Genomic DNA, 57,671 nt, shown 5'->3' with positions numbered 1-57,671 from the left:
GATTTATCCCAACATTAAATTTAGTTGGAATATCATTGTTAAATCCGCCATTACCATCACCCAGTAAAATTGAAACACTGCTAGGATTTGTTTCATCATTAGTATTGTTGTCTGCTACGGCTATGTCGAGATAGGAATCAGCATTAAAATCCGCTACAGCTACAGCAACAGGATTTATCCCTGCATTTAATTTGAGAGGCGAACTAAAACCGCCCGTACCGTTTCCTAGCAAAACGAAAACATTACCCGATGAACCAAGTTGAGGGATACCTGAATCTGCTACAACTAAATCTGGTTTATTGTCTCGATTCAAATCTGCTGTAGCAACAAAATAAGCAAACAAACCGGTACTATAACTATTAGCTTTTGCAAAGTTCCCATTCCCATCTCCCAAGAAAATAGAAACTTGACCGATCGGGCTATTTGTCACCGCCAAGTCAAGTCGAGAATCACCATTAAAATCTGCCACTGCGACAGCGGTAGTAACACCAGAATAACCAAATAGCGATACAACACTTGGCAATTTAATAGTTGTGCTTTTGCTGAAATTTCCGGCACCGTTTCCTAATAAAATTGAAACATCATTTGAATATAAATTAGCAACAGCTAAATCTTGTTTGCCATCATTGTTAAAATCTCCGGTTGCGATCGAATGCGGGCTTTTTGCTGAAGGAGTGGGTAGTGTAATAACAGAGTTAAAGTTACCCGCACCTGCTGCCAATAAAACTGATGCTGATGCGCCTGGAGATAAGTAATTTGCTACGGCTAAATCTGGCAAAGTATCCGAGTTAAAGTTGCCAACAGCAATGGAAAGAGGACTACCTCCTGCTGACAAGGGAGAGGTAGGGGATTCGGTAAAAATACCCGCGCCATTTCCCAAGAGAATCGAGACGTTAGCGCTGGCGCGGTTTGCTGTGGCTAAGTCTAATTTTGAGTCGCCGTTAAAGTCGGCAACAGCGATCGATCGAGGACTAGATTGTGTTTTGAAGTTGGTGGCTGGTGAGAAACTAATGCTATTTGGCATAGTAGATTTTTCCGGGTAATTTCGATGAGGGGTCGATCGCTTCGCGTTCAGCAGCGAATGCTTGCCAGAGGGGGGCGATCGCGTTTGCGTCTTCTGCGGTGGCTAGACGATGGCTGTAAGGGGCGATGGGGGCGATCGGTATAGTTGTGGCTGTCATCGGTTTTTGGGGGGTGAATTTGCTCCGAAGGTGAAAGTCTTCTATTGTGTATTGGGATTTCGGGGGATGTTTTTACGCAAAATCGCAGTTTTTGTAACAAAAGTTAATATATAGGACTTAAACGTAGGCCCCAGAAACCGGGTTTTTTACGCAAATACTGAATCACAGCCTTGAATCTGCTGAAAAACCCGGTTTCTTTAGTTGGCGTGTGCAGGAGTATTGTAGGGTGCGTCAGCCCTTTCTCGTTTCCCTTACCTAGTCAGTGTTCTAGCTGACGCACCCTACAGGCCTCGTTAGTGGTTTAAATGCGTAACAGCTTATCTCCTCAATAACCGGCGATGACAGCGGAGTGGCGAGAATAAGATAATTTTTCTGATTTTTAGCTAAAACATTGGCAATATACTAATCATACAAAACTTTGGTAAATTTTGTTGTTAAAAAGGAGGAGATAGCGCTATGGATAGACTAGATTACCGCGACAGTTTACAGGATTTGTAGTGGCTTGAATTCTAATTATGAAGAGACTTGGATCGAGAAACCGGGTTTCTGCCTAAATATTTTGGTGAGATGCAAAAGTTATCGGAGAAACCCGGTTTCTGGGAGAGAGGTGCGATCGCGTTATATCAGATTTATCTCTAATTTTAGACCCTCGCTGCGAACAACCAGAAAAGATGTTTGCTTTGATTCATTTGTCAGAATCTTTGGACTCCAAAAGTTTTTGTTGCCATTTGCGTTTCATCCGCATTTTGGCAATAAAAGCACTAAACGCCAATCCACCTAATACAGTAGAAGGTTCGGGTACGGATTCGGAAACGGCTGCGGGTGTCGTTGAAATAGTAGCATCCAGACCCGTCGAGTCGAACAAGTAATTCTGGTTGCTGCCATAACCAACAGCAAAATCAATCGTGTCACCAGCTTGAACCGTCCCAGCCGTCGCAAATGACTTGATACTAGAAGCACCAAAGCCGTTAATCAAGTTACTGAAAAGTACAATGTTGTTATGAAGAACGTGAACATCTGTTGTAGTCGGCCCAACATGATCGAGGCCGGTAAACATTGTAGCAAGTGAGTAGGTTGCCGCTTCAGGCGCAATCCAGCGGACAATACTATACTCTCCGTAATAACCGGGGTGAAACCCTAGTTGATTCGGTTGATAAGTTATTGTCGGATGAGAATTATCTTCGGTTGCGGTTGAGTTGTGGGTGACAAAGGGCGGCCAAGCTTTTGCAGAATCGTACCACGAGTCAATGGTAGGAGTTACCTTTCCTACGTTGCTATACAGGTTAAAGTTAGATCCAAGGCTTGATGACCAGCCGTAGCGCCAAGGGCCATTGGGGTTATTGGTTAGGGAAAAGTCAGATGCGACGTTGAAAATGGCAGAGAAACTGGGTTTAGCGGCCATACCCAAGATGAAAGCCGCTATCAACATAATTTTGGAGTTTTTGAGAAGAGACATATAAATTCCTTCAGATAAGTTTTGAACGATTATTCCTCTAATCTCTAAGTTTTGTTAAGGCGATCGCACAAGCGTAGAAATAGAGGGTTGGCGAGAGAGCGAGAGGGCGATCTATGTCTGGTTAGATCGATAAAAGACAGGAAGTTCCAACAATTACCTGTATGTTTACATACCTTATTTAGGAGTAATCATTGTAGCTATTTATCCAATTCAAACTTTAATTGCTGAGAACTGTTTAATTGTGAAGGCAATGAATTAGTATTGTACTTAAAGTGCGTCAATTGTTCATATCTATCTTGTAGAGCATTATCGTCAAATTTTTTAATTCCATCCCACTGTTTCAATAGCAATTGATTTTGCGGGATGACTGTATAAGTTTTACCTTGTGAGGTTGATGTCAAATGTGGAAGCTGACCATTTAGATCTAAATATCGACCGTATCGATCTTGAATGCGGAAGTAATTCCCCGTTAGGTCTTGTACTACTTGCACACCTGTGTCTAAATTTTCATATACTAATTTTCCACTTGTTGTAGAACGCACAATTGAGTTTTCACCTGCAAACTGATTAATAGCATCATTGAGATTTCCTTCCACCCAATTTTTACTATGCTTGTTCACTCTATTTATTACCTGAAAATTCGTTGGTTTAGTAGATAGAATTTCTGTACTTTTAATGCTAGTCTGCCCTATCTTGCTAATCGATCCAATCGATGAAAAGATATCCTGAATAAATGGCTTAAAATACTGTTCAATTGGAGTCAAGATTTTTTTGAAAACATAACCTATACCAGATAGTGGCAAGTCAACAAACAACAAAGGTAGTTCTAAATCTCCCGCAACATCAGGTTTTAGACCAGGGTCATTTATTGAAAGAACTGCTTTCCCTGTTTCCAGAAAGTTCTCTACAATAGACTGAGCTAGCTCTGGATTTTCTAGGCTTAGCTTTTTAAATGAAGCTCTGTCAATACGATAATGATCGACACCTTTAAGCTGGAAAGTCTCATATTGGATTCCGTCAGGGAAAAGAGTACCATCAACCCCTCCTTTAAGAATAAGTTGACTTTCTTGTGAAGCATTACCATTGAAGACAGATGAAGTGTCAAGATATACTTCACCTCTAAGCACTAGATTGCTAGGAGAAATATCTTCTTCTGTCAATGTATCTGGCATCTTGTTGCTAGGCTGACCAATACCTCCTCCGGCAGTAGGAGCCATGCGATCGACTCCGAATATATCTGGCTTGCGATTGAAGTTTCCTTGGTTATCTTTTGTATATGTGTATTTTTGACCATCTTCAGTCTCAACTATGAGATCTTCTACAGATGGAAAATCACCAAAAGCTGGATACTTCAACAAAGTAGCAGACTTCATCTTAACCCCGATTTTATCTTCTAACTCACGACGTATTCTTTCATTTTTGATTTGATCGGAATTGTCTGGATCGCTTTGATTGTTATTTGTCTCAACAAAATCACGCTTATCCTTGTCCTTGATATCCTTAACCAGGTTGCCGAGATCATTTTTCCAAAGACCCAAAATCCCATTCAAACCAGACAACCAACCCTCAATCCCGCCATCCTTAATCGCATTACCTAAGTACAAAGCAGTATTACCAACCTTACTGATATTCTCCAAAATCCCAGCAACAGCTTTATTGAAATTACCAGCAAAACTTTGACCGATCGCCAGCGCCCCATTAAAGAAATTGCCGATCGCATTCAACCAATCCCCATTTTGAATCGCCTTAATACCGCCATAAATCATCTGCGGTGCTTGTTGCAAACTTTGCACCACTGACAGCATCACTTTTTGGAGATCCTTACTGCATTGATTGATAAAACTGCTCATCCCCGCCGATGCAACACTCGCCACACTACCGAGAATTTGCAAGAAACCCATCACACTTTCGCCCGACATCAGCGATCGCGCTCCATTAAAAGCACCAGAAGCAACAGCCTGAAGCGTTTTCATCATTTGTACAGCTTTTGCTGATTCACCAAGCGCTTGAGTCATACCGCCAGTAACAGCAGTTAAACCTGTCATAATGCCATTGAAAATAGCACCCATCCAGTCACCATTGATTGCAGCTTGAATTGTATTAATTGCCCCACTGACAGCACCTAAACCAATAGAGAAAGGAATCAGTGCAGGAAAGGCAGGAGAGAGAATCATCAAAACAGTGCTGAGAATCCCTGTAACTTGGGAAATAATCCCCAAAATCTTATTCCAAAAAGCCTTCTTCCGAGCCTTCCGTTCCACAACCCGCTGCTTGATAATTTGCTCCAACATCTCCTTCGACTGCTTAGCCAAATCCTCAGAAATATCCACCGCTTGTTCCGCATAAGCAAGCTTAGTCAAAGCCAGCATATACAGTGGCTCAATCACCTGCTTTTCACCCGATAATTCCTCAGCACGCTGCAACTCTTTCAACAATTGTTGAGAAGCACCTTGCAAATCTGTCTGGGCAGTTTGCAACAACTGAGTATCCCACTGTTCCTCTAAATCGATGCGATTTATCTCAGTTTTGTACTGCTGAATTTGCCCGACCAAACCGTCCATTGCCTTCAGCAGATTTTCCTGAATATTCGCCGCTTCTTTGCCTTGCAGCGCTTCATGGATATCACCCCGCGCTTCTGCTAACAACGCCTTCAAATCCGCTGGCAAATCAGATTTCTGCTGAGTTTCCAAATCTTTCAGCGATGCCAGAAGTCCCGCTAATTGTGTTTGCAATTGCACCGGATCGTCCGTTGCTTCGAGGGTAGTCATTCCCAGATTTCCCCGCGCCTCATTTAACGATTGCCGCAGATTGTCTTCCGCTTGCAGTTGCCGCAACAGTTCAATTTTGGCAACAGTTTCTGTTCTCTGACGTGCCGTTTCTACTCTGTCTCGCTCCATCCTCGCTTGCACTGCTTCATCAATTCCCTTCTCGCGCGATTCGGCAATTTCTTGCTCTAATTGTGCTTGGGCTAAATTCAGTTTTTCGATGGTGACTAACTGAATAAAGGTTTGTTCCGTTTGTTCGCGGATGCGAGTAATCCCATCCAGACGAGCTTGTGCAATGGCTAATTCCTGTTCTTTTTTCTCCCTTTCTTCCTGGGTAGTGGCAATTTTGTCATTTAAATCGCTCAATATTTTAGCAGCAGATTCTTGCTGTGCTTGCAGCGTTTTCATCTGCGCTTCGGCGGTTTTTCTCGCTGCACCAAAGGCATCAGCTTGTGCTTGAGCGCGGCGCTGCAATTCCCGGTTATTCAGCATTTCCTGATAGTATCGATCGGCTAAAATCCGGTCTTGAGGTTGCGCTAAACCGGGACTGCTTTTGCTACCTCGATCGCTCGCTAAGTCGCTGTAATCGCGATAGTAAATCTCTGCCGCCGTCGCCATGTCGTTGTTCTTGGCCACATCTAACAGGGCTTTCGCTTCTTTGAAACCCGCGTCAGTTGCTTGCTGCAATCGCTGCAAAATCTGGAACTCAAAGTTATTGACTTCTTGCTGCTTTTGTGCTGCTTGAATGGTGTAGTTAGCATTCGCCTGAGTAGCTTCTACCAACGCTTTCAGAATCTGTTGATTTTCCCTCGCTAGCTTGAGATGTTCGTCATTTTGCACCAACAAATCCTCTTTCAATTGTTGCAATGGTGCGGTGAGAATCTTGCTAGCAGCTTCAGCTTGTTCTGCTAACCGCTGGGATTCGGCTAAAGCAGCGCGGGCATCTTGCAATTGTTTTTGCAAATTGCTGGTGTCAGCATCCGGATCTTTGGTGTAGGCATCAAGTAACCTTTGTTCGGCAATAATTACCTCATTTTGTGCTGTTAATAGCGTCCGTTTTTTGGTCAGTGCGGTTTGCTGGGCGGTGAGAATTGCAGCTTTATTTGTCAGTAGCTGTAAGGTTTGTTTTAACTGTGCTTCTTTGCTGTATAAATCTTGCAAACCGTCTACAGTAGCACCTTGTTTGACAAATTCGATAATTTGATTGGCAATTGCCTGCTGTTGCTGTTTCAGAGAATCAATTAGCGCTTTTGTGCCTGCTAATTCCGGTGCTAGGGCTACACTTTGCCGCTCAACCCATTTTTCTACATCAGCAATTTCTTGCTGAGTTTCTATGGCTTGTTTGTTGAGTTCCCCGCGACGTGCCAGGATATCAGCAACAGCAGCGCGATACTCCTCAGAATTAGTATCGTATTCTTCCCATTGTTGCCGCACTTTAGCATTTTGGGCGGCGGCTTCAGACTCAGCTTGTTCTAACTGTTGCTTTAGCGTTGGCAACAAATTTTCCAAGAATTTCAGTTGAATTTTGTCATCGGGAATTGACTTGCGAGCCTCTTCTAATTGTGCAAATAAATCGCGGGCTTCTTTAACCGGAGGTTGGGCTTGATTTGCCACATTATTTGCGTCCGTCCACTGTTTCGCTAGTGGTTCGATGCGCTCTTTTTCCTTACGCCATTTATCCGCTTCTACGAGATGTGCAATTCCTTGTTGCCGCACCTGGGGAAATAGCTGAGAGTAATTATTCCAAATAATCCAATCGTGATCGACGTGGGTAACTTGTTCATCCCAACATTTTTTTCGACGAAATAATCGACGCTTACAAACTCGTCGCCACTCTGTCCAAGTAGGCCCATTTTGGCGACTGACAGACCAATGATAAGCTGCTCGTTGTTCGAGCCAATTTGCGTGTGCTAAAGCTGCATAACCTTGCGCTTCGTGGGATGCTTGTTCGGCCTTTGCTTTATCAAATAGTGTTTGATTTGGATTTCGCCCTTCGACAGCTTCAGCAGCTAGCAATTCATCCACTGTTGAATTTAACAATTTGGATATGTGCTGATTTGAGCTACGTCCTTCTAAAGTTGCTCCCTGCAACAAATGAATCGCTGTACCGTTTTCTGGATGCTCCTTGAGGAATTGCGCTCTTAATTCTTTAGTTGTTGCCTCTATTTCTGTAGGTAATTGTTTCTGAATAGCATCAGCTTGTTGTCGCAGATTAGTTGCTTGTTGACGTAGTTGATATCGTCCTTGCTTTGAGGCAGTCTGAGCTTGTTGATCTAATGCTGCTGCTTCTGTGAGTAGGGATTGAACTTGTTGTCCTATTTTCTGGATTTTGTCGGCTTGAATTGCCTCTATTTGTGCTTGATAATCCTTCAATTCCTGGGATTCAACACCGTAACGCATTGCGATCGGACCAATTTCTTGCCACAACTCTTCATCCTGTTTGATGCGGAGTTTAATTCGCTCGATCGCACTCTCAGTAGTAGTAACACCATTATCCAGTGCATCCGCACGATTTTCCACAACCCCAAGAGTCTTAATCCCATCCTCTAGATTCGCCTCACTCCGCTGATAGTCACCGTAGGGATCGGCAAATCGACCGTCAATTTCAGCTATCAAAGTATCAACAGATCGAGACAATTGTTGCTGATTGTCGCCCAATTCTTTCGTCATCGGGTTGCCTTCTAATAGCGCTTTAGTCGAGTTGTTGACGCTATTAGTTAAATCTTCGCGAACTCGATCGCTCAATTGGGCGTAAGCTAGCACGGTATCATCTTTAATTGCCGCCTCCGCCGCGTTTTCGGAATTCAGTTGAGACTCCAAAGCGTTGAGGCGATTTTCATTGCTTTCTAGCTTCTGGCGGATTTCTAATTCTTGCTTTTGGCGCAAGGGAAGCAGCGCTTCTGTTGCCTGTTTCAGCAATTTTTCTAAATCGTCAGCAGCAGTCAGACTCGATGCTTTTAAGGCTTCTAAACTGCTAATTTGAGATTTTGACAGCTCGATCGAACTCTTCAGATATTCTTGCTCCTCTGGATCGGTTGTATTGGCGAGTTGCTGTTCCCAATTAGTAACTAAGTTATTAATGCTGTCGATCTGATTTGTCAAATCTTGGCCTTGACCGCGCAGTTTTTGCAAATGAGTGTTGACTTGTGGCTCCACTTGTGTAGCGAAGAAATCAACATCGGATTCCGAAGCCAGCATTCCCAAACCAATTAACTGACGCAGTGAAGTTGATTTTAATTGAGTTGTTTGCGCCATTTCTGCGGCCAGATTTGCGGCCTGAGATGCTGCATTTTTGATGGTTTGAATCAGTTGATTTTCGCGAGTTTGCAGGGGTTGCAAGCGCTGATTCACAGATGCGATCGCACTTTGCACTCGATTCAACTCTGCCTCAAGTTGCGTCACCCCTCCCAAGGCTTGCAACTGGGAGTTAAAACTGGCAATTTGTGACTGTTGCTCTGCCGCTTTCTGAGTTAGTTCGTTAATTTTCTTAGCTGCATCTTGACGGCGCTGCCACAATTTGTTCCGCTGATCTGCGATAAATGAAGCTGTTTGCAAATGACTGCGAGCGGCCGCAGCTTCGCCAGCATTGTAAGCCCAAGCACTGCCATTCCAATACCAGGTTTTTTGCCGACTTGCATCAGCCAAATTCAAGAAAGAGCGTTCCGCTGCTGCGAGTCCAGCATCGTTATCGATCGCACTTTGAATCACTAAATTTTGATTGCCGATTTGCAGATTGGTAAAAGCGAGGGCTTGTTGAGTATCGGCAAGAGATGTTTGGAGCGATCGACCTTTTTGCAAATTCTCTTGAGCGGGCTTTAATTGTGACTGCAAATCAGCCAATTGTTGCCTGTCTGCCGATCCAGCTTGACGGGTGGCTAATAAAGATTCTGTGGCAGTTACTTGAGTTTGATTTGCTTGCTGCCATGCGTTCCAATCCTGCTGGTATTTAGTTTGTAAAACACCAGTACGATTGAGAACATCGAGGCGACTTTGCAGGCGATCGACTTCACCTTCAACTTGCTCCAAGTATTTATTAGTTAGTTCGATTTCGCGATATTTGTCAATCAGTTTTTGTTCGGTATCAGCTTTTTGTTGATTCAGCTTATCCAAATCTTTGACAAGATTATCCCGTTGCTGTTGTTGTTGAGAGAGTTGGGTATTTAATCCTGATAGCTGAACTAAAAGGTTTTTGTCTGTTTCCAGTTTGCCTATTTGTTGTTGAGCCACAGCAATTTGAGGCTGCAAAGTGGCATTTAGTTGTTGTGCATTTGAGCTAGCTAAATCTCGTTGTTGTGCAGCATTATTAGCAGCAGCTTGGGCGGCATTTCGAGAGATGGCTGCTTGTGGATTTGGCAATCGTCCTTCGTATCGACCATAGGAGAGATAATGTCGATAAGCTAATGCGTGGTTCCAGCCAAAAGCCTTTGCAACATCAGGGTTATGAGCTAGATAAGCATGGGCATTAAACACATAAATCTGACTATTCCACCAATCTGCTGCTGCTTGTTGTCCTTGTCGTTCCCTTTCCAAGAAGTTAGCAGCAGCAAAGGCTTGACCGATCTGATTTTGATAGCCTTGTACCGCCGATTTTTGTTGCTGAATTGCGGTATCTGTAGAAGCGATCGCACTTGGAATATCCGTCAGTTGTGCTGCGGAAATTGTCGATAAATTCGATTTAGTTTGGGCGATCGCACTTTCTGTCCCTTCAATTTCCTTGTCTTTATCGACAATTTGTTTTTGTTTCTCTGGAATCTGTTTTTCTAAATCGGCTTTCTTCAAACCCAACTCGCGATATTCTTTCTGGAGTGCTGCGAGAGATTTCTCAGTTTGTGCTTGCTCAGTTTTCCCTTGAGTTAAGCGACTAGCTAAATTATCAAACCCAGCTAAGAAATTCGCGCCACTTCCTTCGATCGATTTCAAAAATGCAATTTTAGCTTGAGGATTGAGAGATGCAGGTGCGGTTTCTAATTGTTTGATTAAGTCAGCTATTGCCAATCTTTCCGGCGAATCAGCCAAAGCCATTGCTAACTGGTCGCGCTGTAACTTCGCCCAAGTCAATTCTTGCTCTAACTTCTGCAAATAATTTCGCCAGTTGTTTAACTGTTGCTGCAAACTGTCGCTGGGATTTTTCTGCAATTGATTCTGCAACTCCAGCATTGTCTTAAACGCATCCAATCGTTCGGATTCTAACTTCTCAATTTGCTTGTCAACCGCCAACAACCTCTCGCGATAAGGCAACAAGAAACCAGCAGTTTCTAAGAAGTTTTGCAAATTCTTCGCAGCTTCGGCTTTCTCAGCTTGAATTGCCTCTAATTGAGCCTGACTTGCTTTCAATCGATTTTCGGTTGCATCAGTTAACTGCTGTTGCGCGGGAATCTTTTCATTCTCCAGCCTTTGCAGTTCTTTTTGGGCTAAATCGATTTCTTTAAACAGCGTTTCTAACTTTTGCCTCTGTACCGGATCGTGCAAAGCCAACAAATCTTTTTCCGCTTGCAACCGCAACTCATCCGCTGCAATTTCATAGTCTATTCCCTGTTTCAAAACAGGCCAATCTTTAATGTTAGTTTTTAACTTTCTTGCCTGTTCTTTCAGGGCGCTTGCTTGTTGCTCTGCTTGTTTGGCTAACTGTCCGTAAGCTTGGGATTCTACAGCAGCTTGATTAGCTAATTGTTGAGCCATATCTCGCGGTGCAATATGTTCGGGATAGTGTACATTTCCATAAACAGGTTCGGTATTTTTTCCAGAACGACCACTACGTTTAGTACCTATTTGTTCCCGACGATTTATTTGAGAATTGTGCAAATTAGCTTGAGCTTGATTTTGCTGTTGGCGCGATGCTGCGATCGCAGCTAAATTAGCATAATTTTCAGCAATCTTTGCTTGTTGTGCCGCCTGTGCTTCCAAAATTTGCAAGACTCGATCGGCTTTATTCAGACCATCTTCACCGAGATTAGTTGGTGTTTCTGCTAGTAATTGAGCGTAATTATTTAAAGCAGTTTGCTGCTGTGTGGCTTGCTGAGATAACTGCTGCAAACTTTGAGAATTTTCAGTAGCAATTTGAGCTTGCCATTGCGATTGATTTTTCTGTTTTAACAAGTTCGGGTCATTTCCCCAACCCCAAACTTCTCGACGGCGGCCGGATATGCCTCTGCTTTTTTCTGAACCAATAGGTTGCCAGCGAGCGGGATTAATGTTGCTAGAAATCGCGCTAAATCTTGCCGCTTCTGCACTTTGAATCGCTCCTTGTTCTTGGAAATTAGAGGCAAATTCCTGTTGTTTATTGGCTGCTTCGCGCCAAGGTGCGGGATCTGTTTGCAAATTATCGCCGACATTGGCAAAAGGATTGAGCAATTTAGCTTGAGCTTTTGTCAAATCTGTTTCAGCTTTGGCAATTTGTGCTTGAATTGACTCTAGCAGTTTTTGAGTTTCTGCCTCTAAAGCCGATTTATCTTTGCCGAGTTTAGCTAATCTTTCTTCAATTTCTTTGCGTTGAGTTAACAGTTTTTGCAGTCGCTCATTTTCAATTAAATAATGATTGGTTGCTAGGGCTAATTCTTCGACTCTTTGCTGGTGGTGAGCGTCAGTAATTCCAGCCTGCGTACTAACTTCTCGATACTTATTCAAAGCATCAGCAATTTTCTGAACTGCATCAGCTTGCAAGTCAGATAAAGTGAGAGATGGATTGCCTAAATCTGCTAAATTTTGCCACTGTTCGAGTAAATCTTCCTGGGCTTTTTCTAAGTCTAAAATCGCTTTTTGAGTTGGCTCAGATGCAGCTCTTGCTAACGTCTCAACGCGCCCTTCTCCGCTAAACAAACTTACCTGAATCCCTGGTTTTACTGGTTCTGGGGGTTTCGGTTCAAGTGACAAAGCGCGATCGATCGCACTTTTGACATCTACCAATCCCGATCCAGTTTCTTTATCCCATCCAGGTGCATTCAAATCCGCTGCGGTATCTATCAATAATTGCTTGACTTGTGTCAAGCTCAATGCAGGATTTGCCGCCCAAACTAAAGAAGCTGCTGCTGTTACATAGGATGCCGATCGCGAAGTACCGACAAAAGCATTAGCATCCTTCGCCCAGGAACCCCCAGGAGCCATTAAATCCAGTCCTTCACCGTAGGCAGAATAGTCAGTTTTTGACTCAAATTGATTAACAGCACCGACAGTAATAATGTTATCGAATTGCTTGCTAGCTTGCCCCAAAGCTGACATGACACCGCCAGTATTACCTGCGGCAACAACTAGCAAAACGTTATTTTCGCGGGCGTATTGAATGGCGGTTTGCTCTTCAGGAGTGAGCTCGTAACGAGTGGTAATGCCGATATCATCTAATTGGGATAAATCAAAACTGAGATTTGCGATCGCCCGATTTTCACCCTTGGCTTTCACATCATCTACAAACCGAATTAATTGCTCCGCCCAATTCCCGCGATCGACCGTAAAAGTATCGTATTTAGCCTGAGAATTTATCGAAGAAAATACAGAAGTCACCCGCTGAAGGTGCTGTCCTTCAGTAAAGTCAATAAACCCAACTTTCGGCTGTTTAGCATCAGAGGGAAGCAGAGAAATCGCCTCATCAGCATTCAACAAAAACTCATCCAATCCCGTCGAATCAGGATGACTCAAAGCTTCTCCTAAAGATACTGACAGCCCGAATTCCGCCGCTACTTCTGGACTTTGCAGCAATTGTTGAATTGTCGGTATATTGCTCTGACTGATGCCGAGTTTAGCGAGGGAATCTGGCTTATTAAATAGCGATAGAGCATCGGGATATTGTGTTAATACAGTTGTCAATTTTTCCAGAGATTCTGCTGCTGCATCGCTGTTCAAAACTTCGCTGAAAGTTTCCGAACTTTGATTAATAACCTTGGTAAAATCTGTTAGGGCATTATTGATATCGGCAACTGATTCCCCAGAAAGATTGCTAGTAGTGACTGCAAAGTTATGAATAACAGAATTACCTGCCGCATCCGTTGCTCGAATTACAACATCTGTTACTCCCGATTGCGGCAATCCTGTAAGTTGTAAATTATTACTCTGCAAGTTAACAGCCAAAGATGGACTGTTACCCTCAACTACTTCATACTTTAAAGTGCTAGCTTCCGGGTCAATAAATACTTGACTGATGTCGATCGTGCGCGTAGGCTGTGCGGGAGTTAACGCCACATCTGCAACGGGTTTAATCGCAGGAGGTTTATCATTAACTACGGCTGTATTTAGAATTTCTTGACCTGCTTTTGACTCCAGCCATTGAGTATTACCATTGACATTTGCTGCCATTTCTGGTACATTAGCAGTCGCACCAGTGATGCTAAAAATTAAGTCATTAAAATCGCGATCGCCCGAATTTCCCGGTATATCTTCCCAACCAAAAGTATTGCCTTTACCGGTGAAATCAGCCAGCATTGCTTGACTGTTGGGATTAGCTGCTGGAATTGAAAATAGGGGAGTTTTATCCGCCGAAAGACTGGGAGATTCCGATATCTCTTTTACAGTAGCATTAGGAACTAACATCAGAGCAAATTTTGCCCCAGGAGTCATGGCAAAAGTTTTGACACCTTGGTACGGGCCGATGTTAACATTGGGTTCGCCAAATTCACCGCTAAATCTCGCACCTTCCAGGCGATCGCTAATCGCAATATAACCCAATTCTGAATTGCTTAAGGCACGTTTAATCGCTTCTTGTTGAAAAGCATCGGAATTGAGCGGATATTGCTCCATGCCTGATAAGTTAATTAGGGCAATTTCGCCTTCATAAAAGCCAGCATCAACTTGGAAATCAAAGCTGACTTGACCAGTTTTATCAACAGTCCATACTCCTGGTGAGAGATTCAGCGAGTTATTTGTAGGAATATTTATTTTTTTTTGCGTGATTTCTGGATTTAGCAGAATAACTGGATTTTCAATTTTATCTGTTTCGGCTGTTGGCTGGTTTGGATTAGTTTGTGTTTGAGGTTCAGTTAAATTTGATGGTTTTTCTGAAATTATCGCGTTTTTATTTATATCGACTTTATGTTGTACGAAAACAGACGCTATCGACTCTTTTTCTACTTCAGCTTTCACCGCAGGCGTGACAGTTTTCTCCGCAGTAGCAACTTCGGTTTTGGTGACAGATTCAGTTGCAGGGGAAACAGGGGCGATCGACTCTTTTTCTGCTTGATTCTTTCCCGTTTCTAGAAAAGAAACCGGGTTTTTTATTGAGTCTGTTAGTTGGGGTGCAGTATTTGTCGAGAAAAACCCGGTTTCTGAGCCCTCGCGATCGGTTTTCTTTGAAGTTGTTACTTCAGTTTTTGAAACAGATTCTGTGGGAGTAAAAACAGGTACAATCGACTCTTTTTTCTCTTCAGCTTTCACCGCAGAGGCAACATTTTTCTCAGCAGTAGCAACTTCGATTTTGGTGACAGATTCAGTTGCAGGAGAAGGCGCGATTGACTCTTTTTTTTCTTCAACTTTCACCCCAGGCGTGACAGTTTTTTCCGCATCATTAACCTCAGTTTTGGTGACAAATTCAGTTGTGGGAGAAACAGGGGCGATCGACTCTTTTTTTTCTTCAACTTTCACCCCAGGCGTGACAGTTTTTTCCGCATCATTAACCTCAGTTTTGGTGACAGATTCAGTTGCGGGAGAAACAGGCGCGATCGACTCTTTTTTCTCTTCAACTTTTACCGCAGGCGTGACAGTTTTTTCCGCATCATTAACCTCAGTTTTGGTGACAGATTCAGTTGCGGGAGAAACAGGCGCGATCGACTCTTTTTTCTCTTCAACTTTTACCGCAGGCGTGACAGTTTTTTCCGCATCATTAACCTCAGTTTTGGTGACAGATTCAGTTGCGGGAGAAACAGGCGCGATCGACTCTTTTTTCTCTTCAACTTTTACCGCAGGCGTGACAGTTTTTTCCGCATCATTAACCTCAGTTTTGGTAACAGATTCAGTCGCAGGGAAAACAGGTGCTATCGACTCTTTTTTCTCTTCAACTTTCACCGTAGGTGCGACAGTATTAGTTGCTGATTTAGCATCTTCTTTTGCAGGCTCTAACTTCGGTGCAGTGTAGGGTTTCTCATAAGCAATCAAAGCCTGACCCATATCGGTTTTGCGCCAATCTTTTTGGGCATTAATTACTTCATCCAAAAGTACGGCTTTACCGGTTGCACCCCGCACCTGAAATACGAAGTCATTATAATCTCGATCGCTCCCGATATCGACCCGCATATCCTCCATTGCAAAAATCTTGCCGCTACCCGTTACATCAGCAATTTGACCGACATGAAATCCCTCTGCTGGATTCGCCGTCACCATCGAAAATAAAGGACGTTTGTCTCCTCCAACAGTCGGATTGTTCAACACTTCTTGTACCGTTCCATTCGGCACTAACATCACTCCAAATTCATCGCCCGGAGTCATCCCAGAAGTCTTAACTCCTCCGTAATTTCCATCGTTATAATTGCCTTCAGGTAAATTACCCGTAAATCTTGCACCTTCAGTCAAATCATTAATTACGACATGACCTTTTGTTGAGTTGCTAAGTGCTCTCGCAGCCGCTTCTTTGATAAACGCTTCCGAACCGGGAGCAAATTTCTCCATTCCTTTGAGGCTGAAAATAGCTAATTGACCCTTATACAAACCGCCGTCAAATAAGAAATCAATCCCGACTTGACCGGTTGAGTCAACAACAAATTTCCCGGATGTAAAGGAATTATCGGTTGCTAAATTCGATCGAGGAACTGTTGGAGTTAGTTTTTTGGGTATTTCAACAGCAGCAACTTCTGTATTGTCGGTAGATTTTTTGTTGCTTTCCGTGCTGTTGGTAGGAGATGTTTCTTGCTTGCTATCTTTGCTGGTAGCTGCGGCTGTAGTGATAGGTTTGTCTGCTGTCGAACTGTCGGGTTTAATAGCTGCTGAAGTGGCTGTTTCTTTCTTATCTGAAACAGAAGTAGTTTGGGCGATCGCACTTTCCGGCTTAGTTTCTTTGTCAGCCAATGCAGTAGTTGTGGCTTTAGCTTGGGAAACAGCAGGAGTTTGGGCGATCGCACTTTCGGGCTTAGTTTCCTTTTCAGCTAATGCAGTTGTTGTGGCTTTTGTTTCAGCAATAGAAGGAGTTGAGGAAGTCGCTGTTTCTACTTTAGTTTCTTTGGCGGCTGAAGTACCGGGAGTTTTCTCAGATGTTGTTTTCTCCACCTTCTGAGGATTGGTCAAAGCATCGGTTGCAGAAAGAGTGTCATCTTTGGTTACACTTAACGGTGCATCTTTGCTGATTCCAGTTAAGGTATCTTTGACATCTGCCTTTGACTTTTCTGCAACAGTTTTGCTATCTGTCGAGGTGTTTAAACTGCTTTTTAATGGATCGGAAACAATCAATGAATCGTCGGTTTTTTTGTCGCTAATTGCAGGAGCGCTAGCACTTTTTGAATTGAGAGGCTCGCTGGAACTGGATAGCTTGTCTGTTGCAACAACTGGCTGAGTTTTGCTGTCAATTAAAGCACTACCGCCAATATTTTGACTGTTGCTGCTGCTTAAAGGGTTGAGAATGGAATTTTTGGCAGCACTTCCCGGTAAAGTGTCAGGTTTTAAAACATCGATCGGCAAAAGGTTGCTAGAAACTTCATTCGTGGTAGCCATTGAAATTGCACTCCTAGTCTGTGATTGAATTAAAAGTGAGACAATGAACTGAAATGGGGCGATCGCTCGTTTTTCTAAAAGTGCGATCGGCCTCTTGTTATTACTTACGGAATCCAGCCAAACTTTTTACGCAAATCGGGAAACTTTTTTTTAAAACGGGCGATCGTAAGATGTTTATTAGTCTCGACTTCACCCGAAAAGCCGCCAGGGAATTAATTCCCTGGCTCATAGCTAAAGTTCTCTAAAGAGGACTAATAGACACCAGTATAATTTCTGTTCTCACCTGAACGTGACCAGAATATTTGATGTTTTTATTGGAAATATCTAATTAATTCTTCAGTCCTCGACCGAGGACTTTCGCTATGAGGCGGGGGTTTAAACCCCCGCCGGACTTTCGCTATGAGGCGAAACTTTAAACCCCCGACGGACTACAACGAAGTGAAATATCTCAAATTAAGTAACCGTTGAATTCAAAACTTTCTGTTGCTGTTTGCGCTTCATCCGCCAACTGGAAATGACAGCACCAAAAGCTAAACTACCCAACACAGTAGTCGGTTCGGGAACAGGTTCCGCAATCCGATAAGCATGGTTGTCAGTCTCAAATGCAGGACTACTTGAAGCTAGAACTACTTTGTTAAAAGACTCATTTTTTTCAGCAAAGAAACTTACATAAGTATTAACGGAACCATTCGTGCCACTCAACAATTTGAGAAGAACATTGTCTTGGTAGAAAGCAATGCTATTATAACTATCAAAGGAACCTAAATACATACCAAAGTAATCAATATTTTCAGCAAAGCTAATGCTGACATTATTATTTCCTCGACCATCGCCAAATGGAGCAACTGTAAGGTATTTCGTGTAGTCATCTCCTGGTGCGGAAAAAACATAGCTGATATTGCCTGAAACAACAGTAGGGCCAATACCGGGAGCTGAGTAAGTAACAGAACCAGATGTTGGCGCACCTGACTCGAAATCAATTGTTTTTGCTCCAGGTACGCTAGAGAATTGCCCTTGTCCGGGAACTGATGTACCTCCAAAAGACACCATAATCGCGCTTACTGGATTGGTAATTCCCGCCCAAACTGCTGCTCCGATCGCAATCATTGATAATTTTTTCATAGTAGCCATAAAATTGATTCCCAGAAAAAGTAAAAGTTGACAACCAAAGTATTTAGCGGACGATCGCCCTTTTCCCGAAAAGCCTGCGCCAGCGCAGCTATCCCGCTCTTAATCGCCCCCTCATTCCTAATTACGGAACAATCCCAAACTTTTTACGCAAATCTCAAAACTTTTTTCCCGTAACTTACCCATCAGCCAAAGAAACCGGGTTTTTCGCTTTAATAGTCGGCTACAACGAAGAATTTTCGTCAAAAACCCGGTTTCTGACTGCCCGTGCGCCTTCAAATGTAAATTGTTGTAACAATCATTCTCCAAATGCGTAAAAACTGGCTGCTGTACCCGAAACCTAAATAGAAGTTCCACCAGAGTGCATAAAAATCGCCAGCAGAGTGAGGAGATTGAGATGGAGGATGAACTAAAACGGCTAGCTGTCGAAGCTCAAAAGCACCCAGTCGGTAGCCCTCAGCGACAGACAGCATTAACCGCATTGATGGACGCAATTTGGCGATCGGGACAACTGGGTCATCCCCAAAGGGGTTCATGGAAGCCTGATGCTTATGAAGACATTTATAGCGAAGCACTCCTAAAAACATTTGAGTATATTCGTGAAAAGATTGACATTTACGATCCAGAAAGACCTTTGATGGGTTGGGTTAATTGGTTAATAAAGCGGCGATTTTCTGATGCCTCTGAAAAATATATGAATCAAAGAAAACTCGAAATTCCTTCCCTCGATGACCTAGACATAGAAAACATTCCACAAGAAATGCGATCGAATGAAACGCATCAAATGCTTCGTGAATTAATCCAAGAAGATCCGGACGGTGTTTTTAGAAGTGTTTCAGTGAGAAATCGCCAGGATATCACTTGGCAAGATATCGCTAAAGCCAATATATTAGATGATGAGAAATGGGATAGCATTGCTCAAAGACTTGGTGTGCGACGGATTTCAACTATTAACAGCTTTTATAACAACAATTTGCGTAAATTCAGGGATTACATTCGCAATAAATTACAGTAATGCTTAAGCAAGCAAGTAGAGTCCAAAATGATGAGTAAAACGATCGAACCCATAACTTTCACAATCCCGCTATCCTTTGCGGCCCACGATATCGCTCAACAGTACGCGGAACTATCCAGTCCGAAAAAATTCAAACGAGTTTACCTCAATACCCTAGCAGTATACGCAGTAGATTATTATCTGCGCTTAATGGGATTTGAAACGAATTGGGAAAACAGCGACAGTCGCGATTCAGTGATGCTGAAATTTCTAGATGTCGCCGATTTAGATGTTGTCGGTATTGGCAAAATTGAATGCCGCCCCGTCTTGCCAGATGCTCGAAATTGTCACATTCCCCTCGATGTTTGGGACGATCGCATTTGTTACGTTGCCGTACAGTTGAACCAATCCTTACAAGCCGCAACCCTATTAGGATTCACTCAAACAGCCGCCGCAGAAATCCCCTTGACAAATTTGAGAAAATTTGATAACTTTCTCGAATATTTGAACGCTCGAAGACAAACAGCAACTGTAAATACTAAGAGCGATCGCCCGCAATTCATTAACTTAAAACAATGGTTTGAGGGGATTTTTGAGGAGACTTGGCTGACTGTCGAACAGTTGTTTAATCCGCAAAAAGTTGAACTGATCCGCTTCAAAAATGTAGTTCCGATCGTCCGCGGCCAGCAAATTGACTTAGGAATGGAACTTGCAGGTGCTGCGGTAGCGTTGATAGTTACGTTACCACCAAAATCGGATTCTGAAGTAGAAGTTACGCTACAAGTACACCCGATCGGCGATTCAGTTTATTTACCAAAAGGAGTTAGATTGATGGTGCAAGATGAATCGGCAGAAACCGTTTTAATTGACGCAGAAGCCAGGGATGCAGATAACTTCATCCAGTTAAAAATCGACAGCGTTGAATCGGGAGAATGCTTTAACGTTACTGTTGCTTTAGGAGCAGCAAGTGTAACAGAAAAGTTTTGTTTTTAAAATCAACGTAGGGGCCGTGCCCCCGTGCCGGCCCGAAGGCCTGAAGGTGGAGGGGTAGGCACGGGGGCACTACCCCTACAAAATCCCCACCGGGGTAGGCACGGGGGCACTACCCCTACAAATCCCCGCCGGGGTAGGCATAATAACCCGGTTTCTTTTGCCAGATTCGTAACGATTGAACTATTAATTAACTGTTCTCTAAAAATCATGCTGCAAGACTTCAGAGGCCAAAATCTTCAAGGACGATCGTTCAAAAATCAAAACCTCATCAATACAGATTTTTCCGGTGCAGATATTCGAGGTGCAGATTTTACAAGAGCAAATCTTGCGGGTGCTAACTTCAACAAAGCCACCGCAGGATTAGCACCTCGTCGAGTATTGGTAATAGTAATAATTGCAGCAGCCTTGTCAGGGATTGGGGGGGCTGCGTCTACATTTGCTCCGGAGATTATAGACTCTTCTCTGATACCTCAATATAACCGGGAATCCATTTTTATTCCAAATGCGATCGTCCTGTTTTTAGTAATGGCATATTTGTCAGTTGCGATCGTTCGTCAAGACATCCAAAAAGCTTTGGGATATTTCACTGTTACTGCTGTTGTATCGGTAGCTTTAATTAGTGTTTTAGGCGGCATATCAAGTGACAAACACCCGATATTATCTTGGATGAGAAATTTTAGACTTGGTTGGGTAATTGCGGCTTTTAATGGTGAAATTAACAATTCTATCCCATCTTTAATTGTGAATTTAATTACGATCGCGTTTGGAAGCATGACTGTAGTAATAGCTTTGTCTTTAGCTATTGCTTTAGCTGCGGTAGTGGGAGAAAAAAAATTGGCACGTTTAGTTATATTTGAGGCAGTAGCTGCAGGCGGGATTGCTACATTTTTTACTATTATAAATGCAACTAGATATTTAAAAGTGAAGCTTTTAATTAAAGCAGGAATGGTTGACAATATAAACAATCAATGCAGTGATTTTTTCAATCGGTGTGCCGAACCTTTTGCAGATCCGCCTTTAGTTATTGCCATCATCGCTGCGGCTGTCATTTTAGCTTTAGCCTGGGTTGGATTGGGAATTTATGTCGCTAGCAGAGTGTTAGCAGAAGACGATAAATACGCCTTAATTCGCCAATTAGCAGTTGTTATTGCAGGAGTCGGCGGCACCAGTTTTCGCCGTGCCAATTTAACTAACGCCAATTTCAGTCACGCTACCCTGAAAAACACCGATTTCACGCAAAGCAATATCACCCGCACCCTGTGGCACAAAAGCTTGATGCTTGACTGGGCAATACCGGGCGAAACCATCTTAAACAACCCAGCAGTTCGAGACTTATTAGTCAGCAGAAACGGTAGAGAAAAATCCTACGAACAAGCCAATCTTAGGGGAGCAAATTTAAGCGATGCCGACCTTTTTGGTATCAATCTCAGAAATGCCGATCTCACCGACGCTACCTTCCAAGCTGCTAATTTAGAACAAGCAAATTTAACTCAAGTTCAAGCGATTAGTGCCGATTTTAGTAACGCTCAAATGACAGGAGTTTGCGGTTTGGGAAGCTGGAATATTGACAGTACCACAAACTTAGAATGGGCAGACAGTCGGTGGATTTACTTGTTAGAAGATGCCAAACCTGAAACGGACGATCGAGAACGCCGCCCCCACAACGGAGAATTTGCACCGGGTGAATTTACTAATTTTTTTCAAGAAGTAACAAATACAGTTGACTTAATATTTCGTCGAGGCCTCGATGCCACAGCTTTCAATGAATCTTTCAGACAGGTGCAAGTGCAAAATGAAGGCACCCCATTGCAAATTCAAGCAATAGAAAATAAAGGCGATGGCGTAGTTGTCGTCAAAGTTAGCGTTCCCGCAACTGCCGATAAAGCTAGAATTCATCAGGATTTCAAGCAAGCTTATGATGAAAAATTAGCAGCTTTAGATGCCAGATATCAAGCAGATTTAAACAGTCAATCCCTGCAAATCGAACGCATCAAACAGGAACAAATTAACAACCTAGCACTCATCCAACAACTAACGGCTAAAAAACCCGATCGACTTGTTGTTATCACTATAGAAAAAGCCCCGGAAGATCGATATTTAACAGTTAGAGTTAATATTTGGTCGGATGACGGATATTATTTACCTATCAACTTTAAGAAACAGTTGCCGCCACCCAAAGAAATTTTAGCTCTTTACCGCCAGTGGCAAACACAGTATAAATCTAGAGTTACTTCTCAAACAAACAGGGGATATTCCCATGCTAAACAAGATATTGATACTTCTCCCAGCATGGCAGAAGTGCACAGTCATACCAATTTAAAAAAAGAATGCAGCAATACTCTTGTCCCCCCCCTTAGCAAGGGGGGGTTAGGGGGGGTAAAAGAGTATTGCCCCCTCGCAAATAAATCGCATCACACCAGATTCAAGCTTAATGCAATACAGTGGCAAAGCTTAGTAAATTATACTCGCAAATACTACAAACTAATACCCGCTTTTTTTACCTATCGTCCGCTGTCTTCCGAAACCGATACCCCAAATTTTTACCGAATTAAAATTAACAAAAATCAAACTACAAATTTTTCTGTAAAAGACTTAAAAACCTCAGCCGAACAGTTAGAGAGTAGCTTAAATACTTGGCTGAAATCCGCATCATTTCACGAGATCGAGCTTATACTGCGTCAGAATTTCGATCCGAAAGACGAAGTGCGAATCGCGATCCAAACAGAAGATGACTTTTTGTGGAGATTGCCGTGGAATTGCTGGAATTTTTTGGCAGATTATCAGAAAGCTGAAATTGCTTTTAGCGGGCCGAATAATGACAGAATTGTCAAAAATCGCGATCGCACTCAGTTGAGAATTTTAGCTATTTTTGGGGACAGTACGGGGCTCGATCTGAATGCAGATAAGGAAACTTTGAAAAGTTTACCAGCTCAGGTGGACTTTTTGGAACAGCCAAGTAGGGAAGAGTTCGATCGCTATCTTGGAGATGCACGAGGTTGGGACATTCTTTGTTTTTCGGGGCACAGCTACAGCGAAGCTGATAGCAGCAAGGGTTTTATTCATATCAATTCGCAAGAACAACTGACAATTGAAGAGTTAAAAGAGGTTTTTTCGGGGGCGATATCCCGCAATTTGCAACTAGCAATATTCAACTCTTGCGACGGTTTGGGACTTGCGAGACAGCTAGCTGATTTGTATTTACCTCAAATGATCGTGATGCGCGAACCCGTGCCAGATCGCGCCGCCCAAGAGTTTTTAAAATCCTTTTTGAGGTATTATGCTAGTGGTAATTCTTTATACGTGTCGTTGCGGCAAGCACGAAATCATTTGCAAAATATTGAAGGCTGTCCCTATGCGAGTTGGCTGCCTGCGATATGGCAGAATTTAGCAGAAATTCCCCAAAATTGGGAAAGACTTTCAGATTCTACTAATTGAGTTGTATGGTGATTTTAGTTGCCTGAAAACAGGGGGATGTTGGTTGTGGTTAATTATCTAGCAGATTCCAGGTTTATGAAGTACAGTATTCCCCTTAGTAAGGGGGGGTTGGGGGGCGTAAAAAATGTTGGGAAGCGTCGCTCTCTCCCGGGAAATTGCCCGCGCGATATTTCTGCCAGCGGGTTCACTTTAATTGAGTTGCTGGTTGTCATTTTTATTATTGGGATTTTATCTGCGATCGCTCTCCCTACCTTCTTCAGGTTAATCAACAAAGCTAAAGAAAGTGAAGCCACACAATATATTAGCTATTTGAACAAACACCAAACCGCGCAATATTACGAAACAACGGGATTTACCAACTCTTTCGGATCGCTTTCATTTTCCCAAGATCCAACGGCAACTTCTGCTGCTGCTATTTTGAAAGGTTTTGGCTTTTCTGTGCAAGAAAGCAAGAATTATTTGTATGGTATCAAAGTTGCGACTCACAATGGCTATCCAATTGCAGCTCAAGTAGCTGTGTCTAAAAATTTAGGTGTGCGATCTTATTTTGGAATTATCTACGCCTACGAAAATAATATCGTAGTTCCGTGCGGCCCGGTTGCTGTTGATTTGAGTTTGGCTTCCCCGGTGCTTAAACAAGTACAGATGGTGACACAATTTCTAGCCACTCCTGAGATTTATTGTCCTTATCCTAGTTTCATAAAATAGTGCTACATTTAGTAAATGTAGTTTTTGTTACCTAGTACCCAAATATAACTGGAGTTTAGACTAAGTCGTAGGGTTCGTCAGTCGGGGTTTTTTCGATTATCATCAAGTAGATGCAATAGAGCTCTTGCAAAAATACAAAGCACCCCACCCCAACCCTCCCCTTGGTAAGGGGAGGGGGTAAGATTATTCTTGTTTCCCCCCCCGGGAGGGGGGACTTGCGGGGGGTAAATTTGACTTTTGCAAGAGTTCTAATCTGAGGCACCCTACTTAAATCAATCAAACATGAAAAATCTCGAACAATTAAGCGAAATTGCCCAGGCCGCCGCTTGGGGTGCCACAGATATTTTACAATCCTATTATCGCCCTGATGCCAATACTCCCAACCTGGACATTCAAGAACAAAAAGACGGCCCAGTTACCGCCGCTGATGTCGCTGTCAATTCTTATATTCTCGATGAATTGCAGTCGGTTTTAGGGAATGCAGAATTTGGCTACCTCAGCGAAGAAACTTACAAATCTTATTTAGAAAGTTGTGGCAAAGTTCCTTTACCTCAATCTTGGGTTTGGATTATTGACTCTTTGGATGGAACGCGCGATTTTATTGACAAGACTGGTGAATTTGCCGTTCATATTGCTTTAGCTTTTGAGGGAAAACCGATATTAGCGGTTGTGGCTTGGCCAGAAAAGCAAAAGATTTATTATGGCATCCGCGATGCTGGTGCTTTTGGGGAAAGTCGCGGGGGTTCTGCGGTGAAGTTGCAGGTTTCTGCGCGCAATATAGTGGCAGATTTATCTATAGTAACCAGTCGCAGTCATAGGGACGATCGCCTAAATCGACTATTGCACAAATTTCCCTGCCAAAATCAACTGGCTGTGGGTAGCATCGGCTGCAAGATTGCGACGATTGTGGAACAAAAAGCTGATGTTTATATTGCCCTTTCCGGGAAGTCGGCGCCGAAAGATTGGGATTTGGCGGCGCCGGAATTGATTTTGACGGAAGCGGGCGGGCGATTTACTCGTTTTGATGGTTCTGCTTTGGAGTATAACCGGGGAGATGTCAGTCAGTGGGGGGGGTTGTTGGCGAGTAACGGTTGCTGTCACGATGCTTTGTGCAGGGATGCTGAGGGGATTTTGGCGGAGATTGATTCGGGTTTGCGGTAATCAGGTTGGTTGGTAGTGAGGAATGCGAGTTCTGGGAATGGATGCGGACTGAAGTCCTCACTACGAACCTGTTTTTTTTATTGCACCTAACATTATAAGCTGAATTATGTATTAATTGTCATGTTTGAGTTCTCAGTACAATGCACTTACATTTTAAAAATGTTTGTGGTATATGCTGCTTGCATTCATCGCAGTAATTGTACTTAAGTATTTTTTGCTCTTTATCGGTACTTTAATTAACAAGCTCTTTTTAAAGAAAACTTTATATAGCTCTGCCAAAAAAACTGTTATTGTAGCTACAACAGATCAGAAATAACCGAATTTTTACGCAGAACTGCTGTGTCTGTGTAAATCAAAATTGATATATAGTTTCGGACGCCAGTCACGAAATTGGGGAGTTATTGTCTTTTTTTTACCCCATTGAGGTGTATTATGTCGAATTTAAATGCTCCAGTTTCAGTAAAGTCGATCGCCTTTATCGACAGTCAAGTAGCAGATTATCAAAGTTTGGTGGCTGGGGTAACACCGGGTACGGAAGTTGTGGTGTTAGATGGGAACGGGGATGCGATCGCACAAATTACTCAAATCTTAGCTCTTCGTACCAATATAGACAGCATTCACATCGTTTCTCACGGTGCTCCGGGTAGCTTGCAAGTGGGAAATGGCTGTTTGAGTGCAGATAATTTGTCAGCTTATTCTCAGCAATTGCAGCAGTGGCGGAGTGCTTTTACAAGCAGTGCGGAGATTTTAATTTATGGTTGTAATGTGGCATCGGGGCCTCGGGCTTACCCGAAAGTCCGACAGGGAATTAATTCCCTGTCTCATAGCGAAAGTCGGTTGAAACCGACTGGGGAAAACCTTAATAAACGATTTAATCAACAGTCCCTGAGCGAGGACTTTCGCGCTCTAACGGGGGTGTCAACCCCCGGCGTATCGCAGGAATATGCGATAGATAGTGAACGGGCGAGTGATAATAAAATCGATCGCGAACTTGACGGTTTCGCCTTCATCAAACGAATTGCCCAACTTACAAATACCAATGTTGCTGCATCCCAAAACCTCACGGGAAGTGTAGCAAAAGGTGGAGACTGGGAACTGGAAACACAAACAGGAGAAATTCAAACACCCCTGGTATTTCGGGAAGATGCGATCGCAAATTACAATCATGTCCTATCCAGTTTTGGTAATGCGACTAATTTTCCAATGGGATCAGATGCCTTCGTTCCTTCAGTAGACTACAACGGCGACGGTATCTTCGACTTAGTAATAGGCGGCGGAGTTTTCTTAGCCGATGGAAATGGTAGCTTTAAACAGCCCATCAGCTTTAGCGGAGGCCCGTCAAGACTTGGCAACTTTAACGCCGACACAATATTAGACTTAGCAACAGCAAATCCAGTCTTTTCTGGCACTGTCTCAATTAGGCAGGGAAACGGTACTGGTGGCTTTGGTGCGCCCATAAACTCAAATGTAGGGAACACTCCCCTATCTATTGCTATTGGTAACTTTAATGCCGACACCTTCCCCGATTTAGCTGTGGTAAATGGCAACCCTCAAGGTGGTGGTAGTGTCTCAATTTTGTTGGGGAATGGCACTGGTAGCTTTGGCCCTGCCACCAGCTTTGGTGTCGGAGCAATTCCCGCTTCAGTTGCTGTGGGAAACTTTAATGCTGATAACTTTCCCGACTTAGCAGTGGGGAACAGTCTTTCTAATAATGTCTCAATTCTCTTAGGAAATGGCACTGGCGGTTTTAGTGCAGCCACTAACTTTAGTACGGGGCAAAATCCCAATTCCGTTATTGTGGCGGACTTTAACGTAGATGGCAAATTCGACATAGCAACAGCCAACAACGGTTCTAACAACGTCTCAATTCTCTTAGGGAATGGTACTGGAGGTTTTAGTACCGCCACTAATTTCCCAGCCGGAACAAAGTCCAATTCCGTCACAGCGGCAGATTTAAACGGCGACGGCAAACTCGATTTAGCCGTATCGAACTCTGGCGCTACTAACCTATCAATTTTACTGGGAAATGGCGCTGGAGGATTTAGTTCGCCGATCGACTTTGAAGTGACGGGGACAAGTCTTGGGAGGGTAACAGTAAACGATTTTAACAACGATTCCCTACCCGACTTGGCAGTAATAACAAATGGAGGTTCTAGCAATGTTTCAATCCTACTAAACACACCAAACACAGTCAATTTTGGGGCGGCAGCCTACAGCGGTACAGAAGGCACAACAGACACAGTAGTTAATATCCCCGTCACCCTCAGCGGTGGCACTCCCTTGAATGATGTAGTCGTACCAATTGCAATTAACCCCAGCAGCACAGCAACAGAAAATTCAGACTACACTATTGCCCCGACATCGATTACATTCCCCGCAGGGGCAACAGGTGCGGCACTCACCAAAAATGTGGCAGTTACTATCAAACCCGACAACATCGCTGAAAACGCGGAAACCGCAATTCTCAACTTTGGCACAATTACCGGAGGCCTTGCAGGTGCAACCAAACAAACCACACTAACTATTGCAGCTAACGGTACTGTTTCCTATGCGGTTGCTGCGGGTATTGCGAGCATTCCCGAAGGCGATAGCGGCACAAAACCTCTGACTTTTACTGTGACTCGCAGCGGTAACACTGGCGGGCCAAGTAGCGTCAATTATGCGATCGCCGGAACTGCTACCAACGTCAGCGATTACAACAATATCGGTGGCACTTCTGGGGCAACGAGTATCGCAGGCACGATTAATTTTACAGCAGGTGAAACATCGAAAACTATTACTCTGAATGTATTAGGCGACACCATCGTTGAAGCCGACGAAACAATTACCGTCACCCTCTCAAATCCCGCAAGCCCGGGCGTAACACCGACAATTACCACTGCTACCGCCACCACAACGATTACTAATGACGATAAAGTTGGTGTTACTGTCAACCCAATTACCGGATTAACGACAACAGAAGCAGGCGGCAAAGCTACTTTCACAGTCAAACTCAATTCTCAACCGAGTGCTAACGTTACTTTTGGTTTTAGTAGTTCCAATGTTGCCGAAGGAACTGTTTCTCCGGCGAGCATAACTTTCACGAATGCTGACTACAATCAACCGAAAACAGTCACAGTGACTGGCGTTGACGATTTAGTGGCTGATGGAAATGTAGTTTACAAAGTGATTGCGGCGCCTGCTATCAGCACTGATACTAATTACAATAACCTCAAGCCTGATGATGTCACCGTCACCAACAGTGACAATGAAACTCCGGGAATTACGGTGAATCCGACGGCGGGATTGACTACGGGCGAAGATGGCAGTAAGGCTAACTTTGCTGTGGTTCTGAATACTCAACCAACTGCTAATGTGACTATTGGTTTGAACAGTTCTAATATTTCTGAAGGAACTGTTTCGACTAATAGTTTAACTTTCACTCCCGCTAACTGGAATATAACGCAATCGGTAACAGTAACTGGGGTTGATGACAATATTGCTGATGGCGATATTGAATACAAAGTTATCACGGCGGCTGCTGTTAGTGCAGATCCGAATTATAACAACCGAAAGGGTTCGGAAGTTAGCATTACTAATAAGGACAATGATACGGCTGGTGTTTCTATTAGTGTTGCTGAAACTAAAGCTACAGAAGGCGGTGCAAACGGTACGTACAATGTGGTGCTGAAATCGCAGCCGATCGCCCCTGTAACTCTCACTCTCACAACAGGTAGTCAGATTGAGCCGATCGCCCCTATCACTTTTACTCCCAACACTTGGAATATCGCTCAACCAGTGACTGCGATCGCTGTTGATGATGCCGTTGTGGAAGGTGCACACAGCGGGAATATCACTCACAATGTTACCAGTGCCGATGTTAAGTATAACGGGATTGCTGTTGCTGGGGTGGTTGTGGCGATCGCTGATAACGATGTAGCACCGACGCCAACACCTACACCAGAGCCAACACCAACACCGACACCGACTCCAACTCCAACTCCAACTCCGACGCCGACTCCGACTCCAACACCGACTCCGACGCCAACTCCAACTCCGACTCCGACTCCGACGCCAACTCCAACTCCGACGCCAACTCCGACGCCGACTCCGACGCCAACTCCGACGCCGACTCCGACGCCAACTCCGACTACAACGCCGACTCCGACTCCGACTACGACGCCGACTCCGACGCCAACTCCGACTACGACGCCGACTCCGACTCCAACACCGACGCCAACTCCGACTACGACTCCGACTACGACGCCAACTCCGACTACGACGCCAACTCCGACTACGACGCCAACTCCGACTACGACGCCGACTCCGACTCCAACACCGACTCCGACTCCTGGCATCACTGTCAGCCCCACCAGCGGATTAACCACCACAACACTAGGCGGTGAATCAACTTTTAGCGTCAAACTAAATACTCAACCGCGTGATGGGGTTAGCATTGGCTTGACGGCTAACCCGAACCTAGGAACACTTTCCACCCAGAGGCTGACTTTCTCTCCCGATAACTGGAATCAACCTCAAACTGTCATCGTAAGAGGTACACCCGGCCCAATAGAAAACCAATACAGCAACATACCTTACGGTATCTTCACCGAACCCGCCCAAAGTAGAGATTCTAGTTACTCAGGCCTCGATGCAGCAGATGTCAGCCTTACCAATCTCTCAATCATTCGGCTTGGTTTACGCCCGCAAATTGTGGCTTATCCCACCAGCGGGCTAACTACAACCGAGGCAGGAGGCACTGCTAATTTCAGCGTTTTTCTCACAATTCAACCGCGATCGACTGTTACAATTCCCATTAGCGTTGACAACCCAGCCGAGGGCAAAATCTCTCGATCGGAAGTGACATTTACTCCCGACAATTGGAACACAGCCCAAACCGTCACCGTTACCGGAGTAGACGATACCATCAAAGACGGCGATCGCACTTATACAATCAAATTCGATCCTGCGGCAACCGATGATTTGAACTACAAGTTTCTCTCTCCCAACAACCTAACCGCAACCAACACTGACAATGAAACTCCAGCCCCGCTGTTTGTGAAATTCCCCACAGAATTATCCCAGGGACTCGGGCAAGCCAACGGAATTTGGGGAGACTACAACAACGATGGCAAACTTGATGTTTTAGCATCAGGAAATCGTCCGAAGGTGACGGGACAGATACGCACCGACGGTACTTGGCTGTATCGCAACGCAGACAGTACCCTGACTTGGGATCGCACTTTTCCCATTACTTTAACTTCATATTCTGGTTGGGGAGATGCTGACAATGATGGTCGCCTAGAGTTCGCCGCCAACAATTTGAACAATCCACGCGGACGGGGCAGCGGCAGCAATTCTATGCCCTCCTACGCAATCTCAGTCTACAAAAATACCGGCACATCTTGGACGAACTACGCTCTCGGCCTCAATGAAGATTTTGGTTCTCCTCGCCCGTCAGGTTCTATTAGTTGGGGAGATTACAACAACGATGGCAAACTAGATATCCTGGATGCGAACATCCGAAAAATTGCTTTCAATCCTCAATCTGGGGCATCTCAACTTGGCAGCCTGCTGTACCGCAATACTGGCACCGGCCACGTACCAGATATCAATACCAGCAATAATTTGCCCGCTGTCTCCAATGGTGCTGCTGCTTGGGGAGACTACGACAAAGATGGCAAACAGGATATTTTGCTAATTGGCAGTAGCAGTACCGGCAAAATAGCTAAGGTATTTCACAATACCGGCAGCGGCTTTATTGAAGCTTTTTCCTTGCCCGGTGTTTCTGACGGTTCGGCTGCATGGGGAGACTACAACAATGATGGCAAATTGGATATCTTGCTAGCAGGTAACACCGATACCGGCTTGATAACCAAGGTATTTCGCAATACTGGCAGCGGATTTAGCGACGATACGACTGCTGCATTGCCCGGTGGCAGTTTGGCAGCTTGGGGAGACTACGACAATGACGGTAAATTCGATGTCTTGGTTGATGGCAAAGTGTACCGCAACACTGGCAACGGCTTTACCGAAGAAACAAATGCCGGACTCAATGACACCGGTGCGGCAGCTTGGGGAGACTCTAACAATGACGGCAAACTTGACATTTTGCTCGGCAAACAAGTGTACCGCAGCAATACAGCTAATGCGAACACTCCACCGACTGCACCCACAGGGCTATCCGTTTTACCTTCCGGGCGAAAAGCTACGTTTAAATGGAACAAAGCAACCGACACTCAAACTCCTGCTGATGGTTTGACTTACAACCTGCGAGTTGGCACGACACCGGGGGGTCAAGATATTCTTTCCCCGATGTCTCTTGCGAATGGAACTCGGCAAGTTGTAGGGCTAGGAAATGTCAGTCAAAACACCCAGTGGCAACTCAAAGACTTGTCTCCAGATAAGACATATTACTGGAGCGTACAGGCAATTGATACTGCTTGGGTGGGTTCGCCGTTTGCTGAAGGAGGCAGTTTTACGATTAGCGATACTCCCGGAATTACTGTCACACCTACCAATGGATTAGCTACTACGCTAACAGGCGGCAAAGCTAAATTTAGCATCGAACTTAACAGCCCGCCAACGGCTAATGTTGCGATCGATTTGAGCGCAAATCCAGGGGAAGGAAGTCTCTCGACTTCCACAGTTACCTTTACCCCACAAAACTGGAACATACCTCAAGAAGTAACGGTAACGGGAGGGGGCAACAATCCGACACTAATAGCACATCGACCTTACACGATCGTTACTGCTCCTGCCGTCAGCACCGACCCAAAATATTCCGGTCTCAATGCTGCTGATGTTAGCATCACAAATCTATTTCGCTATCTTGGAAGCAAAAGCCCAGCTATTTTAGTCGAGCCGAAAAATGGTTTGACAACAACAGAAGCAGGTGGCCAGGCTACATTTAGTGTTTTACTCACAACTCAGCCTAGAGCGAATGTAGTAATACCTGTCAGAAGCGACAATCCTGCTGAAGGAACTGTTTCGACATCAAGCTTGCTGTTCACTTCCGATAATTGGAATATCGCTCAAACTGTTACTGTTACCGGAGTTAACGATAGCCGAATTGATGGCGATACTCCTTACAAAATTATCCTCGATCCGGCTGTTAGCAATTATGTTCGCACTCCGGGTGACAATTTCGTTAGTTATTCAGGTATCGATCCTGAAGATGTCAGCGTCACAAACTTGGAACGCAATTACACTTTCAGCAAGATTGTTACAGAAATATCGAGTTATTTCAGCGGCAAAACAATTAGCGATTGGGGAGACTATAACGGTGATGGCAAACTCGATTTTATCGCTGCTGGTGTACCGCAAATTCTAGGCGGCTTCGGTGGCAATACTGGCAGCGATGGTGCCACGGGTTCTTGGCCTTACCTCAATACTGGTAGCACTTTTACCGCTGAAAGCAGTATTCGGAGATTGACTTTAGGTGCTACCGCAGCTTGGGGAGATTACAACAATGATGGCAAACTGAATTTTGCTTTGCAGACAGTTCCATTCGGCAGATTTCCAGTACCTAGTTCAGTCCAAATCTACGGTGGCGGCACCCAAAATCCATTCACAGGTTTAAATACAAGTCCCCAAGGTAGTTCCCAATCCTGGGGAGACTACAACAACGATGGCAAACTCGACCTCCTGAATGCTACCGAACAGAGTTTCCGTAATCCGAATAATACAGGGTTGTCTCTCACGAATGCCAGCGTCATCTATCGCAATAGCAACGGTACTTTGACTCCCGATTTCAATATTCAACTTCCGGGCGTTAAGAACGGTATGGCTGCTTGGGGAGATTACGACAAAGATGGCAAACAGGATATTTTGTTAATTGGTACTAGCAGTACCGGCAAAATAGCTAAGGTATTTCGCAATACCGGCAGCGGCTTTATCGAAGCTTTTTCCTGGCCCGGTGTTTCTGAGGGTTCGGCTGCTTGGGGAGATTACAACAATGATGGCAGGTTGGATATCTTGCTGGCCGGTAGCACCGATGCGGGCTTAATAACCAAGATATTTCGCAATACTGGTAATGGCTTTAGCGAAGATACGAATGCGGTATTTCCTGGAAGCAAGTTTGCAGATTGGGGAGACTATGATAATGATGGCAAATTAGATATTTTGCTGGCAGCTACTAACCGGGGAAATCGAGTTTTCCGCAATACGGGCAGCGGCTTTGCTGAAGATACGAATGTTTTGCCCGGTAATGTCGGTAGCAATGTCGCAAATTGGGGAGATTACGATGCCGACGGCAAGTTGGATATGTTGCTCGATCGCGATATTTACCGCAACAATAGTCCTAACGCGAATACTCCTCCTACTGTGCCGACAGGATTGCGATCGCAAGTTAGTAGCCGACAAGTTTCTTTCAATTGGAATCCAGCAACCGACGCTCAAACTCCTGCTGAGGGTTTAAACTACAATTTGCGAGTCGGTACGACGCCGGGAGGCAGTGAGATTTTTGCCCCGATGTCTTTAAACAACGGCACCCGAGAAGTTGTCGGGTTGGGCAATGCCAGTCAAAACACTAATTGGCAGTTAAAAGATTTGCAACTGGGAACATATTATTGGAGCGTGCAAGCGATTGATACTGCTTGGGCGGGTTCGCCGTTTGCTACCGAAGGCAGCTTTACGATCCGCGATACTCCGACATCTATACGTGTTAGAGGCAATTTTAAGAGTAGGAGCAATAATTCTATTATCAACGGTACCAATGGTAACGATGTTATCAACGCTACTAATGGTAATGATTGGTTTGGCCTAAATAACGATATTATCAACGGCTTGGATGGCAACGATTGGCTTGCGGGCTTAAATGGGGATGACACTCTTTTCGGCGGCAAGGGAGATGATTCGTTGTATGGAGGCCGGGGTGCTGACAGTTTGAACGGCGGTAACGGCAACGATATTCTGCTGGGAGACATGGGAGATGATTTGCTTGACGGTGGATTGGGGAATGACACTTTAACCGGAGGCAATGGATTGGACAAATTCTTGTTAGCTGCGAATTCTGGGATTGATACTATTACCGATTTTGAGGATGGTAAAGATTTGCTGATTCTCGGTAACGGGCTGACTTTCTCGCAATTGGCAATTACTCAAAGTAATCGAATAACTCAGATTAGCTTAATCTCAACCGGACAAGTTTTTGCTTCTTTAATTGGAGTGTCTTCCACTCAGATTGGTGTCGCAGATTTCAGTTTGCTATAGTTATCGAGGGTGCATCTGGTTTTTGAAGAGGGCGAAGCATGACCGCATATAAGTTATTAGTGATAATCTCATACTTACTCCGGTCATGCTTCGCCCCTACAGATATATTTGCTTGTGCACATATCCACCTGTTGTCGATACTATTAAACCTACTTTTTGGAGCATCTCATTTTCGCGAAAAGCATTTTTTTTTACAGTGCGATCTGTCGTGAGTTCGCAATACAAATGCCAAACTGAGATGCACCCCCTATTTTTTCGATATTTGCAACTCCGATATGGTCTATCATGGTAAAATCAAACCTGACAGTGCCTTGCGAAATTGACTTAAAAACAGGCGCGATCGCAGGTACGCAGAACCAGTTTATTACTCTTGTGCAACCTCCGAGTGATGCCAACGGCGACAGTTGGTTAGAAACGTTAGTAAAGATAGACTTTAAAGGTTTCACCACTGTTAAATTTATCGTTGACTATGGTGAAACATCATCAGGATGGACGGTAAATATTGGTGATTCGGCATCGAATGACGGCTATGGAGGGGATGGTGGGACTCAAAGCAACGATGCTGAGATGCAGATTGCCAATGGGAATATGGCTGTTTTTGGTAACGACTACAATACACCTCCGGGCGCTCAAATTATCCAGGGAAATGTTCCTAAGTTGGTAAGTAAGGGTTCCCGTATCGATTTAGAAATTAGCAACCAAAAGCTGGCATGGAACAACCACAAAGGACTGCAAAATAGCTTGAACTCGCCGTACTTGTATGCTACTGCCAGTCAAGCTGATGCGACGGGCTCAGTCAACTCCAGCATCTATGCTAGCTTTAACAGGGTGATTAGCGGGCGATCGGATCGTTTGGGTTCGGGAGTGAGGAAGGTAACTATTCTTCTCGATCCGATCGACTATTCTATTACTCCTAAGGCTGTGGCAATGGCAGAAGGCAATGCTGGCACTACTCCTGTTACTTTTACCATCACTCGCAAAGGCGCTACATCCTGGGCAAGTTCTGTAGATTATGCGATCGGCGGTAGTGCGACCAACAGCAGCAATTACAATAATCTTGGGGCAACTGATCGCGCAACAGAGCTCGCAGGTACGATCGACTTTGCAGCGGGTGAAGTATCCAAAAGCCTGACTCTTTATGTGGTGGGCGATACACAGTTTGAACCTAATGAAACGATCGCGGTTGCACTGTCAAATCCTGTGGCACCTTTTAGCTCTTATATTACCACTGCGATCGCCACAACTACGATTGACAATGATGACAGCTTAGTAGCTAATGTTAATGTTTATTACGCGATCGCCGCCGTAGGATTAGCAGTCGTGATTCTAAGTATAGCCAAATTGCGTTCCATGACCTGACAGAGATTGGTACGTTGTTGGGCTTTAGCCCTCTTCATATATACGCTTAAAGGAGGCTAAAGCCCAACTACGTACCTTGATTAATATGATAGTTTGGTCTGATTCGCAAATTTTTGTGGTACAGTAATTTTGGATTCATTTCCTGAATATTGTCTTTAGCGAAATTTTGATTTCTCAGCTATTTTTAAATAAAAGTTTACAGAACTCCTCGAATAAAGCTGCTATTGTTACCACAACGGATATTTAACCTGCAAGTTTTTACGCAGATGCTGTGTGTTTAACAATCAAAATTAATTGTTGCGACTAAATATATCGAAACTGATAAATTGTTGTCGGATTTGAATTTCCCAATAGGTGTATCATGCCGAATTTAAATATTCCTGTTGTAAAGTCGATCGCCTTTATCGACACAAGCGTACCAAATTATCACAGTTTAGTGGCTGGGGTAACACCGGGTACGGAAGTTGTGGTGTTAGATGGGAACGAGGATGCGATCGCCCAAATTACTGATATTTTAGCTCTTCGGGCGAATATTGACAGCATCCACATTATCTCCCACGGCAGTCCCGGAAGTCTGCAATTCGGTAAAACCAGATTTTCCTTAGATAATTTAGAAACATATTCCCAGCAATTGCAGCAGTGGCGGAATGCTTTTACAAGCAGTACGGATATTTTAATTTATGGTTGCAATGTTGCATCGGGGCCTCGCGCTTACCCGCAAATCCGCCAGGGAATTAATTCCCTGTCTCAAAGCGAAAGTCGGTTGAAACCGACTGGGGATAACCTCAATGAACAATTCAATATACAGTCCTCTTTATTAGTTTCTCGCGCTTACCCGAAAGTCCGACAGGGAATTAATTCTCTGTCTCATAGCGAAAGTCGGTTGAAACCGACTGGAGATCACCTCAATAAACAATTCCATCTACAGTCATCTTCAGAGAACTTTCGCTATGAGACGGGGGTTAAACCCCCCGACATTATTGATGAATGCGACATTATTGATGAATGCGACATTATTGATGAATGCGACATTATTGATGAATGCGACATTATTGATGAACGCCCGATCGATCTAGACGGTCTCATCTTCATCCAACGCATTTCCCAACTCACAAATACAAACGTTGCTGCTTCCAAAAACCTCACCGGAAGTGCAGCAAAAGGTGGCGACTGGAAACTAGAAACAAGCACAGGATCGATTAAAACGTCGTTGGTGTTTGAAACCGAAGTATTGGCGAATTACGAACAGGTTTTGAATAGTTTTGGCGCATCTACTAACTTTCCTATAACCTACAGTCTCCGCAAAGTTGCCACTGGAGATTTTAACAAAGATGGCAACCTTGACCTAGTCTTTGCCACCACAGGATCTAATCGCAATGTTTCGATCGCATTAGGAGATGGTACTGGCGCATTTGGCGCTGCCACTAATCTTAACACCAACCCGCCGAGCGATCTCGCTACCTGGTCTGTCGCTGTAGGTGACTTTAACAAGGACGGCAATTCTGACCTAGTTACAGCCAATAATTTTACTAACAATGTTTCTCTACTTTTAGGGAATGGTAATGGAACTTTTGGTAATGCTACCTACTTTGGTGTGGGGGCAAATCCTTATACTGTAGCTGCTGGAGACTTTAATTCTGATGGCAATCCTGACTTAGTTACAGCCAATCGAAGCTCTAACAATATTTCTATCTTACTGGGAAATGGTAATGGCAGTTTTAGCGCAGCTACTAATTTGAGCGTGGGATTAAATCCATATTTTGTGCTTGTTGGTGACTTTAACAAGGATAACAAGTCAGATTTTGCCACAGCTAACCTTAGTTCTAATAACATATCCATCCTGTTGCAAAATGCTAATGGGTCTTTCGGTGCTGCCACTAACTTTACCGTTGCCAATAACCCAAATTACATCGTATTGGGCGATTTTAATGGAGACCAAAATCCAGATTTGGCAACTAGCAATCAAGGCTCAGATAATGTATCAGTTATATTAGGGAATGGCACTGGCAGCTTTGGTGCAGCGACCAACTATAGTGTCGCAAGAGACCCTCTTGCTATTGCTGCTGGCGATTTTAATGTCGATGGAAAACTCGATATAGCCACAGCAAATAATGGATCGGATGATGTTTCCCTGCTGTTAGGGAATGGTAACGGCACTTTTGGCACTGTTATTAATTTTGGTGTGGGAACCAATCCCCAAGGTATTGTTGCAGGCGATTTTAACAAAGATGGCTTACCCGATTTAGCTACGGCGAACTTTGACTCTTTTAACACCTCGATTTTGCTCAACGCAACTCCTAAGGTGAATTTCGGGGCAGCAACTTATAGCGGTACTGAATCAATAACAGACATAACAATCAATATTCCCGTTACTATTAGCAGTTCTCCCAATACTACGGTAACTGTACCAATTCTCATCAATCCCAGTAGCACGGCTACCCAAAATTCAGATTACACCTTTGCCCCTACAACTGTTACTTTCCCCGCCAATACTACTAATCTAACGCAGAATGTTGCAGTTACTATCAAACCCGACAACATAGCTGAAAACGCCGAAACCGCAATTTTCAGCTTTGGTACAATGACAGGTAGTCTTGCAGGTGCGCTTGCAGGTACGATCGCTCAAACCACGCTAACTATTCCAGCTAACGGTAAAATCTCTTATGCCATTGCGACTGATATTCCTAGCATTCCCGAAGGGAATACTGGCACAAAACCTCTAATTTTCACCGCGACTCGCAGCGGCGATACTGGCGGGGCGAGTAGCGTCAAATATACGATCGCCGGAACTGCTACTAACGGAACCGACTACAATAATATCGGCGGCACTTCCGGGGCAACGGGTATCGCAGGCACGATCGACTTTGCAGCGGGTGAAACATCCAAAACCATTACTCTTGATGTGTTAGGTGACGCAGTAGTAGAATCCGATGAAACTATTGCGGTGGCGCTGTCGAATCCTGTTGCACCGGGTATAACACCTACGATTACTGCTGCAACGGCTACAACTACGATCGCAAATGATGACAAAGCAGGTATCAACGTCATACCTCTGGATGGGAATACAAGTATTACAGAAGGCGGCGTAGCAGGAAGCTATGCAGTTAGGCTAACATCGCAACCTACTGCACCCGTTACTATTAGTTTAACTGCGGGCGATCGCATTAATCCGGTTGCGGCGATTACTTTCGATCGCAATAATTGGAATGTTCCTCAAAAGATATCTGTTAGTGCGATCGATGACAATATAGTGCAAGGCGTACTCAGTGGCACTATTACTTACGCTATTAGCAGTGCCGACGCCAATTATAACAGCTTGACAATTGGCGATGTTACTATAGCGATCGGCGATAACGATCGCGCTGGTGTTTCTATTATCGAATCAGCCGGCAGTACGGAAATCGGCGAAGGCGGTGCCACAGATACTTACAGTCTGGTTCTCACTTCTGAACCTGTTGCCCCAGTGACGATTAACTTTAATCCCGGCAGTCAAATAAATGCGATCGCACCTGTCACTTTTACATCGAAGAATTGGAATGTTGCTCAAAATGTGACTGTAAGCGCGATCGATGACAATCTCTCGGAAGGGACGCACACTGGCACTATTACTCACACAAGTACCAGTACCGATGCTAATTACAATGACTTGATAATTCCCAATGTTACTGCATCGATCGCTGATAACGATCGCCCTGGTGTTTCTATTGTTCAATCAGCCGGGAGTACCCAAATCGGCGAAGGCGGTGCCACAGACACTTACAGCCTGGTTCTCACTGCTGCACCTACTGCACCAGTTACGATTAACTTGGACGCGGGCAGTCGAGTTAATGCGATCGCACCTGTCACTTTTACACCGAATAATTGGAATGTTGCTCAAAATGTGACTGTGAGTGCGATCGATGACAGCATCCCCGAAGGAACCCACAGCGGTACGATTGCTCACAAGTCGGTCAGCAACGACACTAAGTATAATAACTTGACGATTTCTCCTGTGACTGTCACGATTGCTGACAACGATACCGCCGGCGTGACTATTTCACCGACGAGTATCACTGCAACGGAAGGCTCTGCTAGTGGGACGTACAGCGTCAAACTTACTGCACAGCCGACGGCACCGGTGACGGTTAGTTTCGCGAATGGTACTCAAATAAATGCGATCGCCCCGATTACCTTTGACGCTACCAACTGGAATGTGGCGAAACCAATTACAGTAACGGCTACAGACGATGCGGTTGTTGAAGGAAATCATGTAGGGGCGATCGGTCATACAGCCACAAGTGTTGATACTAAGTATAATCAAATAGCTATTTCCGGTGTGACAGTGGCGATTACTGATAACGACACAACACCAACCCCAATAATAACTCGGACTAGGACTCCAACTCCAACGCCGACACCAACTCCAAGTCCAACTCCAACACCTGCGTCGGAAGTAACGCCAACGCCAACGCCAACACCTGCGATCGTAATTCCTCCCCCCGCGCCAACTGATGCACCTCAAACCCCAGACACCGATTGTATTTGCCGGACAATTGTGTCTCCGGATCTCAATCAACCCAATCAAGTTGATGATACTCTGTACGGCAACGGTAGCAACATAAATCAGCTTGGCAGTCTACAAAATGATGATTTCTACGGCAGTACAATTCCCAATCTTTTCGATGCCAAAGAAGGCAATGACAATCTTTTTTGTGGCAATGACAATGACTCGGTTAACGGCAATGAAGGGAATGATTTTATTGTTGGCAACGAGGGAGATGATTTACTATTTGGAGGAAAAAACAACGATATTATCTTAGGATGTGAAGGACAAGATATCGTGTTTGGCAATCGCGGTCGTGATTCTATTAATGGGCGAGAAGATGATGATTTTATTAACGGGAATCAGAGTGATGACTGGATTGATGGCGGTAAAGGCAATGATTCTTTGTTTGGCGGCAAAGATAACGATTTAATCGTGGGCAGTCAAGGCAATGATAGCCTCTTAGGAGATTTAGGAGACGATACCTTGTGCGGCGGTCAAGGTGATGATTATTTGAGGGGCGATCGCAATAATGACTTGATAGATGGAGGCGAAGGAAACGATCGCATTTATGGGGGTGAAGATGATGATACTTTGATTGGCTGTGAAGGTGATGATGTTTTATCGGGTGATTTGGGCAATGATAGTTTGATTGGGGGTCTGGGAATCGATCGCTTTTTACTATCTGTTGATTCCGGCATCGATACCATTGGCGATTTTGAGGATGGTAAAGATTTGCTGATTCTCGGTAACGGGCTGACTTTTTCGCGATTGGCAATTACTCAAAGTAATGGGATAACTCAGATTAGTTTTGCCGCCACCGGACAAGTTTTTGCTTCTTTAATTGGAGTATCTTCCACTGCGATTAATGCTGCCGATTTCACTTTGCTGTAGTTAGCATTTAATGTGCGATCGGCGGCTGAGTGCGATCGCCCTTGATAACCCGATCGATTGACCGAAATAAGTAAGGTTCGTAGTGCGGACTTCAGTCCGCAGCCAGAAAGCGGACTGAAGTCCGCACTACGAACCTTTTTTGCGATATTCATCGACTGGACATGATATTACATCACGTCCGGGCGATCGCCGCTAATCTAGGTTTCCAATTTTTGCGATCGCACATCACCTTACTTACCTAATTTATGTATTAATTACCACACTTAAATCTCAATACAAAAGCACTTACATTTCAAAAATATTTGTGTTATGTGCATCTCGCATTCATCGCAGTAATTGTACTTAAGTATTTTCTCGCTCTTTATCAGTACTTTAATTTACCAGCTCTTTTTAAAGAAAACTTTATATAGCTCTGCTAAAAAAACTGTTATGTTAGCTACAACAGATCGGAAATAACCAAATTTTTACGCAGAAATCCCGTGTCTGTGTAAATCAAAATTGATAGACAGTTTCGCACGCAAGTTGCGAAACAGGGGAATTGTTGTCTTTTTTACCCCAAATAGGTGTATTATGTCGAATTTAAATGTTCCAGTTTCAGTAAAGTCGATCGCCTTTATCGATACAAAAGTACCAGATTATCAAAGTTTAGTAGCCGGAGTAACACCGGGTACGGAAGTAGTCGTTTTGGATGGGCAGAAGGATGCGATCGCACAAATTACTCAAATCTTAGCTCTTCGTACCAATATTGACAGCATTCACATCGTTTCTCACGGTGCTCCGGGTAGCCTGCAAGTGGGTAATGGTAGTTTGAGTTTAGACGATCTAGAGTGCGATCGGCATTTTCTACAGCAGTGGTTTTCGCCACTAACCTCTATCCCCAAAAATCCACCTAATATCCTCTTGTACGGGTGCGAAGTAGCAGCAGGCGAGACAGGTTTAGCATTTGTCAAACGCTTGAGTGAGTTAACCGGGGCTAGTGTTGCAGCTTCCCAAAACCTGACGGGAAGTGTAGCAAAGGGTGGGGACTGGGAACTAGAAATCAGAACCGGGAAAATAGAAACAGCGCTAGTATTTGCACCCGAAGTATTGGCTAATTACGAGTACGTTTTGAATAGTTTCAAGCCAGCTACCAACTTTCCCGTCGGCACAAATCCCGTCTTAGTTGATGTAGGAGATTTTGACGGCAACGGCATCAAAGACTTAGCTGTTGCCAATAGCAACGCTGCCGGAGGTGGCACTTCTGGCACCTCTATTTTATTAGGGAATGCCACAGGAGGCTTCAATCCGGCTACTAACTTGGCCCAGGGAGGAAATGCCCTCGCGATCGGCAAATTTTTCGGAAGTAACAGAGACGGCTTAGTTGTCGATAACGGCAACGGTTCTCTCACACTGTTTTTGGGTGGCTTAGCTTCAAGCACTAATATATCTTTGAACCCAACGAGTCGGGCTAATTACATTGCTGCTACGGATTTTAACGGCGATGGCTTGACAGACTTAGCTGTAGCGACTACTCGCGCCACGGGTGTCCCCAATACTAATAGCGCTGTCTCAATTCTATTGCAGAATCTTGACGGGACTTTTAGTGTACCAGTCAATTCTTTGGTAGGAATACAACCCACTTCCATCGCCGTGGGCGATTTTGATGGCGACGGAAAACAAGACGACTTAGCTGTGGCAAGTCGCACCGCTAACACAGTTTCAATTCTGTTGGCAAACAATAGTGGAGTCTTTACTAATGGCCCAACTATTCCAGTGGGAACAGGGCCGTATTCGATCGCAGTAGGGAAGTTTGACGCGGACAATACAGACGACTTGGCTGTAGCTAATCTTACCTCTAAAAACGTCTCAATTCTGTTACAAAAAACCCCTGGAACTTTTACCACTGCTCCCAGTTTAGCAGTGGATACAACTTTCCTGGCTGCCGGAGATATCGACGGTGACGGCAAGTCAGATTTGGCCGTGACTAACGGTACAGCTAAAGCCGTGTCTGTTCTGTTGGGAAAAGGCAATGGTGAATTTAGCACTCCCATCGACTTTCCGGTAGGTTCTTCTAATTCTTATCCCTCTTCCGTTATGGTGAAGGATATTGATGGAGATAGCAGGCCGGACATTGCTGCAACCAACTTCTCAGACAACAACGTTTCAATCCTGCTAAATACACCAAGTACGGTATCTTTTGTCACGCCCAAAATAGGCAACACTTATAACATAAATGAAGGCGCTACCGACACTGTAATTAATGTCCCCGTCACTATCAGCAACAGCAGTTCTTTCGGCGATGTAGTTGTACCAATTGTCATCGATCCAAGTAGCAATGCTACTCAAGGTGCAGATTACACTCTTTCAACTACATCCCTAACTTTTCCTGCTAACACTACTACTCTCACCCAGAATATTGCAATCACGATTAAAGCTGACAATATCGTTGACACCGAACAAATAGTTCTCAATTTTGGCAAAATTACAGGTGGCACTGCCGTTACTGGTTCGGGTAGCGGTTCCAGCAATCAAGTAAAAGTGGCAATATTGGACAGGAATAGTTCTTATACTATTGCAGCCAACAATCCCAGCGTTATCGAAGGCAATTCCGGGAAAACTCCGGCCGCATTTACGATTACTCGCAGCGGCAGCACAGAACTTGGGAGTACCGTAGATTATACGATCGCCGGTACTGCTACCAACGGCACTGATTACAACAACATCGGCGGCACTTCTGGCGCAACGGCTACCACTGGCAAAATCAGTTTTGCTGCGGGCGAAACCTCTAAAACTATTAGTTTGGATGTGTTGGGAGATGCCGAAATCGAACCGGATGAAACAGTTACCATTACTTTATCAAATTCAGTTTCACCGGGTGGCGCACCGACTATTGCGACGGCTACCGCTACGGCTACCATCAAAAATGATGACACTGCCGGCTTTACGGTTAGTCCAAATGCAATATCAACGACTGAACTCGGCGGTAAAGCTAGTTTCACAGTCAAACTCAATTCACAACCAACTGCTGACGTTTCTTTCGCCCTAAACAGTTCCAATGTTGCCGAAGGAACAGTTTCAACTAATAGCGTAACTTTCACTCCGGCTAACTACAGTCAACAGCAAACAATTACGGTGACTGGTGTTGACGATTTGGTAGCTGATGGGAATGTAGTTTACAAAATTATCACGGCGGCTGCTGTCAGCACTGATCTTAATTACAACAATCTCAATCCTGATGATGTCACAGTCACCAACAGTGACAATGAAACTCCAGGAATTACGGTGAGTCCTACGGCTGGATTAACTACCGGCGAAGATGGTAGCAAGGCTAACTTTCAGTTTGCTCTGAATACTAAACCTACAGCTATCGTGGTTGTCAATTTGAACAGTTCCAATACAGCAGAGGGAACACTTTCTGCTAACAGCGTAACTTTCAGTCCTGACAACTGGAATATAGTGCAATCGGTGACAGTAACTGGGGTTGATGACAGTATTGCTGATGGCGATATTGAATACAAAGTTATTACGGCTGCTGCTGTTAGTACAGATCCGAATTACAGCAACAAAGATGTAGCGGATGTTGGTATTAGCAATAAGGACAATGATTCGGCTGGTGTTTCTATTAGTGTTGCTGAAACAACTGCTACAGAAGGCGGTGCAAATGGTACGTACAGTGCGGTGCTGAAATCGCAGCCGATCGCACCTGTCACCATCACTCTTACAACAGGTAATCAGATTGATGCGATCGCGCCTATAACTTTCACTCCCAACACTTGGAATATCGCTCAACCGGTTACGGTGATAGCTGTTGATGATGCGATCGTCGAAGGTGCACACAGCGGGAATATTACTCACAATGTGACGAGCAGCGATGCTAAGTATAACGGGATTGTGGTTGCTGGGGTGGTTGTGGCGATCGCTGATAACGATGTAGCGCCGACACCAACACCAACACCAGAACCAACTCCGACACCAACACCAGAGCCAACTCCGACACCGACGACATCGGTTACTCCAACTCCGACACCGACGACATCGGTTACTCCGACTCCGACACCGACGACATCGGTTACTCCGACTCCAACGCCGACAACATCGGTTACTCCGACTCCAACGCCGACAACATCAGTTACTCCGACTCCGACACCGACAACATCAGTTACTCCGACTCCGACACCGACAACATCCGTCACTCCGACACCGACACCGATACCAAGGCCAAACATATTTAGGAGGCCCGGAATACCGAGTTCTAACGATCAGATTGCTAGTCCTAACGATCCCACGATAAGTTTTTCCCAACCTACTTACACATTAACTGAAATTCCTCCAGGAGTCTTTCAGAGACAAATTACTCTCACTCGCACTGGAAATTTAGACAAACTTTCCACGGTTTACATACAACCTGTTACCGGTGGCTCAGCTACTGTGGACAAAGATTGGGAATTTGTCAATTACTCTGGTCAACTTACCTTTAACCCAGGTGAAGATACCAAAAGTTTCACAATTAATATCTTATCGGACAATTTAGTTGAGGAAACAGAAGAAATCGCGTTTCGGATCGATCGTGCCGATAATGCGAATATTGGCACTCAAAGTTCTACCACCGTGCAAATTTTGGATGCTCCACTTTTCACGGACACGAACTTTCGGATAGGTCCTGGTGTGCCAGCTATCTGGGGAGACTACAACAATGACGGCAAACTGGATGTCCTCGGAAACTCCATCTCCCACAAAAACATAGATAACGGCTTTGAATTCGCCAATTTTCGATACTTGGCAGGAGCTGGTGTCTCATCATGGGCAGATTACAACAATGATGGGCTGCTAGATGCTTCGGTGCGTTACCGAAACAACGAAAATTTTTTGGATACCAGTACACGAATATACACGCAGAATAGACTCGAAGACAATGACTTTGACTTAAAAATGATTCTGCCTGGTGTTTCGCCATTTTCCTACATAACTTCGGTAGATTATAACAATGATGGTCGTCTCGATATCTTGGAAACAGGCTTCTCTGCCTCAGTGGAGGGTAGTAATAGCAAGCTTTATGGCAACTTTATCGAAAACTTCAACGGTCAAAACCAATTTCCCCGATTTACGCTGAATAGAAGCGCTGGACTACCATCCAGTAGAGGTATGGCTGCTTGGGGCGACTATGACAACGACGGTAAACTTGATGTTCTGCTTAATGTGCCGAATTCCAACGGCTTCACAAGCGTCAAACTATACCGCAACTTGGGCGATGGCACTTTCAGTGACATGGGCTTAGAAATGCCCGGTTTGAGATCTCCCATCAACAACGCCACTACAAACGAAACTACAAGAGATTTTTTCTCTTCAATTGCTTGGGGAGACTACAACAACGACGGCAAACTGGATATTCTGGTAACAAGTGAGGACACTTCAGGAAAACCGATTGTCAAAGTCTACCGTAACGACCTTCCTAGGGATGGTTCTAGTGGCTCCAATGGCTTTTTTAGTGACAGTGGCGTACAGATACCAGGTTTACGTTATGGTCAAGCGAGCTGGGGAGACTATGATAATGACGGTAAACTTGATATTCTGCTCACAGGCAGAAATCATCGTTATGAAGAAGATGCAGTGCAGGGTGAAACACATTATATAACCAAAGTTTTCCACAACACAAGCAGTATTGACAGCGATAGCTTTGACAGCACATACAGCGGTTTACAACAGCCTCCGGCTCGATACTTTGAGAATTATTGGCCTGATGCTGCTTGGGGAGACTACGATAATGACGGCAAACTCGACTTCTTCGCCAATAACAAAATCTACCGCAGCAATACACCTAATACGAACACTCGACCCACTGCACCCACAGGGCTATCTACTAAGACTTCTGGTCGAGAAGTTACCTTCAACTGGAATAAAGCGACTGATGCTCAAACTCCTGCTGATGGTTTGAGCTACAACTTGCGAGTTGGCACTAAGCAAGGGGGCACAGAGGTTCTTTCCCCGATGTCTTTGAAAGATGGAACTCGTCAACTGGTGGGGTTGGGGAATGTTAGTCAAAACACCCAATGGCAACTCAAAGACTTATCTCCTGGAACATATTACTGGAGCGTACAGGCAATTGATAATGCTTGGGCTGGTTCGCCTTTCGCCACAGAAGGCAGTTTTACAGTCGGCAATACAGCCACCAACCGACCGCCAAGGGTTAACAATCCCATCCTCAATCAGAATCGCGGGATTTTCCGCAGCGACTACCGTTTGAGTCTTGCTGCCAATACTTTTATTGACGACGATCCAGGTGACAGCCTCACTTATTCCTACTCAATAATTCCAGAACCAAAACCCGGCTTCGGCCCCTTCGTACCAAACTCTCTCGATTGGCTTAGTGTCAACCCGAATACTGGCAATTTCATTCCGCCGGATTGGCTTAAGTTCGATCCAAATACACTCACCTTTAGCGTGAATTTGAATGCTGGGAATGTCCCATCATTATTCTATTTGCCAATTCAGGTGACAGCAACAGACAATGGTGGTGCCACTGCCACCGACTTCTTCCACATATATCGTGCTGGTATTTCTGGTATCGCAATTGACGGTTATATCGCGGGAGCTACTATCTTTTTAGATGCCAACAAAAATGGCATCAAGGATACCAATGAACCCTCCACAATTACCAACACCAAAGGTGAATTTAATCTAGACGTTCCCTTCGACATTTTCGACAAAAACAAAAACGGAGAAATTGACCCCGAAGAAGGCAATCTAGTTGCTACTGGAGGCACAGACACCGCCACCGGATTACCGCTGGAAACACCACTTACTGCACCACCAGATGCTACTGTTGTCACTCTCTTAACCAGCTTAGTTGCCGACTTGATCGATAAAGGAATTGCACCCAAATCAGCCGAATCTTTAGTCAAAGCAGCCCTGGGACTACCTGATGAATTGGAGCTGACGAGGTTAGACCCTATTGCTGCCACAACTCAGGGTTTATCGGGCGGAGTCCAAGTTTTCGCAGCAATGGTGAAAGTCCAAAACGTCATCACTCAAACAGTCGCTTTGATTGACGGTGCTTCCAGTGCAGCTACTAAGGATCTTGTCAAAGCTGTTGTCAGTTCAATGGGCGATAAAATTCAAGGCAATGCTATCTTAAACCTCAGCAATCCAGCCGCCTTAGAACCAATAATTCTGCAATCCGCTGCTAAAATCCAGCAGATTGACCCCAGTTTCAACATTCAAAAAGTCACCTCTATTACCTCGCAAGCTGCGACAGTAATGGCAACTGCCAATCAGCGCATTGATACCGCTGTCTCCAACCCAACAGCAACATCAATTCCCCAAGCCGTGGCCCGCGTCCAACAAGTATCTTTGGGCGCAACCACTCAAGACTTCAAAGCAGTTGGTGCTGGAAGCAAGCCAGTTTCCCAGTTAGTTACTGACAATACTGGTGCTGCTTTGGATAGCAAAATTCAAGCAGTAACATTGCCTGCTGGAATTGCGACTCCTGTTGTCACTGGCGATGCGGATTTGGGCAGCAATTCGGGGAATCCGATCAACGGTACGAATGGCGATGACATCCTCACAGGCACCAGCAGCAATGATGTATTGATGGGCATGAGGGGCAACGATTCTCTCGACGGCGCTGCCGGAAATGACACTATTTTCGGCGGCAAAGGCTTCGATACTTTGCTCGGTTCGGGCGGTGATGATGCCTTGTTTGCTGGCCGGGGTGCTGATAATTTGAATGGCGGCGATGGTAATGATAGTCTGTACGGAGGTAAGGGCGATGATTTACTCAATGGCGGTTTGGGAAATGATACTTTGACGGGAGGAAACGGAGTCGATAAATTCCTGCTTTCCACCAATTCTGGGACTGATACTATTACCGATTTTGAATTTGGTAAAGACTTCTTAGTATTGGGTAACGGGCTGACTTCTTCACAATTGGCGATCGCCCAAGATAGCGGTGTAACATTAATTCGGTTTGCCCAAACTGGAGAGATTTTGGCTTCTATCAGTGGAGTTTCTGCTGGGAGTATTACCGCAGGGAGTTTCGGATTGATTTGAGAGCGATTTGCGATCGATCGCCCCTAAATCTCCTTAGTTTGTCGTCAGACAAATTAGGTACGTAGTTGCGCTTCAGCGCTCCGGAAAGGTACGTAGTTGCGCTTCAGCGCTCCGGAAAGGTACGTAGTTGCGCTTCAGCGCTCCGGAAAGGTACGTAGTTGCGCTTCAGCGCTCCGGAAAGGTACGTAGTTGCGCTTCAGCGCTCCGGAAAGGTACGTAGTTGCGCTTCAGCGCTCCGGAAAGGTACGTAGTTGCGCTTCAGCGCTCCGGAAAGGTACGTAGTTGCGCTTCAGCGCTCCGGAAAGGTACGTAGTTGCGCTTCAGCGCTCTTTGCTAATATCAGGAAAGAGGGCTGAAGCCCAACAACATACCTCTTCAACCGCCGATTTTTCTAACATCTCAAATCAACAGCGCTGATATCGCATACCCGGCAATTGCGAAACTAATCCCAACAATTCCAACTGCAAAAGAATACCAGAAACCGTCCCCGCTTCCAATCCAGCAGCCTCCACAATTGTATCAAGAGAATTCGGCCCGGAACCCAGAGCTTTTAACACTACAGCCAACTCCCCATCCAATAGCGGCTCTTGTTTTTCAGGGGCTGGATTTGTCGGAAACAAGGACAACTGCTGCGCGCTATCCAATTTTGGCATAGCTCCGAGCATTTCCAACAACCTGTCTTCACTTAAAAGTCGATCGCTATTCGGGAGAATCGGATGAGCACCTTTACTCAGCAACTCCAAACATCCAAACGATCGCTCATCATCCAACCTTCCCGTCAAAACATACACATCCCGACAAAACTCATTAGCTTGATAAGCAGTAATTAACGCCCCCGACTTCTGCGGAGCTTCAATCACAATAGTAGCGCGACTCAAGCCAGCAATTATCCGATTTCGGCGCGGAAAATTAGTTTTATTCGGTTGAGTCCCCGCCGGATATTCGCTGATTGCCAGTCCCTGCTGTAACAGGCGATCGCACAACCGCTCATTTGGCTTAGGATAAACGATATCAACCCCAGTACCAAAAACAGCCAAAGTCCGGCCTCCCGCCTCCAAACAGCTTGTATGAGCCTCCGTATCAATACCTGCGGCAAATCCCGAAACAACAGTAAAACCATTTTTAGCCAAAGCCACACTAATTTTACGAGTCCAGCGGCGGCCGTATTCCGAAGGACTGCGAGTCCCAACAATTGCCACCGTCGGGGTAATTCCTTGATTCTCTTTGCGATCGACTAAACCGCGATAATACACCACTGGCGGCGGGCTGGGAATTTCTAATAACAAGCTGGGATAATCCGGATCTGCGGGTGTCCAAAAACAGGGATTGTTAATAAGATGTTTCTCAATAAATTCTTCAGGATTGAGTTTAGATCGTTCTTGTACAGTGGTATCAATTACCTGCTTGCCAAACCCTTCTACTCGCATTAAATCAACTGGTTTCGCCATCCAAGCTTCTGCCAAAGTCTTAAAATGTTGGTGCAATCTTTGCAACAAAATCGGCCCGATACCATTAATCTGTGACCATGCTAACCAGTAAGCGCGTTCTTCTAGCAACGACTTGCCCTCAATTTATCTGAGAATAATTTTATCATTTAAGGTACGTTGTTGGGCTTTAGCCCTCTTTGTCTATAAGTCTAAAGAGGGCTGAAGCCCAACAACGTACCTAAGCTTTCCAACCGACAAAACTGGCATAAATATAAGCAATGATTTCCCCAGTCACAGTCCGGAAACCTGCGCTCGATTTCCACCATTCTTGTGAGTTATAATCTTGCGATTCCGCAGCTATAATCCCGACTTTAATCTCAGGATTCAACACTTCTTGAAAAATCATCCAACTACGGCGGGCATGAGTGCCAATAGAATAAAGATTGATTGAGTCCACTTTTAGGGCAGAAGTAGCTAGCCAATCTCGAAGTGCGATCGCAGAAGCAGCAGTGCGGTGTTTCACAACACTCGGTGCGGGTACAGCTACCACTTTGTTCTTATCAAATCCTAGCGCAATACAAGTCGCGGCGGTCAGTTCAGCATAATTTTTATATTGGGCGAGATAGTGGCCCTTACTTACCGGAAGCCCGGTTGTCACCAATTTCCGGTATCCGCCTTTGTTGAATTCTGCGATCGCACTTTCGACTGCATAATCCGGCAACCAGCCTTCCACAACCAGTATATCTGCTTTAATCGGCGCATTTACCGCCAAAAATGGATGAATATTTGTGAGAATTAAGACCATTGTAATGATTAAACCTGCGATCGCAATTACCCAACCTTCCCAGGTAATTGCCCACATTTCTCGGCGGCGGATCAGACGAATTTTCATTTTATAGCAGAAGGAAGAAGGAAGTTCGGCAACGGATTCTGTAGCGGATGTAACGGATGTAACGGATGTAACAGATGTAACGGATGTCAGTTATCAGGAAGAAGAAAGAAGAAGCAACAATACCAATGGTTTTAGGAAGAGGGAAATAGTGAGACTGTGAGAAATTTATAAAATTGCCCTATGCCCGGTTTTGCCGGTTTTGCTCTTGGCCGGTTTTGCCTATTCCCTATGCCCTATTCCCTATGCCTATTCCCCATTCCCAAATTATTTGTGTTTGAGATACTCAAAAACGCTCTTATCGCCGATATCCTGGGGGATAGGTTGAAAAAACTTGCGGACAGCAAAAATGATGAACAATATCGCCCAAAGTCCCAGCAGCAACTGTTCATTTTCCGGTGTCAAGAAGCCAAAAATATGTCCTAAAAGTAATAGTGGAACTCCCGGAGTCAAAAACTTAGTTTCTAGGCGGTTAAAGCAGAAAGCTTCTTTAAAAAAGATGCCATTTAAGGCAGCAAAAGTAAAGCCAATTCCCCACAAAGTCGCTGGATGTTCGTACACCGCCAAAGCCAAAGGTTCGCTACTTTGTAAAGCGACAAACAGTGCTGCCGCGCCGCCGATCGCCCAAAACACCTTTAACGTGCGATGCAGCGCTATCATGTAAATGTGAATAGTTGCCAAACTAACGCCTAAAGCTATCCAGAAACACGCAAAAACAGGCGTTACAGCTTGAATTGCCATTGCGTTGTCGCCCTGTTGCAACACCAGAGTAGCACCCACCGCCAAACACAGCGCCGCCACCCCCAATCCCGCGCGGTAGATCAGCACTCCCGCGCGATCGCTTTCGGTAATCGTAAACTCGCCGAATTGCCCTTGATAGACTGCCGATTCATCAGGCGATTTTAATAATTGCATCACAGCTTCCTCCTATTTATCAGACACGAATGTACTTCTACCAAGATATACTTTATTGATAAACCGATACAGCGAGACCGAGCGATGCCCAAATTTAACAAACCTAAAGTTAACCAGCCTAAAGTTAACAAGTCTCAAGTTGACGATCGCCCAAATCAAAGCAAATCCCTTCCTTCAGAATCCGAACTTCCTTTAGTTCAGCTTGATGAAACCATTGTAGCAGGTAGAAGACCGAAACCGCTAAACGACTTGCAGCGCTTGCTTGCCGAATTACCAGAATTAGGAGGCACCTTCAAGCCAGAAATCTTCGCCGATCTCGATGAAAACAACCCATTTAATGGCAGTCAATTTGAAAGTAAGATTAGAAGAATCCTGGGAAACAAAAAAATCAATGCCGATCTTAAAAATACAATCAAATATTTAGACTACCTCAAGCAAAATTTTCAAGTTCCGTGCCATGTTACTGGCATAGAAGAGTTTGAATGGGAAGAAGAGTATATTATGGGTTTTGGCACTAAAAAAGAATATGCAAGGCTCAAAAAAACTCAACCTTCTTATACTGATAAATTCACAATTCATCGGTTGGAAGATTTTTCTATTCAGGAAGACGGCATATTTGTGGAAGTTCAGCGCGTTGGCGATCGCAAAAAGTTTATGTTGCGTTTAGCAGAGTTAGAATCAGTTGATGATATCCCCCCAAACAATCATTTATTACATGATTATGCCGTGTGGTGGATTAATTATTAAGGAAGAGGGAGATTGGGAGATTGGGAGAGGGGGAAAAATCTTCCTTCTCCCCTCTTCCCTCTTCCCTCTGAAAACTGTCAACTGTCAACTGTCAACTGTCAACTCTTCCTTCTTCCCTCTTCCCTCTGAAAACTGTCAACTGTCAACTGTCAACTGTCAACTGTCAACTCTTCCTTCTTAATTAGATTGAAGCAGCAAAGTGCGATCGCTCGACTTTTGCCAAAGCTTCAACTAAACTGCGAACAGCAGCAATCATCGCCACTTCGCTGTTAAGTTGGCTTACAGCAGAACCGACGCCAACACCCGCAGCGCCGGCGCCAATAGCCAGCGGTGCAGTGACGCTGGAGATGCCCGAAGCGCAGAGTACGGGGACTTGTACGGCGCGGGAAATTTCAAAGGCTGCGGCCAAAGTAGGCGCTGCTTTTTCAATCAATCCCAAAGTTCCGGCGTGAATTGGCTGGGCGCTGGTGCCGCCTTCGGTTTGGATGATGCTAGCGCCTGCTTTGACCAATTCTGTTGCTAACTGTACTTGTTTGTCCAGTGTCAGAATGTGGGGAACTGTTACAGAAAGAGTGATGTTCGGAAATAGCGATCGCGTTTGGCGAGTCAACTCCAAAACTTCAGAAGCTTCAAAACGGCGCCCTACAGCGTAGAAAGCATCAAAGTTGCCAATTTCAATCAAATCAGCGCCTGCTTCTACCGCAGCCACAAACTTTTCTGGCTCCACAGCCGATACACAAATTGGCAAATTTGTCAACTGTTTTGCCATCAATACCAAATCGCGATCGCAAGCAATATCGACAAAGGTTGCACCGCCGAGATCCGCTGCTTTGACGACAGCCGCAACGTTGGCTGCATCAAAATTATTTAAACCGCTGATAATTTTCAGGGCGCGGCCTTGCTCAAATGCGCGCTGCAATTTAGGAGTTACACTCATCGTTAGTCTTCCAACTCAAAAAATTTGTTAGACTCATTTTGACATGGATTAGAACAAATTTTGATTTTTAATTCTTAATAAGCTGTTCCGCATCTAAATTCTATTTTTTGAGCGGGCTTTCTGGCCCACCCCACAAGAGTTTTGTTAAATTTGACTATACAATTTAAATGCACTTGGGCTTAGCGATAAGGTGCAGCCTAAGCTCCTTACATACGTCGGTTATGCGTCCAGGACTGTATTTTTTATCAGAAATTTGGGTCTAAAACCCCGTCCTTCGCTCGACGGCTTTACAAAAGTTACGAGAACTTACGCACATTTTACAATTTAGGCGTTACACTGTAAGTGTGACACTAAAAGCCTTCAGCTATCGATTCTACCCAACGCCGGAACAAGAAAGTTTGTTGCGACGCACTTTCTTGTTGTACTCGTTTAGTCTACAACCGTGCTTTAGCTGCAAGGACCCAAGCTTGGTACGCAGAACAAAAACGGGTAGGATACGCTGAAACTTCTTCAATGTTAACTGAATGGAAAAAAACTGAGGAATTAGATTTTCTCAACGCTGTTTCTTCAGTGCCATTGGACTTTAGTCATCTCTTGTTCGAGGACTAAAGTCCTCACTACGAACCAATTGATTGCCGAGCGTATCTAATAAAAAAACCTCACAGATGGAGGTTTTTTGATGATTGTTGGCGCTATTCGGACAGGTTAAAACATCCTGTCCCTGCATCAGGCCCACAGCCCGTTATACTCTAGGATTAGCGGTAATCTGTACGAACTGCTGGATCGCGATCGCCAGTTGTAGTGGTGTAGCGGACATTTTCTTCGCGTTTTTTGGGCATCAAACCCAACAAGCCAGATAAGCCGAGCAATCCCAACCATCCCCAATCAAAATCGCGATCGTTCTGGGCACTGTAGACACCGGAGCGAGGAGTAGTGGTAGTAGTAGTTGTGTCTCTGCTGTTAGTACCCGGAGCTGTATTTGTCTGAGCCGAAGTCGGCAGATGAGCTGGTAAAATGGCTAAACCAGCAGCGATAATACCTGCACCGATTGCTTTGGATAAATCAGAACGTTTCATAATTCAAATGCTCTCTGTTGGCAAAAATCTTTAACTATCATCACTATATCGATCGCCTTTCAAAGTTAAATCCACCTGTAGCAGTAAAGATTGATTAACTCCAGCTATTACTACAGATTGATATCAAATTTTTAGTGGTCATACGAAATTAAACATAGCTCGCAAAGCCCAAAACGTCACTTCGCGGGGCGAATCTCATATCGTTTCCGGCCGCATCGGTATTGTTCAAACAGTCAACCGTCAACCGTCAACCGTCAACCGTCAACCGTCAACCGTCAACCGTCAACCGTCAACCATCAAAAATCATACAGACAATGTACTGTTGACAAAAAAAGGTAAACTCAGATATTGCACAGACAACAAAAGCTCGATCGACGGAGATTAAAACAAATTGGGAATAGAGCTACGCAGCTACGTATTTCTAGACAACTTGCAGCCACAGCACGCAGCATACATCGGCACAGTCGCCGCCGGATTCTTGCCACTGCCGGGGGATGCGTCGCTGTGGATAGAAATCTCCCCTGGCATCGAAATTAACCGAATTACCGATGTCGCCCTCAAATCAGCCTCGGTGCGCCCTGGAGTGCAGATAGTCGAGCGCCTGTACGGCTTGCTGGAAGTACACTCGGGCCAGCAGGGCGAAACCAGGGCCGCCGGCAAAGCAATTCTAGAATTCATCGGAGTCCGTAGAGAAGAATGTATCAAACCGCGAGTCATTTCCAGTCAAATTATTCGCAACATCGACCCCCACCAAACGCAATTAATCAACCGCAGCAGGCGCGGACAGTTGTTGCTGGCGGGACAAACGCTTTACGTCTTAGAAGTAGAACCGGCCGCCTATGCAGCGCTGGCAGCCAATGAAGCAGAAAAAGGTGCATCTATTAACATCCTAGAGGTTCAGGCTGTCGGTAGTTTCGGACGGCTTTACCTCGGCGGAGCAGAACGAGATATTATAGCAGGTTCCCAGGCAGCAATTGCGGCGGTGGAAAGCGTATCTGGTCGCGAAAATCCAGCAATTTTTGGTCGCAAGGAATAGGGGTTATAGGAGATGCAATTATGGCAAATACACAGCATTTAGCGCTGCTAAAAAAAGGTGCAGTTACTTGGATTGAATGGAGAAATCTCAACCCAAACCTCGAACCGGATCTGAGCGAAGCTAACCTCGCCGAAGCAAATCTTAGAGGTGCGTATCTTTGGCGGTCTAACCTTTTTAAAACAGACTTGTTTAAGGCTAAATTAATTACAGCAAACCTCGCTGAATCTAATCTCAGTTTAGCAAATCTTGCTGGAGCACAACTCCTCGATACTAAATTAGTTAAAGCGAATTTAACGGGAGCCAATCTCCGAGGTGCAGACCTCCGGGGGGCAGATTTGAGCGGTGCTAATCTAATTGGGGCGGACATCAGTGGTGCGATTCTCCAACAAACCGATTTAGGAGATGCGAATTTAATCGGGGCGGCAATGTTTCGAGTTAATGCGATCGGCGCGAACCTCAATCATGCTAATCTGAGTCAAGCCAATCTCAATCAAGCCGAATTGATTGAAGCACATTTTTACGCAGCCAATTTATCTAAAGCCAACCTCGGGGAAGCTCACTTCACGGGAGCATATCTTTTTAGGGCAAATCTCTGTTTTGCGGACTTGAGTGCTGCCGATTTCCGCTGGACAAACCTCGGTAAAGCTGATTTGAGAGGGGCGAATTTGACAGGGGCAAATCTCAGAGGAGCAAATTTGGCGGGAGCTAATCTCGACGGCGCTCATTTGAAAGAAACAATCATGCCTGACGGCAGCATTGTTTCACCATAAGTAAGTTCGTAGTGAGGACTTCAGTCCTTTCTGTGACTTCGAGTAAATCAGGACTAAAGTCCTTACTACAAACCAATTTTCTCATCGGTAATCAAGGTTCGTAGTGAGGACTTCAGTCCTTTCTTTCATTTCGAGTAAATCAGGACTAAAGTCCTTACTACAAACCAATTTTCTCATCGGTAATCAAGGTTCGTAGTGAGGACTTCAGTCCTTTCTTTCATTTCGAGTAAATCAGGACTAAAGTCCTTACTACAAACCAATTTTCTCATCGGTAATCAAGGTTCGTAGTGAGGACTTCAGTCCTTTCTTTCATTTCGAGTAAATCAGGACTAAAGTCCTTACTACAAACCAATTTTCTCATCGGTAATCAAGGTTCGTAGTGAGGACTTCAGTCCTTTCTTTCATTTCGAGTAAATCAGGACTAAAGTCCTTACTAAAAACC

The 57,671-nt window shown here is 44.7% G+C and carries 23 protein-coding genes and 1 pseudogene (1 of these 24 running past the window's edge); 14 read left to right on the top strand and 10 right to left on the bottom strand.

From position 1 onward, the window contains the following. The 5 genes from QZW82_RS20360 to QZW82_RS20340 form a co-directional block, all read right to left on the bottom strand. Positions 1–1,024, bottom strand: the 5' end (the start) of a protein-coding gene (locus QZW82_RS20360; RefSeq protein ID WP_293151886.1) for an FG-GAP-like repeat-containing protein. Its footprint begins 2,891 nt before the window's first position; 1,024 of the gene's 3,915 nt are visible here — the first part of the coding sequence; the start codon lies at positions 1,022–1,024; the stop codon falls past the left edge of the window. Beyond that, complete coding sequence (locus QZW82_RS20355) at positions 1,014–1,181, bottom strand: hypothetical protein (protein ID WP_293151883.1); 168 nt, start codon at positions 1,179–1,181, stop codon at positions 1,014–1,016. Before QZW82_RS20355 ends, QZW82_RS20360 begins: the two co-directional genes overlap by 11 nt. A 685-nt stretch (positions 1,182–1,866) precedes the next feature. Beyond that, positions 1,867–2,637 (bottom strand): hypothetical protein, encoded by a 771-nt coding sequence (locus QZW82_RS20350; RefSeq protein ID WP_293151881.1) that lies wholly within the window; start codon positions 2,635–2,637, stop codon positions 1,867–1,869. A gap of 197 nt (positions 2,638–2,834) precedes the next feature. Further along, the gene (locus tag QZW82_RS20345; protein ID WP_293151878.1) at positions 2,835–17,021 is read right to left on the bottom strand and encodes a DUF4114 domain-containing protein; all 14,187 of its coding nucleotides are present in this window, start codon (positions 17,019–17,021) and stop codon (positions 2,835–2,837) included. A gap of 453 nt (positions 17,022–17,474) precedes the next feature. Next, positions 17,475–18,152 carry a hypothetical protein gene (locus tag QZW82_RS20340; protein WP_293151875.1) on the bottom strand — a complete coding sequence of 226 codons (678 nt, stop codon included), beginning with the start codon at positions 18,150–18,152 and terminating at the stop codon, positions 17,475–17,477. A gap of 394 nt (positions 18,153–18,546) precedes the next feature. Between QZW82_RS20340 and QZW82_RS20335 the strand changes: the two genes are divergently transcribed. From QZW82_RS20335 to QZW82_RS20295, 9 genes are all read left to right on the top strand, one after another. Then, positions 18,547–19,164 (top strand): hypothetical protein, encoded by a 618-nt coding sequence (locus QZW82_RS20335; protein WP_293151872.1) that lies wholly within the window; start codon positions 18,547–18,549, stop codon positions 19,162–19,164. A gap of 27 nt (positions 19,165–19,191) precedes the next feature. Further along, positions 19,192–20,136, top strand: coding sequence for a DUF1822 family protein (locus QZW82_RS20330; RefSeq protein WP_293151869.1), 945 nt, complete (start codon positions 19,192–19,194; stop codon positions 20,134–20,136). 207 nt (positions 20,137–20,343) lie between these two features. Further along, the gene (locus QZW82_RS20325; protein WP_293151866.1) at positions 20,344–23,571 is read left to right on the top strand and encodes a pentapeptide repeat-containing protein; all 3,228 of its coding nucleotides are present in this window, start codon (positions 20,344–20,346) and stop codon (positions 23,569–23,571) included. Positions 23,572–23,616: 45 nt separating this feature from the next. Next, on the top strand, positions 23,617–24,279 hold the full coding sequence (locus QZW82_RS20320; RefSeq protein WP_293151863.1) for a type IV pilin-like G/H family protein: 663 nt from the start codon (positions 23,617–23,619) through the stop codon (positions 24,277–24,279). A gap of 282 nt (positions 24,280–24,561) precedes the next feature. Next, the gene (locus tag QZW82_RS20315; protein ID WP_293151860.1) at positions 24,562–25,440 is read left to right on the top strand and encodes an inositol monophosphatase family protein; all 879 of its coding nucleotides are present in this window, start codon (positions 24,562–24,564) and stop codon (positions 25,438–25,440) included. A 432-nt stretch (positions 25,441–25,872) separates the two neighbouring features. After that, positions 25,873–34,632, top strand: coding sequence for an FG-GAP-like repeat-containing protein (locus QZW82_RS20310; protein ID WP_293151857.1), 8,760 nt, complete (start codon positions 25,873–25,875; stop codon positions 34,630–34,632). 285 nt (positions 34,633–34,917) lie between these two features. Further along, entirely contained in the window at positions 34,918–35,991 is a 1,074-nt protein-coding gene (locus QZW82_RS20305) for a hypothetical protein (protein ID WP_293151854.1), read from the top strand. Positions 35,992–36,352: 361 nt separating this feature from the next. Beyond that, entirely contained in the window at positions 36,353–41,407 is a 5,055-nt protein-coding gene (locus QZW82_RS20300) for a DUF4347 domain-containing protein (protein ID WP_293151851.1), read from the top strand. 570 nt (positions 41,408–41,977) lie between these two features. Next, a complete protein-coding gene (locus QZW82_RS20295) occupies positions 41,978–49,432 on the top strand; it encodes a DUF4347 domain-containing protein (RefSeq protein WP_293151848.1) in 7,455 nt (2,484 codons plus the stop codon). A 404-nt stretch (positions 49,433–49,836) separates the two neighbouring features. On the opposite strand, the gene dprA is transcribed toward QZW82_RS20295, so the two are convergent. The 3 genes from dprA to QZW82_RS20280 all read right to left on the bottom strand — a co-directional run bounded on the left by dprA (position 49,837) and on the right by QZW82_RS20280 (position 52,663). Continuing rightward, positions 49,837–50,988 (bottom strand): DNA-processing protein DprA, encoded by a 1,152-nt coding sequence (gene dprA / locus QZW82_RS20290; protein WP_293151845.1) that lies wholly within the window; start codon positions 50,986–50,988, stop codon positions 49,837–49,839. Positions 50,989–51,097: 109 nt separating this feature from the next. Then, positions 51,098–51,751, bottom strand: coding sequence for a YdcF family protein (locus QZW82_RS20285; protein ID WP_293151842.1), 654 nt, complete (start codon positions 51,749–51,751; stop codon positions 51,098–51,100). A gap of 264 nt (positions 51,752–52,015) precedes the next feature. Then, positions 52,016–52,663: a DUF2301 domain-containing membrane protein gene (locus tag QZW82_RS20280; protein ID WP_293151839.1), complete on the bottom strand. Its 648-nt coding sequence runs from the start codon at positions 52,661–52,663 to the stop codon at positions 52,016–52,018. 84 nt (positions 52,664–52,747) lie between these two features. On the opposite strand from QZW82_RS20280, the gene QZW82_RS20275 reads away from it, so the two are divergent. Continuing rightward, positions 52,748–53,410, top strand: a complete 663-nt coding sequence (locus QZW82_RS20275; protein WP_293151836.1) for a hypothetical protein — start codon at positions 52,748–52,750, stop codon at positions 53,408–53,410. Further along, positions 53,385–53,591, top strand: coding sequence for a hypothetical protein (locus tag QZW82_RS20270; RefSeq protein WP_293151833.1), 207 nt, complete (start codon positions 53,385–53,387; stop codon positions 53,589–53,591). Before QZW82_RS20275 ends, QZW82_RS20270 begins: the two co-directional genes overlap by 26 nt. On the opposite strand, the gene QZW82_RS20265 is transcribed toward QZW82_RS20270, so the two are convergent. Then, on the bottom strand, positions 53,592–54,347 hold the full coding sequence (locus QZW82_RS20265; protein ID WP_293151830.1) for a DUF561 domain-containing protein: 756 nt from the start codon (positions 54,345–54,347) through the stop codon (positions 53,592–53,594). Positions 54,348–54,691: 344 nt separating this feature from the next. Here QZW82_RS20265 and QZW82_RS20260 point away from each other — a divergent pair. Continuing rightward, positions 54,692–54,926: pseudogene (locus QZW82_RS20260) on the top strand (helix-turn-helix domain-containing protein); the annotation flags it as partial. Between the two features lie 176 nt (positions 54,927–55,102). On the opposite strand, the gene QZW82_RS20255 reads toward QZW82_RS20260, so the two are convergent. Then, the gene (locus tag QZW82_RS20255; RefSeq protein ID WP_293151827.1) at positions 55,103–55,423 is read right to left on the bottom strand and encodes a WGxxGxxG family protein; all 321 of its coding nucleotides are present in this window, start codon (positions 55,421–55,423) and stop codon (positions 55,103–55,105) included. A gap of 391 nt (positions 55,424–55,814) precedes the next feature. Here QZW82_RS20255 and QZW82_RS20250 point away from each other — a divergent pair, with 391 nt between their 5' ends. Then, on the top strand, positions 55,815–56,459 hold the full coding sequence (locus tag QZW82_RS20250) for a hypothetical protein (RefSeq protein WP_293151824.1): 645 nt from the start codon (positions 55,815–55,817) through the stop codon (positions 56,457–56,459). Positions 56,460–56,479: 20 nt separating this feature from the next. Further along, the gene (locus QZW82_RS20245) at positions 56,480–57,229 is read left to right on the top strand and encodes a pentapeptide repeat-containing protein (protein ID WP_293151821.1); all 750 of its coding nucleotides are present in this window, start codon (positions 56,480–56,482) and stop codon (positions 57,227–57,229) included. Positions 57,230–57,671 lie beyond the last annotated feature (442 nt).

This window comes from Microcoleus sp. bin48.metabat.b7b8b9.023, assembly GCF_013299185.1.
Classification (GTDB): domain Bacteria; phylum Cyanobacteriota; class Cyanobacteriia; order Cyanobacteriales; family Microcoleaceae; genus Microcoleus.
The sequence above is the reverse complement of the archived record's forward strand: the minus strand, read 5'-3'. Positions and strand labels throughout refer to the sequence as shown.

Coding starts and splice junctions, on each gene's coding strand:
- QZW82_RS20355 (WP_293151883.1), bottom strand. CDS start 1,181: ATGACAGCCACAACTATACCGATCGCCCCCATCGCCCCTTACAGCCAT.
- QZW82_RS20350 (WP_293151881.1), bottom strand. CDS start 2,637: ATGTCTCTTCTCAAAAACTCCAAAATTATGTTGATAGCGGCTTTCATC.
- QZW82_RS20345 (WP_293151878.1), bottom strand. CDS start 17,021: ATGGCTACCACGAATGAAGTTTCTAGCAACCTTTTGCCGATCGATGTT.
- QZW82_RS20340 (WP_293151875.1), bottom strand. CDS start 18,152: ATGGCTACTATGAAAAAATTATCAATGATTGCGATCGGAGCAGCAGTT.
- QZW82_RS20335 (WP_293151872.1), top strand. CDS start 18,547: ATGGAGGATGAACTAAAACGGCTAGCTGTCGAAGCTCAAAAGCACCCA.
- QZW82_RS20330 (WP_293151869.1), top strand. CDS start 19,192: ATGATGAGTAAAACGATCGAACCCATAACTTTCACAATCCCGCTATCC.
- QZW82_RS20325 (WP_293151866.1), top strand. CDS start 20,344: ATGCTGCAAGACTTCAGAGGCCAAAATCTTCAAGGACGATCGTTCAAA.
- QZW82_RS20315 (WP_293151860.1), top strand. CDS start 24,562: ATGAAAAATCTCGAACAATTAAGCGAAATTGCCCAGGCCGCCGCTTGG.
- QZW82_RS20310 (WP_293151857.1), top strand. CDS start 25,873: ATGTCGAATTTAAATGCTCCAGTTTCAGTAAAGTCGATCGCCTTTATC.
- QZW82_RS20305 (WP_293151854.1), top strand. CDS start 34,918: ATGGTAAAATCAAACCTGACAGTGCCTTGCGAAATTGACTTAAAAACA.
- QZW82_RS20300 (WP_293151851.1), top strand. CDS start 36,353: ATGCCGAATTTAAATATTCCTGTTGTAAAGTCGATCGCCTTTATCGAC.
- QZW82_RS20295 (WP_293151848.1), top strand. CDS start 41,978: ATGTCGAATTTAAATGTTCCAGTTTCAGTAAAGTCGATCGCCTTTATC.
- QZW82_RS20285 (WP_293151842.1), bottom strand. CDS start 51,751: ATGAAAATTCGTCTGATCCGCCGCCGAGAAATGTGGGCAATTACCTGG.
- QZW82_RS20280 (WP_293151839.1), bottom strand. CDS start 52,663: ATGCAATTATTAAAATCGCCTGATGAATCGGCAGTCTATCAAGGGCAA.
- QZW82_RS20275 (WP_293151836.1), top strand. CDS start 52,748: ATGCCCAAATTTAACAAACCTAAAGTTAACCAGCCTAAAGTTAACAAG.
- QZW82_RS20270 (WP_293151833.1), top strand. CDS start 53,385: ATGCCGTGTGGTGGATTAATTATTAAGGAAGAGGGAGATTGGGAGATT.
- QZW82_RS20265 (WP_293151830.1), bottom strand. CDS start 54,347: ATGAGTGTAACTCCTAAATTGCAGCGCGCATTTGAGCAAGGCCGCGCC.
- QZW82_RS20255 (WP_293151827.1), bottom strand. CDS start 55,423: ATGAAACGTTCTGATTTATCCAAAGCAATCGGTGCAGGTATTATCGCT.
- QZW82_RS20245 (WP_293151821.1), top strand. CDS start 56,480: ATGGCAAATACACAGCATTTAGCGCTGCTAAAAAAAGGTGCAGTTACT.